55 protein-coding genes and 1 riboswitch are annotated in these 55,637 nt (G+C 53.5%); of the genes, 26 read left to right on the top strand and 29 right to left on the bottom strand.

Annotated features, from left to right (window positions below):
- Positions 1 to 661: 661 nt before the first annotated feature.
- Both FD30_RS03840 and FD30_RS03845 read left to right on the top strand, forming a co-directional pair.
- Entirely contained in the window at positions 662 to 1,111 is a 450-nt protein-coding gene (locus FD30_RS03840) for a MarR family winged helix-turn-helix transcriptional regulator (protein ID WP_162255428.1), read from the top strand.
- 81 nt (positions 1,112 to 1,192) lie between these two features.
- Positions 1,193 to 2,614 (top strand): MDR family MFS transporter, encoded by a 1,422-nt coding sequence (locus FD30_RS03845; protein ID WP_056943950.1) that lies wholly within the window; start codon positions 1,193 to 1,195, stop codon positions 2,612 to 2,614.
- A 642-nt stretch (positions 2,615 to 3,256) separates the two neighbouring features.
- On the opposite strand, the gene FD30_RS03850 is transcribed toward FD30_RS03845, so the two are convergent.
- Positions 3,257 to 4,258, bottom strand: coding sequence for a hypothetical protein (locus FD30_RS03850; RefSeq protein ID WP_056943951.1), 1,002 nt, complete (start codon positions 4,256 to 4,258; stop codon positions 3,257 to 3,259).
- 895 nt (positions 4,259 to 5,153) lie between these two features.
- Here FD30_RS03850 and FD30_RS03855 point away from each other — a divergent pair.
- Positions 5,154 to 6,809: an SWIM zinc finger family protein gene (locus tag FD30_RS03855; RefSeq protein ID WP_056943952.1), complete on the top strand. Its 1,656-nt coding sequence runs from the start codon at positions 5,154 to 5,156 to the stop codon at positions 6,807 to 6,809.
- A gap of 114 nt (positions 6,810 to 6,923) precedes the next feature.
- On the opposite strand, the gene FD30_RS03860 is transcribed toward FD30_RS03855, so the two are convergent.
- From FD30_RS03860 to FD30_RS03875, 4 genes are all read right to left on the bottom strand, one after another.
- Positions 6,924 to 7,838, bottom strand: coding sequence for an NAD-dependent epimerase/dehydratase family protein (locus tag FD30_RS03860; RefSeq protein ID WP_056943953.1), 915 nt, complete (start codon positions 7,836 to 7,838; stop codon positions 6,924 to 6,926).
- Complete coding sequence (locus tag FD30_RS03865; RefSeq protein ID WP_056943954.1) at positions 7,838 to 8,518, bottom strand: type 1 glutamine amidotransferase domain-containing protein; 681 nt, start codon at positions 8,516 to 8,518, stop codon at positions 7,838 to 7,840. The genes FD30_RS03860 and FD30_RS03865 overlap by 1 nt, the downstream gene beginning before the upstream one ends.
- Positions 8,515 to 8,850: an ArsR/SmtB family transcription factor gene (locus FD30_RS03870; RefSeq protein ID WP_056943955.1), complete on the bottom strand. Its 336-nt coding sequence runs from the start codon at positions 8,848 to 8,850 to the stop codon at positions 8,515 to 8,517. The genes FD30_RS03865 and FD30_RS03870 overlap by 4 nt, the downstream gene beginning before the upstream one ends.
- A 204-nt stretch (positions 8,851 to 9,054) precedes the next feature.
- The gene (locus FD30_RS03875) at positions 9,055 to 9,711 is read right to left on the bottom strand and encodes a FusB/FusC family EF-G-binding protein (protein ID WP_056943956.1); all 657 of its coding nucleotides are present in this window, start codon (positions 9,709 to 9,711) and stop codon (positions 9,055 to 9,057) included.
- 134 nt (positions 9,712 to 9,845) lie between these two features.
- Between FD30_RS03875 and FD30_RS11515 the strand changes: the two genes are divergently transcribed.
- Together FD30_RS11515 and FD30_RS03880 are read left to right on the top strand one after the other, a co-directional pair.
- Positions 9,846 to 10,031: a hypothetical protein gene (locus FD30_RS11515; RefSeq protein WP_147000001.1), complete on the top strand. Its 186-nt coding sequence runs from the start codon at positions 9,846 to 9,848 to the stop codon at positions 10,029 to 10,031.
- 20 nt (positions 10,032 to 10,051) lie between these two features.
- Positions 10,052 to 10,237, top strand: a complete 186-nt coding sequence (locus tag FD30_RS03880; protein ID WP_056943957.1) for a hypothetical protein — start codon at positions 10,052 to 10,054, stop codon at positions 10,235 to 10,237.
- A 77-nt stretch (positions 10,238 to 10,314) separates the two neighbouring features.
- On the opposite strand, the gene FD30_RS03885 is transcribed toward FD30_RS03880, so the two are convergent.
- A complete protein-coding gene (locus tag FD30_RS03885; RefSeq protein ID WP_056943958.1) occupies positions 10,315 to 10,752 on the bottom strand; it encodes a hypothetical protein in 438 nt (145 codons plus the stop codon).
- Positions 10,753 to 10,950: 198 nt separating this feature from the next.
- On the opposite strand from FD30_RS03885, the gene FD30_RS03890 reads away from it, so the two are divergent.
- Both FD30_RS03890 and FD30_RS03895 read left to right on the top strand, forming a co-directional pair.
- Positions 10,951 to 12,834: a subtype A tannase gene (locus FD30_RS03890; RefSeq protein WP_056943959.1), complete on the top strand. Its 1,884-nt coding sequence runs from the start codon at positions 10,951 to 10,953 to the stop codon at positions 12,832 to 12,834.
- A gap of 160 nt (positions 12,835 to 12,994) precedes the next feature.
- Complete coding sequence (locus tag FD30_RS03895) at positions 12,995 to 14,371, top strand: NAD(P)/FAD-dependent oxidoreductase (protein ID WP_056943960.1); 1,377 nt, start codon at positions 12,995 to 12,997, stop codon at positions 14,369 to 14,371.
- Between the two features lie 92 nt (positions 14,372 to 14,463).
- Here FD30_RS03895 and FD30_RS03900 read toward each other — a convergent pair whose 3' ends face one another.
- Positions 14,464 to 15,003 carry a DapH/DapD/GlmU-related protein gene (locus FD30_RS03900; RefSeq protein WP_056943961.1) on the bottom strand — a complete coding sequence of 180 codons (540 nt, stop codon included), beginning with the start codon at positions 15,001 to 15,003 and terminating at the stop codon, positions 14,464 to 14,466.
- 10 nt (positions 15,004 to 15,013) lie between these two features.
- The gene (locus FD30_RS03905; RefSeq protein WP_056943962.1) at positions 15,014 to 15,847 is read right to left on the bottom strand and encodes an aldo/keto reductase; all 834 of its coding nucleotides are present in this window, start codon (positions 15,845 to 15,847) and stop codon (positions 15,014 to 15,016) included.
- Positions 15,848 to 15,965: 118 nt separating this feature from the next.
- Here FD30_RS03905 and FD30_RS03910 point away from each other — a divergent pair, with 118 nt between their 5' ends.
- Complete coding sequence (locus tag FD30_RS03910) at positions 15,966 to 16,844, top strand: LysR family transcriptional regulator (protein WP_056943963.1); 879 nt, start codon at positions 15,966 to 15,968, stop codon at positions 16,842 to 16,844.
- Here the strand turns inward: FD30_RS03910 and FD30_RS03915 are convergent.
- Entirely contained in the window at positions 16,810 to 17,208 is a 399-nt protein-coding gene (locus tag FD30_RS03915; protein WP_056943964.1) for a MerR family transcriptional regulator, read from the bottom strand. The two genes, FD30_RS03910 and FD30_RS03915, sit on opposite strands and share 35 nt — an antisense overlap.
- A gap of 92 nt (positions 17,209 to 17,300) precedes the next feature.
- Here FD30_RS03915 and FD30_RS03920 point away from each other — a divergent pair, with 92 nt between their 5' ends.
- The 5 genes from FD30_RS03920 to FD30_RS03940 all read left to right on the top strand — a co-directional run bounded on the left by FD30_RS03920 (position 17,301) and on the right by FD30_RS03940 (position 22,909).
- Positions 17,301 to 18,308 (top strand): aldo/keto reductase, encoded by a 1,008-nt coding sequence (locus FD30_RS03920; RefSeq protein WP_056943995.1) that lies wholly within the window; start codon positions 17,301 to 17,303, stop codon positions 18,306 to 18,308.
- Between the two features lie 19 nt (positions 18,309 to 18,327).
- A complete protein-coding gene (locus FD30_RS03925) occupies positions 18,328 to 18,966 on the top strand; it encodes a nitroreductase (protein ID WP_056943965.1) in 639 nt (212 codons plus the stop codon).
- Positions 18,967 to 19,167: 201 nt separating this feature from the next.
- On the top strand, positions 19,168 to 19,605 hold the full coding sequence (locus FD30_RS03930; protein ID WP_056943966.1) for a hypothetical protein: 438 nt from the start codon (positions 19,168 to 19,170) through the stop codon (positions 19,603 to 19,605).
- A gap of 149 nt (positions 19,606 to 19,754) precedes the next feature.
- On the top strand, positions 19,755 to 20,258 hold the full coding sequence (locus FD30_RS03935; protein WP_056943967.1) for a prolyl-tRNA synthetase associated domain-containing protein: 504 nt from the start codon (positions 19,755 to 19,757) through the stop codon (positions 20,256 to 20,258).
- A gap of 689 nt (positions 20,259 to 20,947) precedes the next feature.
- Entirely contained in the window at positions 20,948 to 22,909 is a 1,962-nt protein-coding gene (locus FD30_RS03940) for a DUF5776 domain-containing protein (RefSeq protein ID WP_056943968.1), read from the top strand.
- Between the two features lie 79 nt (positions 22,910 to 22,988).
- Here FD30_RS03940 and FD30_RS03945 read toward each other — a convergent pair whose 3' ends face one another.
- On the bottom strand, positions 22,989 to 24,158 hold the full coding sequence (locus FD30_RS03945) for a DUF2075 domain-containing protein (protein ID WP_056943969.1): 1,170 nt from the start codon (positions 24,156 to 24,158) through the stop codon (positions 22,989 to 22,991).
- Positions 24,159 to 24,397: 239 nt separating this feature from the next.
- Here FD30_RS03945 and FD30_RS03950 point away from each other — a divergent pair, with 239 nt between their 5' ends.
- The gene (locus FD30_RS03950) at positions 24,398 to 24,898 is read left to right on the top strand and encodes a cyclophilin-like fold protein (protein WP_225426466.1); all 501 of its coding nucleotides are present in this window, start codon (positions 24,398 to 24,400) and stop codon (positions 24,896 to 24,898) included.
- 43 nt (positions 24,899 to 24,941) lie between these two features.
- Here the strand turns inward: FD30_RS03950 and FD30_RS03955 are convergent, their stop codons facing one another.
- The 4 genes from FD30_RS03955 to FD30_RS03970 all read right to left on the bottom strand — a co-directional run bounded on the left by FD30_RS03955 (position 24,942) and on the right by FD30_RS03970 (position 28,536).
- Positions 24,942 to 25,784, bottom strand: coding sequence for an alpha/beta fold hydrolase (locus tag FD30_RS03955; protein WP_056943971.1), 843 nt, complete (start codon positions 25,782 to 25,784; stop codon positions 24,942 to 24,944).
- Between the two features lie 6 nt (positions 25,785 to 25,790).
- On the bottom strand, positions 25,791 to 26,210 hold the full coding sequence (locus FD30_RS03960) for a MarR family transcriptional regulator (RefSeq protein WP_056943972.1): 420 nt from the start codon (positions 26,208 to 26,210) through the stop codon (positions 25,791 to 25,793).
- Between the two features lie 402 nt (positions 26,211 to 26,612).
- The gene (locus tag FD30_RS03965; RefSeq protein ID WP_056943973.1) at positions 26,613 to 27,911 is read right to left on the bottom strand and encodes a bifunctional folylpolyglutamate synthase/dihydrofolate synthase; all 1,299 of its coding nucleotides are present in this window, start codon (positions 27,909 to 27,911) and stop codon (positions 26,613 to 26,615) included.
- A gap of 94 nt (positions 27,912 to 28,005) precedes the next feature.
- Positions 28,006 to 28,536, bottom strand: a complete 531-nt coding sequence (locus FD30_RS03970) for a folate family ECF transporter S component (protein WP_024748236.1) — start codon at positions 28,534 to 28,536, stop codon at positions 28,006 to 28,008.
- A 34-nt stretch (positions 28,537 to 28,570) separates the two neighbouring features.
- Positions 28,571 to 28,668: riboswitch (THF riboswitch) on the bottom strand.
- A gap of 194 nt (positions 28,669 to 28,862) precedes the next feature.
- Here FD30_RS03970 and FD30_RS03975 point away from each other — a divergent pair.
- The gene (locus FD30_RS03975) at positions 28,863 to 29,837 is read left to right on the top strand and encodes a Gfo/Idh/MocA family protein (protein ID WP_056943974.1); all 975 of its coding nucleotides are present in this window, start codon (positions 28,863 to 28,865) and stop codon (positions 29,835 to 29,837) included.
- 102 nt (positions 29,838 to 29,939) lie between these two features.
- Here FD30_RS03975 and FD30_RS03980 read toward each other — a convergent pair whose 3' ends face one another.
- Positions 29,940 to 31,073 carry a hypothetical protein gene (locus FD30_RS03980; protein ID WP_056943975.1) on the bottom strand — a complete coding sequence of 378 codons (1,134 nt, stop codon included), beginning with the start codon at positions 31,071 to 31,073 and terminating at the stop codon, positions 29,940 to 29,942.
- 220 nt (positions 31,074 to 31,293) lie between these two features.
- On the opposite strand from FD30_RS03980, the gene FD30_RS03985 reads away from it, so the two are divergent.
- Both FD30_RS03985 and FD30_RS03990 read left to right on the top strand, forming a co-directional pair.
- Positions 31,294 to 31,608 (top strand): type II toxin-antitoxin system HicB family antitoxin, encoded by a 315-nt coding sequence (locus FD30_RS03985; RefSeq protein ID WP_056943976.1) that lies wholly within the window; start codon positions 31,294 to 31,296, stop codon positions 31,606 to 31,608.
- 193 nt (positions 31,609 to 31,801) lie between these two features.
- A complete protein-coding gene (locus FD30_RS03990) occupies positions 31,802 to 32,470 on the top strand; it encodes a type 1 glutamine amidotransferase (RefSeq protein WP_056943977.1) in 669 nt (222 codons plus the stop codon).
- A gap of 65 nt (positions 32,471 to 32,535) precedes the next feature.
- Here FD30_RS03990 and FD30_RS03995 read toward each other — a convergent pair whose 3' ends face one another.
- From FD30_RS03995 to FD30_RS04010, 4 genes are all read right to left on the bottom strand, one after another.
- Positions 32,536 to 33,453, bottom strand: coding sequence for a DNA/RNA non-specific endonuclease (locus FD30_RS03995; RefSeq protein ID WP_082604794.1), 918 nt, complete (start codon positions 33,451 to 33,453; stop codon positions 32,536 to 32,538).
- Between the two features lie 326 nt (positions 33,454 to 33,779).
- Positions 33,780 to 34,730 carry an NADP-dependent oxidoreductase gene (locus FD30_RS04000; protein WP_056943978.1) on the bottom strand — a complete coding sequence of 317 codons (951 nt, stop codon included), beginning with the start codon at positions 34,728 to 34,730 and terminating at the stop codon, positions 33,780 to 33,782.
- Between the two features lie 165 nt (positions 34,731 to 34,895).
- Positions 34,896 to 35,228 carry a winged helix-turn-helix transcriptional regulator gene (locus FD30_RS04005; protein ID WP_056943979.1) on the bottom strand — a complete coding sequence of 111 codons (333 nt, stop codon included), beginning with the start codon at positions 35,226 to 35,228 and terminating at the stop codon, positions 34,896 to 34,898.
- 116 nt (positions 35,229 to 35,344) lie between these two features.
- A complete protein-coding gene (locus FD30_RS04010) occupies positions 35,345 to 36,226 on the bottom strand; it encodes a LysR family transcriptional regulator (protein WP_056943980.1) in 882 nt (293 codons plus the stop codon).
- Positions 36,227 to 36,349: 123 nt separating this feature from the next.
- On the opposite strand from FD30_RS04010, the gene FD30_RS04015 reads away from it, so the two are divergent.
- Both FD30_RS04015 and FD30_RS04020 read left to right on the top strand, forming a co-directional pair.
- A complete protein-coding gene (locus tag FD30_RS04015; protein WP_056943981.1) occupies positions 36,350 to 36,877 on the top strand; it encodes a DapH/DapD/GlmU-related protein in 528 nt (175 codons plus the stop codon).
- A 16-nt stretch (positions 36,878 to 36,893) separates the two neighbouring features.
- Complete coding sequence (locus FD30_RS04020; protein WP_056943982.1) at positions 36,894 to 37,640, top strand: SDR family oxidoreductase; 747 nt, start codon at positions 36,894 to 36,896, stop codon at positions 37,638 to 37,640.
- Positions 37,641 to 37,830: 190 nt separating this feature from the next.
- Here FD30_RS04020 and FD30_RS04025 read toward each other — a convergent pair whose 3' ends face one another.
- The 3 genes from FD30_RS04025 to FD30_RS04035 all read right to left on the bottom strand — a co-directional run bounded on the left by FD30_RS04025 (position 37,831) and on the right by FD30_RS04035 (position 40,089).
- Positions 37,831 to 38,121, bottom strand: coding sequence for a type II toxin-antitoxin system RelB/DinJ family antitoxin (locus FD30_RS04025; RefSeq protein ID WP_056943983.1), 291 nt, complete (start codon positions 38,119 to 38,121; stop codon positions 37,831 to 37,833).
- Positions 38,122 to 38,233: 112 nt separating this feature from the next.
- Positions 38,234 to 39,565 (bottom strand): dihydrolipoyl dehydrogenase family protein, encoded by a 1,332-nt coding sequence (locus FD30_RS04030; protein WP_056943984.1) that lies wholly within the window; start codon positions 39,563 to 39,565, stop codon positions 38,234 to 38,236.
- 107 nt (positions 39,566 to 39,672) lie between these two features.
- On the bottom strand, positions 39,673 to 40,089 hold the full coding sequence (locus tag FD30_RS04035) for a zinc ribbon domain-containing protein (protein WP_056943985.1): 417 nt from the start codon (positions 40,087 to 40,089) through the stop codon (positions 39,673 to 39,675).
- Positions 40,090 to 40,239: 150 nt separating this feature from the next.
- On the opposite strand from FD30_RS04035, the gene FD30_RS04040 reads away from it, so the two are divergent.
- Positions 40,240 to 40,761 (top strand): GNAT family N-acetyltransferase, encoded by a 522-nt coding sequence (locus tag FD30_RS04040; protein ID WP_056943986.1) that lies wholly within the window; start codon positions 40,240 to 40,242, stop codon positions 40,759 to 40,761.
- A gap of 117 nt (positions 40,762 to 40,878) precedes the next feature.
- On the top strand, positions 40,879 to 41,760 hold the full coding sequence (locus FD30_RS04045) for an aldo/keto reductase (protein ID WP_147000003.1): 882 nt from the start codon (positions 40,879 to 40,881) through the stop codon (positions 41,758 to 41,760).
- An 85-nt stretch (positions 41,761 to 41,845) separates the two neighbouring features.
- On the opposite strand, the gene purH is transcribed toward FD30_RS04045, so the two are convergent.
- The 3 genes from purH to FD30_RS04060 are packed head-to-tail and all read right to left on the bottom strand — an operon-like array spanning position 41,846 to position 45,031.
- Complete coding sequence (purH, locus tag FD30_RS04050) at positions 41,846 to 43,375, bottom strand: bifunctional phosphoribosylaminoimidazolecarboxamide formyltransferase/IMP cyclohydrolase (RefSeq protein WP_056943987.1); 1,530 nt, start codon at positions 43,373 to 43,375, stop codon at positions 41,846 to 41,848.
- 30 nt (positions 43,376 to 43,405) lie between these two features.
- Positions 43,406 to 43,951: a phosphoribosyltransferase family protein gene (locus FD30_RS04055; protein ID WP_056943988.1), complete on the bottom strand. Its 546-nt coding sequence runs from the start codon at positions 43,949 to 43,951 to the stop codon at positions 43,406 to 43,408.
- Positions 43,952 to 43,954: 3 nt separating this feature from the next.
- Complete coding sequence (locus tag FD30_RS04060; RefSeq protein ID WP_056943989.1) at positions 43,955 to 45,031, bottom strand: hypothetical protein; 1,077 nt, start codon at positions 45,029 to 45,031, stop codon at positions 43,955 to 43,957.
- Positions 45,032 to 45,263: 232 nt separating this feature from the next.
- On the opposite strand from FD30_RS04060, the gene FD30_RS04065 reads away from it, so the two are divergent.
- The gene (locus tag FD30_RS04065; RefSeq protein WP_056943990.1) at positions 45,264 to 46,106 is read left to right on the top strand and encodes a metallophosphoesterase family protein; all 843 of its coding nucleotides are present in this window, start codon (positions 45,264 to 45,266) and stop codon (positions 46,104 to 46,106) included.
- A 657-nt stretch (positions 46,107 to 46,763) separates the two neighbouring features.
- Positions 46,764 to 46,901 carry a hypothetical protein gene (locus FD30_RS11520; protein ID WP_156652548.1) on the top strand — a complete coding sequence of 46 codons (138 nt, stop codon included), beginning with the start codon at positions 46,764 to 46,766 and terminating at the stop codon, positions 46,899 to 46,901.
- A 155-nt stretch (positions 46,902 to 47,056) separates the two neighbouring features.
- Here FD30_RS11520 and FD30_RS04070 read toward each other — a convergent pair whose 3' ends face one another.
- On the bottom strand, positions 47,057 to 49,345 hold the full coding sequence (locus tag FD30_RS04070) for a KxYKxGKxW signal peptide domain-containing protein (RefSeq protein ID WP_056943991.1): 2,289 nt from the start codon (positions 49,343 to 49,345) through the stop codon (positions 47,057 to 47,059).
- A 452-nt stretch (positions 49,346 to 49,797) separates the two neighbouring features.
- Between FD30_RS04070 and FD30_RS04075 the strand changes: the two genes are divergently transcribed.
- The 3 genes from FD30_RS04075 to FD30_RS04085 all read left to right on the top strand — a co-directional run bounded on the left by FD30_RS04075 (position 49,798) and on the right by FD30_RS04085 (position 53,701).
- Positions 49,798 to 51,744 (top strand): heavy metal translocating P-type ATPase, encoded by a 1,947-nt coding sequence (locus tag FD30_RS04075; RefSeq protein ID WP_082604796.1) that lies wholly within the window; start codon positions 49,798 to 49,800, stop codon positions 51,742 to 51,744.
- Positions 51,695 to 52,036, top strand: coding sequence for an ArsR/SmtB family transcription factor (locus FD30_RS04080; protein ID WP_225426464.1), 342 nt, complete (start codon positions 51,695 to 51,697; stop codon positions 52,034 to 52,036). The genes FD30_RS04075 and FD30_RS04080 overlap by 50 nt, the downstream gene beginning before the upstream one ends.
- 177 nt (positions 52,037 to 52,213) lie before the next feature.
- Entirely contained in the window at positions 52,214 to 53,701 is a 1,488-nt protein-coding gene (locus FD30_RS04085; RefSeq protein WP_147000005.1) for an MFS transporter, read from the top strand.
- A 271-nt stretch (positions 53,702 to 53,972) separates the two neighbouring features.
- Here the strand turns inward: FD30_RS04085 and FD30_RS04090 are convergent, their stop codons facing one another.
- From FD30_RS04090 to FD30_RS04100, 3 genes are all read right to left on the bottom strand, one after another.
- Positions 53,973 to 54,326, bottom strand: coding sequence for a type II toxin-antitoxin system PemK/MazF family toxin (locus FD30_RS04090; protein ID WP_056943993.1), 354 nt, complete (start codon positions 54,324 to 54,326; stop codon positions 53,973 to 53,975).
- Complete coding sequence (mazE, locus tag FD30_RS04095) at positions 54,320 to 54,571, bottom strand: type II toxin-antitoxin system PemI/MazE family antitoxin (RefSeq protein ID WP_056943994.1); 252 nt, start codon at positions 54,569 to 54,571, stop codon at positions 54,320 to 54,322. The genes FD30_RS04090 and mazE overlap by 7 nt, the downstream gene beginning before the upstream one ends.
- Positions 54,572 to 54,711: 140 nt before the next feature.
- Positions 54,712 to 55,272 (bottom strand): hypothetical protein, encoded by a 561-nt coding sequence (locus tag FD30_RS04100; RefSeq protein WP_024748135.1) that lies wholly within the window; start codon positions 55,270 to 55,272, stop codon positions 54,712 to 54,714.
- Positions 55,273 to 55,637 lie beyond the last annotated feature (365 nt).

Raw genomic sequence — 55,637 nt, forward strand, 5'->3', positions numbered from 1 at the left:
TTTTTGAAAAACATGAAAACTGACGACTTTTTTGAAAGGTATGAATAATTCAGGTTCTTGTTTGTATATCTCATCCGATTTTTTAGCGGGGTTTCGGGGTTTTGTTGATTTGTATAGAAAATTCGGCGGGGCCTTTGAGGGACTCCGCCGGTTTTTCTTGCAGTATTTTGGCTATGTTTGGCCGCTATACGGCCTAGGACCTAGATGCCTGTTTGGCTAGCACGCTGTTCCAGCTGTGCTGCTCCTTGCAATCATGAACAAGGAACGTTCATGCTCTTAGGTCGCTGCTACTGAGGTGGATTATATTGATTATCTTCCTCTTGGAATAGGTATTATTGATATTTGCTATTAGGTGAATGAACATTTGCTTGGAGTATCGGTCGGCCACAAGCCGCCGTGGTTCCGTGATAAGTATTATCATTGAATTGATTAGGGCGGGTGTCCTAAAAGACTGTAGCGTATTTTATTCCTGATGGATGGTTGACGGAATTGCTGCGTTATGTGGCTTTTCGTACTTGGTCTTATCAGTCTCTTTTATGCTTGGGGAGTAGTTGGTGGGTCAGACTTGAGGTATCAGGTGAGTTCTAATGTGAAAATTGAAGTTGACTTTCAGTATATAGTGTAGCATACTACACTATATTGAAAAGAAAGGAGCCGCATGATGGATACTTTATTCGAAGACAACATTGGTCGCAATTTGAAAACGCTCAATAATCTTGTTGAAAAAAAGTTGAACAACGATTTACGGTCACTCGGTGTTAGCTTAACTGGAACGCAAATGTCAGTCATGATGTGGCTGCATAATAATCAAGGCGTACCCTTAACGCAAAAGCAGATTGAAACTGAATTAAAGCTAAGTCATCCAACGACGCGTGGTATCAATAAGCGGTTGGTCGAAGCCGGATTGATTGAAACTCAGGTGGTGGCGGAAGATAAGCGACAAATTCAGTTACAATTAACGCCGAAAGGGCGAGACTTGCTTGATAGCTATAGTCACCAGTTAAAAATGAAAGTGGATGCCGTCGAAGCTAAAATGTTAACTGGGATCGACGCTAATACGCAAACTATTTTGTTATCAAGTATTCGCACGATGATCCGAAATATGGAATAAACCAGTAGGTCGAATAGAGGCCTATTATTTTTAAATAAAAGTGTAGCTAGCTATACTTTTTTCGAGAAAGGAAGTCTTAATTTGATTACAATTAAGTCTACATCAAAGACGAAAGCACTCATGATGGGCGTACTTTTAATTGGCGCTTTCACTATGCTATTATCAGAGACATTTTTTAACAACGCGATTCCTACCATTATCCAACAATTTGGCGTCACACAATCCACTGCCCAATGGGTCAGCACCGGGTATCAGCTAGTTGCCGGTCTGATGATTCCAATTTCTGCCTGGGTGTTTCACCGATTTAATACACGTTATACATTTATGACATTAGCGGGAATATTTTTAATCGGTAGCGTTTTAGGATTTTCTGCTAATTCCTTTGGGTTATTACTTGTAGGTCGCTTGATGCAGGCTATTGCGGCCGGGTCGATGATTCCGCTCATTCAAAACGTTGTGCTGATGATTTACCCAGCCAACATTCGTGGTACCGTTATGGGGGTCATTGGCTTAGTTGTAGCGTTTGGTCCTGCCTTAGGTCCGACAGTGGGGGGCTGGATTATTGATTATTGGGGTCTTAAATGGCTGTCAGGAATATTAATCCCCTTAACACTAGTGCTACTAGTGGCGGCCTTTTTCTTTGTACACACAGCGGTTGAAACCGAAAATGTGAAGGTTGATTGGATTTCTATCCTAGAATCTTCACTAGGGTTTGGTGCCTTACTCTATGGTTTTTCTGAGATTGGTAACGTAGGTGGACTTAGCTGGCCTAGTGTTATTCTGCTAATCTGTGGACTCGTCGTTTTAGCACTATTTACGTTTAGACAGCTTAAGTTGACTAACCCATTGATTAATGTGACGGTTTTCAAAAACCATGTATTTACGCTGACGACCATTTTAAGTGCTCTAAGTAATATCGCATTACTTGGTGTTGAATTAGTTCTACCTTTGTATTTACAGCGGGTACACGGTCTTTCGGCGCTAAATTCAGGCTTGATTTTACTTCCCGGAGCTTTACTAGAAGGGTTAATCAGTCCAATTTCAGGGAAATTATATGATAAATTTGGGATTAAGCGAATTTCGTTAGTCGGATTTGCCATTATCGCAGTTGGAACTGTGCCGATGTTATTCTTCACGGCCTCAACGAACCTGATATGGGTCGCAGTGGCCTACGCATTTCGGATTGTTGGTGTGGCAACTGTGATGATGCCAACGTTTACGGAAGGAATCAATGCGCTGAAGCCAGAATTTTCCATTCACGGAAATGCTGCATCCTCGACTGTTCGGCAAATTTCCGGGTCACTAGGAACCGCTGTTTTAATGACGCTAGTCGCTTTTGGAACCAGTAGTGGTAGCGCAGAACACTTATCGCAGACGTCACAATTGAATCATGGTTACTGGTTCTCGTTCTTGGCAGCATTCTTGATGGCATTACTTGGTTTTGCACTCTCCTTCGCATTAAAGAGCAAACAATCAGATCCTACTGAAGGTGAACAGGACTAGGTAAGCTACTGTTATGTCATGGTATTATTGGCTCAAGTAGAATGATACCTATGGTCTGATTAAGTTTTGGCTAGTGGCTAACTTGTTCTTGTAATTCTTGTCTTACGAAAAGCGTCTGAATTGCATACGATTTGCGTACGCAATTCAGACGCTTTTCGTAAAAGCTGTATGATACGCGGAGCACTAGTTGAATCGAACTCATTGACAAGCAAACAGTGTTCCAGGCTGGTCCGGAAATCAGTTAGAGAACGTTTGTGATTATATTTGGTGTTAAATCCTGTTTCTGCGTTGTGAAAAGGTGGTTTCGATTCTTGTGAGTCTGAGGGAGTCCACTTTGACGACGGATTCTTTATGATAATGGTATAGGTATCTTTAATCGTGCAGAGAAAAAATTTCCTAGTTCAATTGTATGAATGAATCAGTGTTTACACAAATTATTTTACATTCCCTAAATTGGCCCCGTTGAGTTAGCATTGACGCTAGCGCAAGGCCATTTTAGTTGGAACTAATAAGTTAGTCTGGAACATTTCACAAGCGGTTGGGGTACTTTTAAGTGAAATCCTTGCCCGTGCATAATGATTTAGTAGTATTGCGACTATTGAACATGGGGGATGCCCACATGTTCAATTGAAGCGTTGAACCTTAAGCCGTTGGGTTGTTATAAATTACAAAGGATGCGACTCGCTTATTGGAAACTTGCGTACTAGCAACTCCAATATTGTAGGAAGCCATATAGGCGCCCTGGGGCCATTGTGGATTATGACCAAGTGAAGCCGTATCGGTCATCAAATACGGATTGTCTGAGGTCAACGAGAAAATGAAATTATCAGGCGAAATTTTTTCCTCAGTAGTGTAGTAGCAGACCAGATACTTGTTAGGGCCACCGCCAAAGTTATCAAGACCATGAGACTTTAAAAATGCCATAAAGCTGGGCGATTCTGCGTTAAATACATTGTGTGTAGGACTGCCGGGTCCCAGGTTATTGCTGACTTCGAAGAGACTATCGTGATAATTACCGGGATTATCTGGGTTGTTCTCATAGTAGGAGTCCGGTAATTCATTGTTGAAGTGATGAGCAATCGTCTGGGTCAGCATGTAACGTGCGAAGGCCATGTATTGGTTGTTTGGACGGGCACCGTGACCAAAGTTGGCAAGGGCATTAAGATCAGTCCGACTAGTGCTGGGACCAGCTAATTTGAAATCAGCTAAAGTTAGTGGCCTAGTCGAAGAACTGGACTGAGTGGTTTGCCGGGGTTCTTGTGAAACTTGCGGAGCGGCACCGGTTGACAGATACCCGCGCCAGATCCAGCCAGCAATGGACTTGTTGGCGTTGTGCACGTGGTAATAAATGTCATAAGTATGGGTGTCTCGGTTATAAAGTTTTTCATGGGCGTCAGTTATCCATGTAATTCGATTTGTCATATCATTGGGACTGTAACGCACACCTAAATGTTTAGAGTAACGGGCACCCCGGTTACCATTGTGGTATTGATAATGGCCCATTGATCGGCGCCAGATTAGGCGGACGCTATTTGAGCGGGTTGCTGAGTAGCTAGCCCCCATAGCGTGCGCCGACGTTGGTAGGGATGACCATAATCCTAAGCCTGCTACGCCGGCGATGAGGCCATAAACTAATTTATTCATGTAAAAATCCTCCTTACCTAGGGCCGAGTCTAGCACGTTAGTAAACGGGGAGTCGTGGGGCTTTTTTAAAGGTAAGGTTTATCAGATAAGCTACATAATTTGCTTAAGAGTGTTTCTGTAAAATGATTTGGCTAAGATGCCAAATAAGGCTGTTAATCTTATTGAAAAGGAATGGCGAAATCTGAAATTAAGTGAGCCACTTTAACGGCGTCAAACGGGGTGACTTCTCTGTGTAATTGAGCCGCCCATAGTCACGGCCTGTAGATGGGCTTCATCATGGGATTGGGCTTCAGATATTTCTCGCAGGAACAACGCAAAACAGGTCCCAGTCCCGCAATAGGGGATTGAGACCTGTTTTAATAAGTACAAGTTACTTCGCTGGGACGCCGCAATAGCCGTTGCAAGCGCATTTGTCGTCCGAAATCATCGGGCAGTGGCAAATGCCATCGGCGCTAGCGCAGCCGCAGCCCTGGGCACAGGTCATACCGGCGTGGCAGTATGGGTTGGTCGCGTCTTGGGTATGGGATGAATCAGTGTTGGATTGAGCCATGAGACAAACCTCCTTGAATTTAGGTAAATGGTATTTTATTTACTAACAATTAGTAAGAGTTTAGTCGCTTTTGGCCCAAATGGCAATGCCCAAAAGTCGAATAGCGGTCAGTTGTCTTCAGAAGTGGCTTGAGTTGGCGCTCATTTTGAATAACATAGCGATGGGGGCCTGAACCGTGCAACCTAACAGCGATTGTGCGTAGGGGATGCGTAGTGGCTAACTTTCTTCAACCATCACCGCGTCCATCACCAGAACATCTGGTAAACTTGAGGGAGTAGTGGACTTAACGTAAAGGCCCCAAGTGATTTCAAAGTAGTGGGGTCGACGAGAGAGGTGGGAAGCACCATGGAAGACGATTTAGCAGATCTGTTTGAGCCGCAAATCTTAGATCGGGGCTATGGGTATTACTTAGATGGGGCCGTCCAGAACTTACGACAGACCGCCACCCAAATTACCGCGGAGGTTCGCGGTTCCCAACGCTATGATGTCACGATAACTTTGTGGAATGATAGTGTGATGGAGATGGCGTGCGATTGCCCGTATGCCGAACAAGGTAAGTCCTGTAAACACATGGCGGCCGTGCTCATGGCCGCGGAAGCTGCCAATGACGCAACTCCAGCTAGTTCTCCCGACCAGAGCGCTCAAGCTCAACAATTGGTGGCTCAGGCCACACCGGACCAGCTCCGGGCGTTCTTAAGCCGGACCTTGGCGAGTGACCGGACCCTGATGACCCAATTTAAAAAGTTTATGACGTCCTCAACGACCAGCGTTGCCGAGGAAAAAGCCGAAATCGACGACATTTGCGCGTCGTATGCCGACCGCAACGGGTTCATTGATTACCAGGACGCCGAATTCTTTGAAGCCGAGATTCAGAACTATCTGGCCGACGACTTGGAAACGCTGGTGGTCGATCATCAAGACGACGTTGCCTTTGCCGTGCTCAGCCATCTGTATTTAAAGCTGGACACCTTAGACATCGACGACTCCGCTGGCGAAATCATGGAAATTCTAATCAACGGGAGTGAGCTGTGGCGGCGGGTTATTAAGCAGGCGGCTCAGCCAATCAAACGCCAAATTTTTACCTGGTTGACCACTCAGATTCAGCGTCCCTTAAACGCCATTGAGGAAGACGTTCGCACGTTACTTTTTGACCAAGGGTTCTCGGAGCAGGAATTCCTAGAAGCCCGGTTAGCGTTGACGGCTAAGATGATTCAACGCTTCGAATCTAGTTTGGACGCCACGGAATGGGACTTGACCCAGTGGGTGCTCTACCGGGCACACACCTTAACGGCGATGCAGGCGGACGATACCGTTCTCGAAGCCCTCTATCGCCGTTACCAGCAGTATTCGGCGGTGCGGAACGATTACGTGGATTTCTGCTTACGCAAGCAACACGTGGCACAAGCCATTAGCTTGTTACAGGAGGGGAAACGGGTCAACCGCGACCTGCCCGGCGTGGTCGTCGAAGACAGCCGGCGCCTGGCTAAAATCTACCAGCAACAACAGGATACAGTCAACTACCGCCAAGAACTCTGGCGCCTGGTGACCCAGTATCACGTGGCTGATTTAGCCGACTTTAAGGCCTACAAAGCAACCTTTTCCCCGGAAGTTTGGCCTGCCCAGCGAGCGAAGCTCTTCCAAGCATTACAGTCGCAAGCTGACCCGGCCAGATTGGCGCCACTATACGCATACGAAGACCTGAAGCCCGAGTTGCTCCAGGCGATTCTGGCGGAAAAGGGAATCGCGGGGCTTCAGAAATACGGGCCCATGCTCAAGAATCAGTACGCCGCCAAAATTATCCACAAGTACGCCCAATATGCTGATCAGGCCATGACCAGTACTGGCCCTAGAAAACACTACCGCGAGATTGTCGACTTGCTTCGAGAAATGGCCCGGTATCCCTTGGGGGACCTGCAAGCCCAGCAACTCATCCAGGATTGGCAACAGCGGTACCCGCGGCGAAGTGCCATGTTGGATGAACTGGCGCAGTTTGAGTTGTAAGGGATTCAGCACTATCGGAATCAGAAACCTGCAAAAGCATCTGAATGACGCCACAGCGGGCGTTATTCAGATGCTTTTTAGATTTCGGGTGGAATTTGTTCAGGATCAAAACGCCTACTCCAAAATCGTCCGAATCCCCTGTTCAAACGTGGTCACGGTGAAGTCGGGGAAGCGCCGATTGAACTTAGCGGCGCTGAAGCGGTTGTCCACCTGGTAACGTGGCAGAAGTTCCGCGAGCTCCCGCATTTGGGTGCTGACCAGGGCGCCTAATTTAAATTGCCACAGGGGGATAACTGTGCGCTGAACGGGGTGGCCGAGGGTTTGTTCCGCCAGGTGCAACAGCTCTTGGTAGGTCCGGCTGCGGTCCACGGGCAGGTGCCAGGTCTGACCGTAACAGTCTGGTGTGTTGCCAATCAAAGCCATGGCGCGACTGGCATCGGGCGTCCAGATCAGTGACCGGGAGGTGTGTTGACTGACGGGCACTTTGACCCGCTTGCCGGCCTGCAGGTTTTTAAACAGCAACGTATTGGTGATACTTTTGGTACCGGCGGGGCCGTAGAATTCCGGTGCCCGGCAGATCACTGCGGTAATGGTTTTCTGTGCCATGGCGGTTAACAATATCGTGGCCATTTTGGCCCGGACCGTCGCTTTGCGGCCCTCGGGAGCGAAGGGGGTGTCTTCGGTCTGCACCGCCGCCGTTTTAGGATACATGTAGGTGTTGTCGAAAAAGACCAGCTTGCTGTGGTGCACCTGGCAGGCCTGCATCACGTTAGCCAACATGGTGGGAAACTGCGCCTCCCACATGGTCGAATTCATGGGCAATCCCAGGGTAAAGTAGACGATGTCACTGCCCGCGATTGCCGCGTTGGTCTCCTCGGGGTTAAGCATGTCGGCCGCCACTAACTCATCGTTGGGATTGATTTGGGTGGGATGGCGGCTAACCAGGCGAATATCCTGGGTGTAATGGCGGGCTAATTCAACGGCCAGCTCGTGACCAATGGGGCCGTTACTGCCTAGAATCGTTTGCATTAATTTTTCAGCTCCTTAATTAATTTCTGAGCGACTGACCGGACCGAGAAAGGATTTTGGCCGGTAATCAGGCGACCGTCTTGGACGGCGTAGTCTGTGTAAAAGCGTTTCTGTTGGAAATGGGCGCCGTGCTGGCGGGCCACGTCCCGGTTGAGGAACGGCACCACCTTACGTTTCCCTGCGAGGCGTTCTTCGGTAGCGGTAAAGCCGGTAATGGTCTTGCCGGCAATCAGGTAGCGCCCCTGAGCGTCCCGGATATTCAACAGGCCCGCAATCCCGTGACAGACGGAGGCCAGGTATCCTTGGTGGGCGTCAATGGCCCGCGCAATGGCTTGGAGTTCCGGGTTGTCGGGGAAGTCCCACATGACCCCGTGACCACCGGTGTAGTAGATGGCCGCGTAGTCGGCGGGATTAACATCGGCGGGCTTGAGGGTGTTGCGCAAACCGCGTTCGATGAAGTCGGGATCCTGATAAACGGCCATGATGGCGTCGTCGGTGTAGCGCATACTGCGCGGATCCAGCGGCACGAAGCCGCCGCGGGGACTCACGTAGTCACAAGCAATGCCCGCGCGTTGCATCTCGTCCACGAATTCGGCACTTTCTCCCAACCACAGACCGGTGGGGTCGGTAGTTCCGTGATAAACTTGGACGTTGGTTTCGACGATTAAGACTTTAGTCATTTGAGGGTCCCCCGTTCCATAATTTCTTGGGCTTCCGTTAGAAAGGCCTGTAGTTTCGCAATTTCGCTGGTGACGTGGGTGAGGTAGTAAAAGTTCTTGGTGCCTTCGCGCCGGTAATCCACGATTTTGGCGTCCCGGAGGACTTTTAAATGGTGGGACACGGCGGGGCGGGAGAGTTGCGTGGCGGCCATTAATTGGGGCACTTGCAGTCCCGCGCAACCGACGTCTTCTAGGAGGCGGATGATGATTGCCTGGCGTTTTTCGTCACCCAGGGCAATCAGGAATCCGCTGACGTCGCTTAGGTTCTTTTGTAGGGTCGTATAATCTGACATGGGAATTCCTCCGTTCTTTGGTTCGTTTGTTTAAACCATTAAACATCAAAGCGGAGCAGAAGTCAACGAATCAGCTTGGAATGGCGGAACAGTGGTGGGGCTTTGAGTACCGCCATGCTAAAAAGGTCCCGTCACGGTGAACTGGCGTCATCGTCGCGGGACCTTAGTTGCGTTAAGTTTTATGGTTCGAGAACCCGAGTGTTCTTAACGGCCCTTAGATGGTCGCACCACCGTTAAGAAGTCCTGGAGTCGCTGGGGGTCGGTCAACTGGCGGTTACACTGTGCGCTATCGCGACAGATGTAGTTGCCTTGACGCGTATAGCCCGTCACCCCGTTACGTTTGGTAATGGCCGTGAATAACGAGACGTTACCGATGGTGTGGCAGATGGCACAGACCCCCTTGACCGTTTGGGGCGCGAAGTCACCCTGGATGCCGATGAGGCGGTCCTCCCAAGGTGCGACCAGGTACTTTTTCTGGTTGCCCCCGTCGTTCCAGCCCAAGTAGGTGAGCTCGTGTAGATTCAGCGCCGCCCAGTTGGGTTGCGGTAGTTTCTTGACCTTGCGAAACAACTTACTGAGTTGTTTCGGCGTCGGCTGAGCGAACGGAATCACCAGCGGCTGGAGGGTTTGTAACAGGTCTAGCGCTGCCTGGCGTTTGGGCGGCAATGCCTGGAGTCCCTGTAGAAACTCGCGGGCCAAGGGGTCTTGGTCGGGGAGTAGTGGGATAATCCGTTCCAGGGTGGTGGCCAGCGTAATCTGGCGCATCCGTTGATCGTTGAGGGTGAGGTAGGCACTTACCAGGGTCGTGACTTGTTGGGTGATGTAGCTGTACTCATAGGGTTTAATGGTTGGTTCTAACATTGTTTTTCCTTTCAGATTTGACCAGACACTTCTCTGAAAGGTGTTACAGAAAAGTGTCGCTTACCGAACAACCCTTTTCTGAGCGAATAATGGCGCCATCGTCGATCATCTCCTGAATCCGCCGAGGCGGACGAATGGCTATTAGTGTAGCAAAAATGGTGGGGCTTGGCAACGGCGGGGCTTCGCTTGGGGAAGGAAGAATCATGTTTTCGACGGTTGTTTCACGTGAAACAGTCCACGAGGAATCAGAGAATACAGAAGAAATCAGAAGTATTGCAGTTGCCAACAACCACGAACATGCTAAGATAAGACCATTCTAAATAAGTTGTGGGGGATGACGATGTTACAGCTAGGAATTGTAATCTTTGCGGTGGGGTTTGTGCTGACGGGACTCGCGACTGTCACGTTCAAACTGCGCGCCTTGGCCAATAAGCCGGCTTGGGGTGGCTTGACGGTGCCCAGCGGAATCGTCGGCGTTGTCGCGCTGATTATCGGCGTGGGGCTGATTGGCTTAACTCGGATGTAACCTGAATATGACAAAATCCCCCGTAGCGCAGAGCCTCAGTGGCCCTAATCGTTGCGGGGGATTTTATGATGTCGCTGTTAAGCGCGGTGGAAGATACCGTTATTGCCGGTACGGCCATCGTGCATGATTTTAAAGTGGATTTTGTGGTGAGAGTAGACTTTGATCTTAAAGGTAATTTTGACCCCTTTAGCGGGCGCGTTATTGTACTGGCGGCCCTTAATCGTGTAGGTCTTTTTCCCGGTCTTCTTATAGTGTAGCTTGGTCGAGTAGTTTGGGTCGCGTGGAGGCAGGGCCGGATTATTGGTGATGGACTTGGCCTTGATGATGAGGTCAGCGTGGCCTTGGTAGTGAATCTGCTTGACCTTATGGGTGGTTCCACGCCATTTTCCCCGAATAATCTTCGGGGTCCCTTTGTGCCAGGTCGCCGCTTGAGCGGTGGCGGTTGGCGTAGGTGCCGTTAAAGCCAGACCGAACGTTGTCAGTGTAATCAGTAAAGCTGGGGTGAATCGGTGCATCTTAATCGCTTCTTCGATGAATAGATTTAGGACGGATGTCCTAGTAGGCAACTGATTAAGTCGTATTGCCCATTCATAATTAAGCATAAGGCTAAACTTGGTGAAAAACAATCCGTTTCAGAGCGGTGACAGTTAAGTTGCCTTTAACTTTTATTAATTACAATAATGATTAATGAAATTAAAGGGGTATCAATGACAATGATTAGACACAAAGCGATTCCAGTCATTAGTGGCTTGCTGATCCTGTTAGTAACCACTACGGCTTGCGCACGGACCGCGTCGCACACCAAGAAGCAGACCACGCAGCAAAAGGTGACGAAGGCGACTAAATTGTCGGTAACTAAGCGAGATGTCAGCAATGCCAAAAAATTATTACTTAAAACATCGAAATGGCGATATAACGCTAAACATCAAGTGTATTATCAGGTCGGCGTGCGCTATGGGACTAAGACGACCAGTAAGACCTATGAGTCGATGGGAATCTTCATTCCGGCCCAATATGTGACCGCCACCAAGTCTGGGAGCAAAACCTATCATCTTAAGGTCAATTCGAAGCGGAAAGTTAATGGGTACAGCGCTAAAACAGCGCCCATTGTGATGCCTATCAATACGCCGGGGTACGCCGCACAGGCCGCTCCGACTGGCTACGATCAGAGTTCAGCTAAGTACACTAAAGCGGGGTTCATCTACGTCTTAGCGGGCTGTCATGGATTGAATCAAACGGATAAGACCAACGGTTCCGCGCCTTGGGGCGTCACGGACTTAAAGGCCGCTGTCCGAACCTTGCGACTCAATCAATCCCGTTTGGCAGGAAACACCAACCGTATTTTCACTTTTGGTCACAGTGGTGGTGGTGCTCAAAGTTCGTTAATGGGAACGACGGGTGACAGTAAACAATATCTGAAATACTTAAGAGCTATTGGAGCGCCGTTGGCCACAACCAGTGGTCAAGCCACAAGTGATGCCATTATGGGGGCCATGGCGTGGTGCCCAGTGACTAGTCTCGACACGGCCAATGAAGCCTACGAGTGGAACATGGGACAGTATGCGACTACTGGAACTCGGAAGTCCGGAACTTGGACGAAGGCGCTATCCAATGATCTCGCAACGCGGTACGCGAAATATTTAAATCAGTTGAAGCTCAAGAACACCGATGGGACCACGCTCAAGTTGAACAATTCGGGGAGCGGAATCTATACATCGGGGACTTACGCCAAGTATCTGAAACAGGAAGTCCAACAGTCGTTGAATAACTTCTTGAAGGATACAACCTTCCCGTACAAAGCGACAACCATGAGCGGACCTAGTGGTGCTGCTAAACAAAGCGGCTCTCAGAAGATGCCTAGTGGGCAGAAACCGAGTGGGAAAAAGCCGAGTGGTCAGAGCTCAACCGGGAAGCCCGCTTCGGGGTCAATGGGACAACAAAGTAGTGGCAAAACGTATAAAACGGTTCAAGCGTATATTAAGTCGCTTAACAAGAAGCAAACGTGGGTGCACTACAATGCTAAGACCAATACCGCGACAATTACGAGTATGGCGGCGTTTGTTAAGTATTGTAAGACGGCGTCCAAGGATGTTGGGGCCTTTGATGGGTTAACACGACAACAGACGGAAAATCAACTGTTTGCAACTACGGGACATACCAGTAATCACTTTGATCACACGATCCAACAACTTTTGAAGCAGAACGGAAGTCGGTATGCTCAAGCGAGTGGCAGTTATCGGTCTAGTTATCTAAAGGCCTATACGCAGGATCTGAAGCGGCGGGATAATCAGGGATCTACAATTCAACAGCGGCTGAACCTGTATAATCCAATGTACTTCCTCAATAGCTATTACCACGGGGCAAATACCAGTAAGGTCGCCAAGTATTGGCGGATTCGGACCGGGATCAACCAAGGCGATGCGGCCTTGACCGTAGAAACCAATCTAAAATTGGCCTTACAACAGAATGCGCAGGTGGACAGTGTGGACTTCGCAACGGTTTGGGGGCAAGGACACACGGAAGCTGAGCGGACTGGGAACCATGAAACCAACTTTATCAAATGGGTGAACCGGAAGCTGCAAGCGACCGCAGATTAGGATAGATAGATAAGGGGCGTCAATTCGATTTTGAATTGACGCCCCTTTACGTTGTGTTCAAAGTGCTAGTCCCATCAAATGAGTTGCATTTTAAACCCAAAAACGGTATCCTTTAGTCGCTAGTTAAGAATGGTTCTAAATTAGAGGAGGCTTTTGTTCAATGTCAAAAGAACGAATCGTGATTGTTGGGGCGTCACATGGTGGGCACCAAGCTATTTTAGAGTTACTCAGTCGGTATACCGATGTCGACATCACCCTGTTTGAAGCGGGGGACTTTATTTCGTTCATGTCGTGCGGGATGGAGTTGTACTTAGAGAATAGCGTGACGGATGTCAACGACGTCCGGAACTTTAGTGCGGCGGATTTCCCGCAACCCAACGTGCATATTTTAGACCAGCATGAGGTTACCAGCATTAACGCGGACGCCAAGACCGTCACGGTGACCGACCATGCCACGGGCAAGACGGCGGACCAGCCCTATGACAAGTTGATTTTGAGCTCCGGCGTAACGCCTAAGTCCTTGCCAGTACCGGGTACGGACTTGGCCAACGTCTTCTTAATGCGGGGGAAGGACTGGGCCCTGAAGATCAAGGAAAAGTTGGCGGACCCAGCCGTGAAGCACATGACCATTATTGGAGCGGGCTACATCGGCATCGAAGCGGCGGAAGCCAGTCGTAAGGCCGGTAAGGACGTCACGCTTTTAGACGTGATCGATCGCCCACTGGGGACTTACCTGGATGCGGAAATGACCGACATCCTCGCCCGGAAGTTAACCGCTGAAGGGATTCACCTCCAGATGAACGCCAAGATTACGGCGTACGTTGGCGATCAGGCCGTCTCGGCGGTTAAGACCACCACGGGTGAGATTCCTAGCGACGTGGTGATTCAAGCGGCGGGCGTCCAGCCGAACACGGCGTGGCTACAGGGGACGGTCGATTTGGACGACCGCGGTTGGATCAAAGTCGACAACTACCTGCGGACCAACCTGCCTGACGTTTACGCCATCGGAGATGCCACATTAGCTTACTCCATTCCGGCCCAGAAAAAGGTCCCGATTGCGTTGGCCACGGTGGCTCGGCGTGAAGCCCGGTACGTGGTGCAACACCTCTTTGAAAAGCAACCAGCAGTGCCTTTCCGGGGATTGGTCGGCTCGTCCGCGTTAAGCGTCTTTGACGAACACTTCGCGGAAAGCGGCTTGAATTCCTTTACGGCGCAACGGGCTGGGGTGACGGTCGCCAAGGACTTCTTCCAGACCACGTTACGGCCGAAGTACGTGCCTAGCGATAAGGGCAACCCGGAAGTTTCCGTCCAACTGTTCTTTAACCCCACTACCCACGTTTTACTGGGCGGGGCCGTCTTATCGACCTACGATATCACCGCGCAAGGCAACGTCATCGCGTTGGCCGTCCAACAAGGCCTACGGTTAGAGGACTTAGCCGAAGCGGACTTCTTCTTCCAACCAGGGTTTGACCGGCAGTGGAGCCTATTGAACCTGGCCGTGCAACACGCGTTAGGTGAAGAACCCTTTACGGCGTAATAAACATAAACCGAAAAATAGCGGGGCACCTTCGTTTAATTAACGAAGGTGCCCCGCTATTTTAGACGGATTAACCGCGGTAAAAGGTCGCATTAATCGTGGCTGGTTTGTGCCACGGCTTTAATGAACTTAGCCGGATTGCCGCCCACGAGGGTGTGGGGCGCGACATTCTTGGTGACCACGGCGCCAGCCCCGACAATCGCGCCAGTACCAACGGTGACGCCGGGCAGAATTGTCGCATTTGCCCCGATCCACGCCCCCGCTTCAATCCGAATCGGTGCCGTTTTGAGAATGTTCATGTGTGCGATATCGTGATTGGCCGTCAGAAGGGTGACCCCGGGCGCAATCTGGACGTTATCGCCAATGTAAATGCCACCCAGAGCGACCGTGGTGAGGTCGTGGTTGATAAACGCGTGGTGACCAACGTGGAAGTGATGGATGCGGTCAATCTTGACGGGTGCCCAGATGGTACTGTCAGCGGGCAGGGCATCCTGGAAAAGGTCCGCCATCGCCGCACGTTGTTGCGGACTGTCAGGGGCACTGGTGTTGATGGCGAAACACCCTTGACGCGAAGTGGTGAATTCGGCTTGGAGTTGTTGATAAGCGGGTTGGGTCATATCATAAATTTGCATAGATTGCCTCCTAGTTAACTTTCGATAGAAATTCAGCGCCGCTTGCACTGAGGTGATCGACGAATAGGGATTGATGAGTGTCTAACTGTTGAATCTGGTCCATTTCGGCAGCGGTCAGGGTAAAGTCGAACACATTTAAGTTAGCTTTCAAGTGTTCCGGTTGACCCGAACGGGGAATCACCACCGTATTCCGCTGGAGGAGCCAGCGGAGAATAATCTGGGCGACAGATTTTTGATGGGCTGCCGCAATGGTGGTTAGGGTCGGAAGCGTTGCTAAAACCGCTAAGTGCTCCCCAAACGGCGCCCAAGCTTCGGGTTGAATCCCGTGTTGCTGGGCGTAGTTGGCGGCTGCAGTTTCTTGATAGAAGGGGTGCATTTCAATCTGGTTGATGACGGGCTTGACCGTACTGTGCATGATTAAGTCAATCAGTTGAAAGGGCGCAAAGTTGGAGACCCCAATGGCCCGAATTACCCCCTGTTGGTAGAGCTCTTCTAATGCCCGCCATTCGCCAAAGACGTCACCGTAAGGCTGGTGAATCAAGTAAAGGTCGAGATAGTCGAGCTGTAGGCGTTTTAAGGAGGCCTGGACGGCTTGCTTCGTGGCTTGATAGCCATCCGTTTGAATCTTTAGTTTCGATGTGATGAAGAGTTGATCGCGGGCGATGCCACTGGCCCGAATACCACGGCCGACAGCTTCTTCGTTATCGTAATTCGCTGCCGTATCGATTAAGCGATACCCTAACTGAATGGCCTGGGGCAACACGGTTTCGAGCTGGGTAACTTGCATGGTGCCGAGGCCTAATTGGGGCATTTGGACGCCATTATTCAACGTGATGGTGTGCATGAAAAAAACCACCTTTCTAAATGATTGCTTACATTCAGGATAGGTGGCATGCTGGAGTATGTAAAATGCTTATTTTAAATCGCTGAAGTTTCATTTATTGCATACTTAGGAGGCTCTCATGGAAACGCGACTACTTGCTTATTTTCTTAAAATTGCCCAGACCGGGACGATTTCCCAGGCCGCGCGGGAATTACACGTGACGCAACCCACGTTAAGTCGCCAGTTACGCGCTTTGGAAACGGAACTGGGGACACCGCTATTTGTGCGGGCACAACACCAGATGATTTTGACGCCGGCGGGGAGCCGTTACCAGGTAGCTGCCCGGCAGATTTTAATGCTGGTTGACCGAGCGAAGCAGACGGCTCAAGCCACGGATCAGGCGCTAAGCGGAACGGTGGCGATTGGGTGTACGGAAACCAACGGGGCCGAACTCGTGGCGCGGGCCATTCGTCAATTCCATCACCAGTATCCAGCGGTCACGTTTAGTCTGTCGGATTTGGACGCGACGGATATTCAGGAACGCTTGGACCAGGGGACCCTGGATCTCGGCGTGATTCTGCGCCCAAGTGAGACGTTGAAGTACCACCGGCTGTCCTTACGAAAAGCGGATCACTGGGGGGTGGTCCTACCGGCTGACCATCCGCTGGCCCAAGCAGCGGGCGTGACCACGACCGATTTGCAACGACTCCCATTGTTGTTAACGCGCAATAGCCTGGTTCAAACGGAAATTAGTGATATTTTGGGCCTCGATATTCAGCATTTAAACGTCGTGGGGACCCAGAACTTGGTGACCAACTCACTGTATTTGGCGCAACAGCAAGTTGCCTTTCCCCTATGTGCGCAGGGAGCGTTCTTTCCGCAGACTCAGGGACTGGTCTTCGTTCCCTTGTTGGGCGCGCGACCGATTGATCAGCAGGTGATTTGGTCCAAACAACGCGAATTACCAACCGCCGCCACGAAGTTTATTCGGACGTTACAGACGGTTGACGCGTCTTAGCCCCTGCCACAGCGTCCCGCTGAAGGGCCTGCACGTCCGCGATTTTGTCTTGAAGGTGGTCAATCGACCGGGCCAGAGCGACTTGCCGAGCTTGTGAGACCGCCAGTTGATGCTGCAGGACCGTTAACCGCTCCGGAATCGTGGTGTTTCCTTGACGGTAGAGGTCTAAAAAGGTCTTCATCTGAGCTAGCGTCATTCCGCACTGCTTAACGCAGAGGATGAAGTCCAGCCGCTCGAGATCAGCTGGCTGGTAGTCGCGGTGACCGTTGACCCGCGTAATGGGGTCTAAGAGCCCCTGGTCTTCGTAGTAGCGTAAGGTCGAGGGGGTCAGGTGAAATTGTTGGGCGACAGCTTTGATTTGCATACAAATCACTTCCTTGACTTCCAGTATACTTGAAGGTGTAGGGTAACCTCAAAGATGTCGATCAGGGTTTACGAAAGGATTTGAGGATGACCATGGAGTTTGCGAAGATTGGACACACAGATATTCAGGTTTCTAAAGTTTGCGTAGGGGCCATGAGCTTTGGCCAGCCGGGGACCATGCACGACTGGACGTTGGACTACCCCGCCAGTCGTCAGGTGATCCAACACGCGTTGGATTTAGGGATTAACTTTTTCGATACCGCGAACGGCTATTCCAAGGGGACCAGTGAAGAGTACTTAGGGCGGACGTTCAAGGAGAATCACATTCCGCGTGACCAGGTCGTGTTATCGTCCAAGGTCTACTTCAACCCGGGGCGGTTATCCAGTGACGCCATCCATCGCGAAATCGATGGGACCTTACAGCGATTGGGGACGGATTACTTGGACCTGTACATCATCCACCGGTTCGACTATGACACGCCTATTGAAGAGACCATGGAAGCTTTAAACGACCTGGTTCAAGCCGGAAAGGTGCGGGCCATTGGGGCGTCGGCCATGTACGGCTATCAGTTCATGAACATGCAGCAGGTGGCGAAGGACCACGGCTGGGCCCAGTTCCAGGCCATGGAGAACCATTACAACCTGTTGTACCGCGAAGACGAACGGGAATTGATGCCGATTTGTCGCCAACAGGGCGTCTCCTTGATGCCGTATAGTCCGCTAGCGGCGGGTCACCTGAGTCACCAGGCTTGGCAAGTCGCTACTAAACGCAGTCAGACCGACCGGGTCGCCATGGGCAAGTACGACCGGACGGAAGCCGAAGACCAACGAATCGTTGATCGGGTTCATGATTTAGCCGAGAAAAAGGGCGTGTCCATGGCTCAGATTGCCTTAGCTTGGCAGTGGGCTAAGGGCGTGACGAGTCCCATTGTGGGGTCGACCAAAGCGGCCCACTTGGATGACGCGGTAGCTGCCCTGCAGGTCAAGCTGACGGCCGACGAAATCGCTGACTTGGAGGCCCCGTACCTACCGCACCCCATCGTAGGTGCGATTGACCATAACCCAGCGGCCGGCACCGTTTTAATTGATGAGAAAAAGTAATCACGAAGGAGCGATTAATTTGACGATTGAACAAGCCTTACACCAACGACACTCGGTGCGGCAATTTACGGACCAACCCGTCCCCTTAGCGACGGTGCGGGAGATTCTTGCGGCGGCACAATTGGCACCTTCTTGGGTGAACTCGCAACCCTACCAGATCCACCTGGCTATGGGTGCGCCCCTCGAACGCGTACGGCAACAACAGGCGGCCCAAGAAGCCGCGGGGACGCCGGGAACCCCGGACTTACCGGTCATGTCACGTCATGATTGGTCGCCACAAGCACAACGGAATATGGCGGACTGGTCGGCCGGTCTCGGGGATGCAGGTAAAGCCATGGGGGCCACGGCGGCGCAGTTATACCACGCGCCGGTCGTGCTCTACCTGACGCTACCCAAGGGGTATTCGAACTGGTCGCTATACGACTTAGGGGCCCTGGGCAACAGTATCGTGTTGGCCGCCACGGATCGGGGACTAGCATCGATGACCGCCTATCAATTCATTAAATATCCCCAGATGCTCCGCCGGGAATTGGCGATTCCGGCCGATGAAGACATCATCGTGGGTATCGGGTTAGGCTACCGCGATGACCAGGCGTTGGTCAACACCATTCGCGCGACCCGGATGCCTCTGGATAAAATTTTAACGGTTCATGATTAAATTTATGGAGCCTGGGCCAAACGCTCAGGCTCTTTTGTTCTTGATGATAACGATACGGTGCTGACTAACCGCCTTTTGTCCCACCCTTTTGATTATGACAACTTTAATGAGCAACGGGGTTAAGCATCCCCCGGTCTTCGGGTATAGTAGAGGAGGGCGCCTCATGCGTTGCCCATAAACTTGATTCTGGAGGAGCAGGATATGCAAAAATTAAGTCGGTTCATCGTGGTGGCCCTGACCACGCTAGTCGTGGGTGGGACCGTGTCAACGTCCGCCAGTGCCGCTTCCTGGCACCGGGGCGTGCCGAAGGCTTTGCGGGGCAAGTATCAAGATAAGCACCAGACGGCCGCGCAAGGGTTCCCGGCCCGGTTAATTTTCAGCGCCAAAAAGTTTACCTGGAGCGTGTCGAATATGCCGGTACAAAAGCACAGTAAGCTGAAATACAAGAAGTTGCGCGCCCACGTCTACCGCTTGAAGGGCCACGTGGCCAAGCAAGGTATCGTCTTGGCGGGGGCACGCGACTACGTGATCTACCGGAAGGGGAAGACGTTGAAACTGACGGATTACCAGTCTTACCACCAGATGGGCTTCCGTCACGCCACGGTCGCCAAGCACGTCAGTCACTTTGCGAAGTCGTAATCCGGGGATGTTCCATGTGAAACATGCGTCGTGATGATTGGTTGGGGTCGGTTCGCTGGTAAGCGGAGCGACCCCATTTTGGTAGGGTCAGCGTATAATAAGGCTAACGATTGAATGCGGTTACAAGCGAAATGAAAGGAAGTTTTACCATGGACCCAGCAGCACAAGTGACCCAGACTTTGGACCAGATGGGGATTGCCTACCAGTTGGTTCGGCACCCGGTGGCGACCACCACGGCGGAAGCCGACCACTACATCGAAGGCATTGCGGGGGTGCGGACCAAGACCATGTTCTTGACCAACCAGAAAAAGACGGCCGATTATCTGGTGATCATGGACGACCAGCAACGGCTAGACTTTCACCGGTTCCAGGAGCTGACGGGGGCTAAACGGCCGAAGATGGCCTCGGATGACCGGTTGGCCACCAAGTTAGGACTCCAGCCGGGCATCGTGTCCATCTTTGGCCTGTTGAATAATGCCGACCATGACGTCCAGGTCTACTTTGACCAGGCCATCATGGACCAGGATCGGATGAGCTTCCATCCCAATAGCAACACTAGCACCATCTTTGTGGCCACGGAGGACCTGTTGCGGTTCCTGAAGGCGTTGAAGTATGACTACCAGGTGATTGATTTAACGGGTGCTTCATCATAAGGATGTTTAAACCGGGGATTTTAATATGGCCAAAACCAATGCGATTAACGTCAGGCTGTTTAAGAATGGTAAGTTGTGTGCTTTTTGAATCTCAAAAAAGAATCGGGAGGCCTTAGAGGCAACTAGCAAAACTAAATTTAAAAAGAAAGTTTCCGATGATGGGCGTGAAATTATTTTCCGTAAGATTGAACCTAATCAGGCTGATTTAATGACTGTGGCCAATCGCCTTCTGGATAAACATGGCGATTTGCTAAGACGGCTGGAAGACCTATGAACTATCTAACGAAAGAATTTTTGGTTACCCTTAATAAGGAAATCGTTAGGCGGGCTGATAAAGGGAGATGGCGGTGTTCAATATCCACAAGGACTTAGATGTTGTCATCAATTAACCGCAACAAGTCTTATTCGGAAGAGAGCTCTATCCTAATATATGGATCAAGGCCGCTGGTAGGTTGCACCTATCGGCAGACCAGGATACACGCCGCCATGGCCGCTAGCAGGGGAATGTTGTAATCAATGGTCAGTTTGCGCATCATTGCGTACCACTATGGTGTTGGGGCAAACTCAATCACCAAGCTAATTAATTGAAATTCCTCTGGTTGCTTACTATACTCATTAATATTGAACTTGTAGTTTATTATATAAACGGTTTAAATTGTGACGGTTTAGGAGAGAAGAGGAAAATCAAAATGCACGGAAAGATTGTTGGGAAGGGTCCTCGTTGGCTGGCCCTTTTGAGCATTGGTGGGTTGCTGGTTGGCGGGGGATTAGTTATGACACACGCTAGCGTGGATGCCCGGGCGGCCGATACCACCACGACGGTTAGTCAGGAAGTTCTACACGCGGGCGAGTTTGGGACCAGCCACTGGTCGATTACGGCTGATCATACCTTACACATTGGTGCGGGGACGTTGGGCGCCCCCGCGAAGACGCCGGATGGGCCACCTTGGAAACCCTACGGTGCCGAGATTGAAAATATCGTGATTGAAGGGCCGGTGGTCTTGAACGCCAACAGTCGCATGCTGTTTGGGTATTTAGGTGTGGGGTCGACGGGGGGCACCATTAAAGGCCTGAACCAAGTCGATGCTAGTCACGTCACCAACTTTGAATTTGCTTTCTACGGCATTCAGGTGGCAAAGCTTGACTTGTCTAGTTGGGACGTCCACAACGTGACCAATACCAGCTTCATGTTTGGCCAAGCCACGTCTCAGGTTATCGACCTGACGGGGTGGCAATTGCCTAAGTTGACCAACACTTACTGGATGTTCATGCTAGCTGCCCGGGTGCACGAACTAGATCTCTCCGGTTTCAACCTTCGGCACGCCAGTACGACGCAGATGTTGATGAATACGAACCTGACCGTCCTCCACTTGGGGCCGGATTCGTTACTAAGTGGCACGAACTTACGGACCTTTTCCAATGCGGCCTATCAAGATCACTGGCAAGATGTGGGTACCGGGACCCTGGAAGCACCGCAGGGATCGCACGTGTATACCGCGGCCCAATTGATGGCTAACTTTAAAGGAGCCGCACCATATACCTACGTGCGGGCGAGAAATACCGGTGCGCCCGTGACGGTGCATTACGTTGATGCGGCCGACCACCCGTTGGCACCGGATGAGGTTCACACCGGCTTTTACGACGCGCCATTTACCATAACGCCCAAGACCATTGCCGGGTACACCTTGGATCATACCGACGGAGCGGTGACTGGGACATTCGGCGCTGATCCGGGGACCGTGACCTGCTACTATGTTCCGGCGAAGAACCAGCAGAGTCTTACGGGGCAGGACGCTTCCATGACGGTGGGGGATGCCCGGCCGGACAGCGCAACTTTCCACGCGCGGGCGACTGATAAGGCGGGCCAACCGATCCCCGTGACGGTTGACTTGGACCATGCCGACCTCACCCGGCCGGGGACGTATCCGGTTATTTTAAAAACGACCGATGGCCAAGTAAAGACGGTCCAACTAACGGTTAAAGCGGCGGAGGGTGGGTCCTCCAGCGTTTCTAGTTCATCCAACTCATCGAGCACTTCCAGTTCCACGGATTCAACCAGTAGTTCGGCCAGTTCTAGTACGACGAGTTCCGATGATATTCACTACGGCGGTGACCAAGACCTAGGCGTCTTCAAGGGGGAGGCCATCTATGCGACTAAGGCGTTACGGCTCTATCGCCACCCCACGTTTAAGCCCAACCAGGTTAAGGCGCGCTATGCTCAGCAGTCCCGGATCAAGCGTCCCATGTTCGTGGTGACCGGGGCAGCTAAGTCGCGAACCGGGGCCTTACGGTTCAAGGTCCGGGATGTTAACCATACGGCGAAGACGGATGGTCGCGTGGGCTACCTGACCGCTAAACGAACTTACGTGACGGGGGTCTATTACCAGCAACGCCACCCCCGTATCACGGTGATTAATCCCCATGGCGTTAACGCTTACCGGTGGCACAACCTAACCGGGAAGGTGCACCATTACCGGCGGGGGCAAACGGTGCGGGTCCGGTGCATCGTACATTACCACTTAACGACACGATACGTCTTACCCAACGGTCGGTACATCACAGCGAATAAGAAGTTAGTACGCGCTGATTTAGCGACGTCCCACCAGAGCACGCAACCTTCCGTGGCGTTGCGAACGCGGATGGTACGCTAGAGAACCGCAGCTTATTTGGTTAGATAGACGAAAAGGGTCGCCCTTGCATCTGCAGGGGCGGCCCTTATCAGTTCTTGAGTTATTTACCCGTATGGTAGAGGTCCAACAACCGCTTCCGTAGTGCGTCATCGTAGGCCGTCAGGTACAGGCCGTACTTACCGCGCTTCATTAAGACGTTCAAGACGTTAGCGATGAATTGCTTGTATTCGTCGCGGGTGAACTTGATGTCCTTGCGCTTCTTGAAAACTTCCTTGTGGGAGTACTTTTCGGGAATCACGGTCATAGTGTCGGTCTGCGGGTCGTACCCGAAGGACGGACCGATGACCATTCCCACGTAGTTCAAGTCAAAGCCTTGGAGGGTGTAGATGGTCCCCACCTGGGTGATGGAACCTTCCCGCTTAGCCCAAGGAGTCCGTTGCGGGTCCCACTCGTCCCACGGCAGGTTGAAGGTGTCCATTTCCACGTTGTGCCGGCCGTCGATCCGGGGGAAACCAGAAGTGGCAACCATCCGGCTCATGCCGTACTTTTTATTTTGCTTCTTGATCAGCTCGAACATCTCGCCGGCCTTGTCGAAGACTTCAAATGCGAAGTCGCTGTTGGTTGGGAAGGGTTTGAGGGGCTTTTCGGCGGTCAAATCGTCCATCCAAGCGACCTGCTCGTCGCTGGCGACCATCCGGTACTGGAAGTTCATGTCGAAGCGTTTGTAGGGGTGGTTGCCGATGGTCTTCATCAGAAGGTCGCGGTCCCAGTACATCTTGGACTGGAAGACTTGTTCGAAATCGTAGACCACCACGACCACCTTGGCCAGGTTCATCAGGTCGGTCAGTTGGTTCTGCCCGTGGTAGTGGGCGTAGGGTTCGGACTTCGAGTACAGCAGGTGGGCCTCATCTACGAAGATGATGTCGTACTTTTTGTGGTCCCGTTGGGCGTGGTTGATCAGTGCCGTGGGGCGCAAGATCGACTTAGCGTGCATGTGGGGAATCGAGGCCGCGATGTCGCGGTAGGCCTTGTACAATTCGGGGTGGTTGACCACCAGGGCGGTCTGGAAATGCGGGTCGACCATGTACTGGCGGACCAGTTCCATCAAGACCACAGACTTCCCGGTCCCCGCCGCGCCTTCGATGATGGCGACGGATGACGGCTTCTTGGTCAAGCCCTGCTTAATGTAGGCGTTGAGGTTGGTAATGACGGCCTTTTGATCGTCGGATAAATCGTCGACGAAGAATTGGGCCTTTAGAATTTCATTCATTGGTTAATTGCTCCTAGCTAGTGGGATGTGAAAAATTCTGAAAAAACTAGTTTCCATTATAGCAGTTTTGTAGGAGTTGGAAATTGGGGTTGTCGGAAATTTACTAAGGGGATATGGGAGCGGGAGACCTTAAAATGCTTTTTAACTATGGTTAGGTATTTAAAATAGGTCTTTTTAATGGTTTCGGATTTCTTCTATACTGGTTCCAACTTGTAAGGGGGATGATTTTCGTGAAGTGGATGAAATTAATGGTGGTTCTAGGAATCTGTGGGATAGGCTTGTCCGGGTGCCGAACGCAGAAAACTGAGCCGACAACTAAGACCCCAACGACCCAGCAAAGTACCTCGCATAAACAACGCCAAGCAGCGGCCCAGGGTCAACGGATTGTGGTGATGGTGAATGGCCAACGGTTACCCGCGCAATTGAACCGTTCTAGTGCGGCACGGGCACTCACTAAGCGTTTACCCCTGACGGTCAAGTTTCGGGACTACGCGGGTCTACCAGAAAAAGTTGCCGATTTGGACCGGGGGTTGCCAACCAAAGGGATGCCAAGCGGTCATGCGGGAACCAAGGGGGCTATTGGGTATTGGTCTCCAGAGCAGCGACTAGTCTTCTATTGGGGGACTGAATCATACTACGAAGGCATCCATATTATTGGTCAGTTTGATCAGCAACGTGCGCAAAAGGCGGTTCGCCACATGGGGAATCAGGTGACGGTGCGCCTTCAGAAGGTTAAGTAAAGAGTTACCGCGGTTTTAGCGCTTGAATAACTAGACAGTGACCTTAAGCAAACGTCCGTAAAATAGCCTGGGCAATCGACAACGCGTGGCTTTCCAGAGCGAAGTGTCCGCTGTCAACGGCTTGGACGGTCGCGTTGGGGTCGTCACGGGTAAAGGCCTGTGCTCCTGGGAAGATGAATGATGGGTCGTTCTTGCCCCAGATGGCCAACAACTTAGGCTGGAACTCGCGGAGGTAGCGCTGGAAGGCGGGGTAGGCCTTGATATTGTTTTGGTAATCAAAAATGAGGTCCAGCTGGTTGTCGGCATAGTTCGGCCGTTGGGTGTAGGCGATGTCGAGGGTGTAGCCGTCGGGACTGACACTATTAGCTGGCGTGCCCGTCAGGTACTGCCCCTTGATGGTCTCTGGCGCAAAGGCGGTGCGGTACGATGCGCGTTTGGCGGCGGTCGGGTGGTCCCAGAAGTCTTGACGGGTCGCCCATTTTGCGCCTAGCCCTTCCTGATACACGTTCCCGTTTTGACTCACGATACCCTGAATCCAGTCGGGGTGCGCCGTAGCGATGTGGAAGCCAATCGGTGCGCCGTAATCGAAGACGTACAGGTAGAACTTGGTCAGCTGTAAGTGGGTGATGAAGTCCGTCATCACGCTGGCCAGGTGGGTAAATGTATAGGTGAAGTCCGTGTGGTTGGGCATGCTGGATTGACCGAATCCCGGGTAGTCGGGGGCAATGAGGTGGAAGTGGTCCGCCAGTAACGGCATCAAGTCACGGAACATGTGACTGGCGGACGGAAAGCCGTGGAACAGCAGCATGGTGGGCTTAGTGGGGTCGCCGGCTTCCCGGTAAAAAATTTTGAGGTGGTCGATTTGGACGGTATGGTAAGTGGTCATAGAAGGTTAACTCCTTAGTTTGGCATTATTGGCGGTCAGCAGGTGGGTCATGGCGGCTTTATCGGGTCCTAACTTGGTATCGGTGAGGTTTCCCCAGGTCGTCAGACATTGGTTTGCGGTCCGGAGGAAGTCCGCACTGGCGGGTAATAGGTCGATGGTGGCGGCCTTGCCAATAGTGGTCATTTGGACTAAGTCCCGTTGGGCGAGGCGCTGGATCATTCGGTAGATGGACGACCGATCGTAGCCTAACGTGGTGGCTAGGTCCGTAACGGTCTGGGGATGGCGGTCTTCTAGGGCCAGCATGATGTAGGCGTAAGCCGGCTTCATCCCGGTAGGTTGGAAGATTTGGGTGGCCAGGCTCTCGGCAGTTCGCATGTACCGGGCGGCGGTAAAGTAAGCACAGGTTTCGTAAAAATGATGAGTCATGGCACAACACTCCTTATCGTGTATGTACACTATAAAATTTAAATTAGCTCGTGTCCAGTATTAGGCTTGGTTAATGGGGGCTGGCAATCAGCAGTTATCCCGCAAGATCGTTATGTAGACAAAACCGACATGAAGATTTTGTCTACATGTATACCCGGCGGATTGAGCCTAAGATGGCATATGTCTAGTTTGTCACAGTGATTGATTACGGTCATTTCTATATAGCTAACTTCCCTATTTCCCTATATCTAAATATCTAATTTCCCTATTTCTATATATAGAAATTTCCCTTTCCCAATTTTACCGTATCATTTTTAACGGGGGTTCCCCACTAAACGCGTTGATGAACCACAACACCCCCTCAGTTGTGCAATCGCTGAGGGGGTGTTGTGTAAGAAATATCTAGGGCTTTAAGCGGGCGCGTACTTCTGACGCGAAGTAGAGGGACCCGGTAATCAAAAGGAGATCGTGGGGCGCTAATTGGGCCCGCAGCGCCTGGTAGGCGGGATACCAATCCGGTGCCAGCGTGAGGCGGTCTTGCCACTGCGTAAAATCAGCGACCTTTAGCGCACGGGGATCGTCGAAGGTCGTCAGGGTGAGCGTTACTTGAGGTAAGGTCAAGAGTTCCGTTACCATGGCGGCAATGTTCTTGGTCCGAATGGCCGAGAAGAGAATGTGCAGCCGGTAGTCTGGATAATCGGTGAGCAGGGTCTGCTTTAACCGCTTGATGGCGTGTAAGTTGTGGGCCCCGTCGAGCATCACCAACGGGTGGTGTTCGAGGACTTCCATGCGGGCCGGCCACCGGGTCTGAAGCAGGGCGGCAGCCAACCGCTGAGAATCTAAGGTCAAGTGATGCCGTTGGGCGTAAAGGACATAGAGTTCTAAAGCCACGGCCGCGTTTTCGACCTGTTCCGGTCCAATCAACGGGGTCGCGAGGTGGTCGAAGGTCAGGTCAGAATGTTCAAAAGTGAAGTGTTCGGCTTGATGGTGCCACCCCAGCGAACGGGTCCGGTAATCTCGGGACCAGACGGTGAGGGGCGCGGCCGGTTGCTGGGCTTGGTGCTGGATAACGGTTAGGGCCGCTTCCGGAACGTTGCCCACCACGATTGGGGTTTTCGGCTTGATGATTCCGGCTTTCTGGGCGGCGATTTGGCCTAAGGTGTTCCCCAGATAGGCCGTGTGGTCCAGTCCAATCGTGGTAATGGCGGTTAATTCGGGCTGAATCACGTTGGTGCTGTCCCGCAGGCCGCCCATGCCGACCTCGATGATGGCCACGTCGACCCGGTCGCGGAAGTAGGCGAGGGCCAACGCCGTGAGGATTTCGAATTCCGTGGCGCCCCGTAGTGCCGGCTGCGTATCCAATTGGGCAACCAGCGGGCGTAATTGGTTCCCTAGTTGGACCATGGCGGCCGCGGGAATCTTCTGGCCGTTGATTTCGACTTGGTCCGTGAATTCCGTGATGAAGGGTGAATTAAAGGTTCCGACCCGTAAACCGTTGGCCTGTAAGAGGTTCGCCAGGACTTGGGTCGTGGACCCCTTACCGTTAGTTCCCGCCACGTGAATCGTGGGGTAGGTACGTTCGGGATGGCCGAGTTGTTGGAGCAGGGCGGCCGTCCGGTCCAGTCCAGGACAATCTTGGAAGTAGCCCCGGGAGAGCAACCAGTCGACCACGTCGGTTTTAGTTGTAAAAGTTGTTGTCATCATTATCGCCTCATTTAGTTCTGATTGAGTTCAACGTCAAGTGGCTTAAGGGATCGCAAAAAGGGTTGGGGGAAATCCCCCAACCCATGATTGTTTAAGATAAGCGTTCTTGAATCCCTTGGATAACCTGACTCTTCAACAAGGGGTACAATAACAGAATTTGAATTGGCGTGACGATAAGTTGCTTTAAGATTCGAATAGGCAGTAAGGCCCAGATGGCCGTATGGTACATAATGGCGATCCATAGCGTGTTCAACACCAGGTCCACCACCAACATAATCAGCACTTGGGCGATGATGACGCGGCGCCAAGTGACTGGCCGTTGGTACAATAGGGCGGCGTAGATGAATGAGCTCAAAATGGCGGATAGGGTAAACCCGATAAAGAACGGGCCGCCGGACAGTAGGGTCCCCACCAAATCAATCATCGCGGCGGTCATGATCCCCCATAATGGACCAAACCATTTTGCGACTAGTGCCATGACTAAGAAGGCAAATCCAAACCGAATAAACTGGTTGCCCACCGTAAAGCGTCCTAGTATCAACTGGACCGCCATCAAAAAGCCTAAAGTGACCATACTGAGTGTGTTCAGCTTGGGTAGCTGAAGTCTTGCCATCGTCTTCATATTTCGACATCTCCTAAGGGAGTTGCCACATCGCTGCGGCCAATGCGGCAATAAGATCGCGGGCCACTTGCCCTTCGTCCGGTGTTCACATTGCGTTCCACCAGCACTTGACGCCTTATTGCCTACTCCGTAAATTTGTTACAGAGAATATACTAACACAAGTCAGGCGTTTCTGCAGGGTTCGGTCATTCTTGAAAAGGGTCAGGGGACGATTGTGCGTAGTGGGGGGTCAATCGATAGGACAAATTATGAAAGCGCTCTAGTGGCGAAACGCGTTTAGGCTTATCATAGGGATTAACAGCTACCTGATAGGAAGGATGATTCACATGACAACAGTTCATTGGGGTGTGATCGGTCCCGGTCGAATCGCCGAAAACTTCGGCCGGGAGTTCCCGGCAGACCAGACCCTGTACGGAGTCGCTAGCGACCATTCACCGGAGAAGGCGCAGGCCTTTGCCCGCAAGTTCCAGATTCCCCACGTTTACGCCAATCACGCCGAGTTACTCGCTGACCCGGCCATTGACGTGGTCTACATCGCAACCACCAATAACGTGCATGCCGATAATATCCGGGCCGCGTTGCTGGCTGGTAAACACGTCCTGGCCGAAAAGCCCGTGACGCTTAATCTGACGCAACTTAAGGCGTTGGATCAGCTGGCCGCGGACCGGCATCTGATCCTGATGGAGGCCCAGACCATCTACCACATGCCGTTGTATCCTAAGCTCCTGCAGGTCGTTCACGACCAGCAGTTGGGAAAGCTCCAATCCCTGCACGCCGCGTTCGGCCTGGGTAGCGACCCAACGGACCAGACGGGGCGCTTGTTGAACCCGCAACTCGGCGGTGGGGGCCTGTTAGATATGGGCATCTACGCGCTGAGCTTTGCCCGCCGCCTGATGACGGCGCCACCCCAATTAGCCCAGACGGTGATGGTCCCGACCCAAACGGGCGTCGACAACCTAAGCGCCACGGTGGTGACCAACGCCCATCACGAGCTGGCGACGTTCTCGTTTAACTTACTGCCCGCGGCGCCAGAACTGGCTTACGCGGTCTACGAACACGGCTACTTCTTGATCGACCGTTACCTGCGCCCGGACCAAGCCGTCTATGTCGATGGCCGGACCGGCGAGCACCAGACCATTGTGGCCGGCCACCGCGACCAGGCTATGGGCTATGAGGCCCAGGATATGGCCCAGGCCATCGCGACCGGTCAGAACCCAACGCAAGCCTGGACTCGCGACACCATGGCGTTGATGACGGCCATGCGCCAGGCCTGGGGGTTGACGTACCCGCAGGAACGGTAAGCCACGTTGCATAAAATAAACGGCGGCCCACTGACTAATCAGCCAGTGGGCCGCCGTTCATTTAGGTTGAGCGAATGTTCCATGTGAAACACGCTGGTGGTCTTAGTCGGTCTTGGCGATGACTAAGCCGTACCAGTTTCCTTTGTGGACGCTGCCGTCTTCATCCGTGCGGCCGCCCATTAGGTTATTGATGACGTAGATGCCAAGCTGATAGTTACCGAGCCGATTACGCTTAGATTGCGGGTAACCCTGCTGGGCCAAGAGGCGTTTGATGGCCTTCAGCTTCTGTGCGTTGGTCTGGTTGGGGTGCTTCATCAGATACGTTGCGACCGAATCGAAGGACACGATGTGGGTGTAGCCCTTAGTCGAGACCTTCTCGGGCGCATCCTCGTCCCAGGTGTCGTTGGTGGCGTAGTTAAACGCCGCGATGCGCGACAACCCCAGGTCGACCGGGGTGTTCGGGAACAACTTGATGATCGAACGGGCCAGCTTCTGGTACTTACTGTGGTTTAAGTATTGCAGGTAGTCCTTAGTGGTGACGAAGTCGTCAGGGAACAGGAGGTTTCGACCCAGGTGGTTCGGGGTCTTACCGGTGACTAACGCGGAACTAGCCGCGTAGCCAAAGACCGACTTGCCGTTCTTTTGCGCTCTCACGTAGTAGTACCACTGAGTCTTGCCGTTATGCCGAACCTGCACGGAGTTGCTCCGGTAGAGGCTCTGGTTGGTAACGGTCTTCAGGTTGAGTAGCTTCTTGGTGTGGGTCCAGTTCCAGAGATAGGCGTTCTTGGTCGCGCTCTTGACGTGGAAGTAATCACCAGCGTATTCGGGCTGCTTGAAGCGTCGCCGGACAATTTGATAGCCCTTAGGGTTGAACCCATTCACTAACTGCGGCCGGTAGATCCACCCGGTCTTGGTGCCCGGTGTATTGGTGACCTGAATCCACTTGTGGCTGCCTTTGTAGGACCCTGTGGCCGTCAAAAACCAAGTGTAGTTCCGGTAGTGTTTGAGGTTGTAGAGCTTCTTGGTGTGGGTGTCGTTCCAGATGTAGGCGTTTTGCTTGGGGTGCTTGGCGTGGTAAGCCACGTCACGGTACTTGTAGTAAGCGTGGCTATCGTTATAGACGATGTTCTTGAAACTGGTCTTGGTCTGAATCGCGTGACCGGGAACCGTGGTCACGGCGAGGCCGCCCAGCCCTAAGCCTAAGCCGGCTAGGACCAGGGTTATGGTTTTTTGCATGATAAATTTCCTCCCCAGGATATCGATAGTTGATAACCCTTTCAGTATAGGAGTCACCACTCCGATATTCAATCGCTATCTTGGTGGGCTGTGCGAATAGTTTCCACTTATCGTTGAATACCCAGTACCTTAATTAAGCGACTTAACCAGCGGTTGACCGAGGGCGTTAAAACCGGCTATACTGCAGACATTAAAGATTAGAGAGGTGCATGACACGAAAATGACAAACACGAATATCGTTACCTATCCCGCAGTTTTTACCGCTACTGAAGACGACGGGTATTTCGTAACATTCCCCGATATTGACCGCGCAACGACTAGCGGACAGAGCTTAGGTGAGAGCTTAGTCAATGCGACGACCGTTCTAGGCCGGGCGCTTAAAAATCACCGCGACGACTTACCAGTAGCGACCACGTTAACTGAATTGACGCACCAACATCCAACTGAGTTCATTCAGTTCGTGGCAGTGGATTTAGACCACGCGCCGGAACAGAGCTTGCCAGAAGACACGGGCGAGATTCGGGTCGCTGGGTAGTCTGTTTCACGTGGAACAGTAGTTTTGAAGAAGCCTGAGTTCAGGCCTGGTGACGACACCATGCAAGTCGTTGCTAAGCGCAGAGCCCGGGCTTTTTATGTTTCTTAGGTCAGATTGGCAGTATAATGGGACTATCTTAGGGATTTGCAGGCGAACCCTAAACCCAACATTGCCGGTGAGAGGAAGGAATCTTATGCGGATTAATATTTTGCAACACACCCCCAGCGAGGGGCCGGGGATGATTCTGGATTGGGCCGCGACTCAGGATGCGGCGGTGACCATCTACCATCCCTACCAATTTGGTAAGTTGCCCACAGCGGCGGCCACGGATCTCCTGGTCATCTTGGGCGGTCCCATGAGTCCCAACGACGACCTTCCCTGGATTGCCCAGGAACGGACGCTGATTCGCGACCTTTTCGCCCAGCACACACCGGTCTTGGGGGTGTGCTTCGGTGCGCAACAGATCGTGAAGGTCTTAGGCGGCACCGTCCAGCAGGCGCCCGCTAAGGAAGTTGGCTGGGCGCCGGTCTACCGGCAGAGCACCGCGATTCCTCGCATTCCAGCGCAACTGACCGTGCTCCACTGGCACGAAGAGATGTTTACCATCCCGACCGGTGCCCAGTTACTCTTCTCCAGTGACCACCTGACCAATCAGGGCTTCGTGCTCCCGGGGCAAGCAGTGGGCCTGCAGTTCCACCTAGAACCGCAAGCCGTAAACGTCCGTGAGATGGTCGCTAATGATGGTGATTATCTGACGGGTTCCGTGCTCCAGCAGTCGGCCGAACAAGTAATCACCACGCCCGTTCCGATGGCCAACCGGATGGCGTTGTACGCGATTCTTGACGCGTTAACCACAGGATAAAACAACTAAAGATGGTCGTTCTCGACAGCCCCGTTGGGGGATGTGGAGAGCGACCATCTTTTAGGTTACCCAGCGACTCGACTGTAGCCGTTGGCGTAATTCAGTTTCATTCCCGCCTGGGTGTTCGGCAGGTAGACGTTGTAGCGTAACTGGTTAGAACCGATTGATTGAATTTGCATTTTAACCCCGCTAGCTAACAGGTTCTGCCCCTTGAAGACGGGGGTGACCCGGTAGCGCACGTAGTGGTGGGAACTGGCCCGTAAGTACTTGGCCACCCGGTTCTCGTAGGTGGTCATGCCGGGGTCGTTTAGTTGCCGGGTCCCGGTGATTAGGTTCCGCGGGTTGTTGTTCTGACCAGTCAACTGGTAACCAATCAGGTGGCACCGGTTGTATAACCAGCCGGTCTTGATCCGCTTGTTATGCCAGGCCGTGGGGTTGACGTACAGAGCGTCCCGCTGACCCTTGGGCATCAACTTCTTGTTCAAGAGGGCGTTGGCCGCCGTGGCCCGGTTCAAGCCGTCCAGGTGGCCGTAGCGTTGCCAAGCCCCGTGCTTGGTAGATAGGGTGGCTTTACTGAAGCCGGGCTTGTTCTGGTGCAAGACCTTAACGTGGTAGGTTGGGGTGCTGGCCTGGTAACGGCCTTTGACCTTAGCTTTCCGGGTCGTGGTCCGGCGTTTGACGGTCTTGCGAGTCGTCCGTCGCACCCTAACCTTCTTTCGGGCCTTTTTAGGAGCCGTTTCCGTGGCCGAGAGAGTCAAGCCGCGTCGTTTAGCCGTGGCCAGGGAGACCGCGTAGACCTTTTTGGCGCGATTCAACCCGCGGTCGTGCCGCTTATAAAAGTAGTGTTTCCCAGTTCGGGTCACGTAGACCGTGGTCGCGTGGGCGACCGTGGGGTGATTAACCGCTGTGGTGGTGACCGTGGCGCCAATCGTCAGAATGATCAGTGCGAGCCATTTCACCCAGCTAGCAGATTTTGTTGTCATGAATGAACCTCCTCCAGAAGATGCCGGTTGATAGTTAAGTCAATCGGTCTATTAATTATTTTAGCTTAGAAACTTCTGGAGGACTAGAAATATTTGGGCTGGGCGATTGATTAGGCGAAAAATAGTATTGTGCACGCAACCTTTTTTGACTTGTAGACGTAACCGGAAACAAGGTGTTTGACGGCGAACTGTTTAATGAGTTATTGGCTGGTCTTAAAGGCTAGGGTTGGTGGTCGTTGGGAATGGTTTACTTGTTGGAAAGCCATCGACGAAGGGGTGACGGTATTCTTGAGCGTAGTGATAAACGTAAGCAGGGATAAAGCTTCCTAGTCTTGGTCTTGAAAAACGATGATCTTTTTCCCGGTATTTCCACCGGATTGGAAGTCCCGATGAGCTTGCTGAATGGCTGCTAGTTCAAATGGATATTCTTGGTCGACAGGCACCGTTAGCTTGCCTTGACGGTACAGGTCCACTAACTGATTTAATTCTTCAACGGACAGCATCCCCTTGGAATAGGTGCCCGTGATGCCTCTCAGACGTGTCTTGATGGGGTCAATTAGGGCGTTGACGGACGTGATACGGCCACCTTTTTTAACGACCTGGTAGCTATTGGCCAACGTCTTGGGTCCCGTTAAGTTGACCACCAAGTCCAGGTTAGCGACCAGCTTGGTGAAATCTTGAGTTTGATAGTCGATGGTTTTATCAGCGCCCAAGGCCTGCATAAAGTCTGCTTGCTGGGCACTGCCCGTGGCGATGACGGTCGCACCGGTACTCTTGGCGAGTTGGATGGCCTGGGAACCCACCCCACCGGCCCCGCCGTGAACCAAGATGGTCTGACCAGCTTGAGCTTGGCCGTCACGAATTGTTGCGGCGTAGGCAGTAGCGGTTCCTAGCAGGAAGCCACCTAAGGGAATTAGGTCCAAATCTTGCGGAACGGTCGCCACCAAGGCGGAATCGTCCAGTAAAATGTATTCGGCGTAGGTGTGCATGAAGGCCATCCCAACCACGTGGTCACCAACAGCAAACCGTTGGACTGCGGAACCAACTGCGGCAACGATTCCGGAGAAGTCTTGGCCTAAGGAGTGTGGGAGGACGGGTTTTAGTTTCTTGGGCATGGTGGGGAAGGGGCCGTGCGCCCGAATTGCAATGTCGGGATCGTTCACACCAATGGCGGTGGTTTTAACTAAGATTTGGTGGTCAGCTGGGGTGGGGCGGTCAACATCGACTAGGTGCATAACATCGACATCACCGTACTGAGATAACATCATTTTTTTCATGGATTGTGCCTCGCTTTCTAATCGTGGGATTATTATGCGGGGGTATCGCTTTTTTTAAAAGTACCGATTTTTTTGATAGTGACTATCTTTTGGGATTGAAATGACTGATTTTAGGCATTCTAAGTACAAAAAAAATCTTGGCAATCGCCAAGATTTTTTACGAAATTAGTTAGCTTGCGCTTCGTAAACGGTCGCAAACCGTTCCAAAGCTGTTAGGACGGGCATGAATTGTTCGCCCATGGCCGTAGTCGAATACTCGACTTTCGGCGGCACCTGCGGGTAGACTTTACGGTTGATCAAGCCGTAACTCTCCAGCATTCGGAGATCTTTAGTGAGTTGGGCTTGCGTCACCATGGGCATTTTGCGACTTAGCTCGCCGAAGCGGAGGGTTTGCTGGTGAAGAAAATACATAATCACCATGTTCCATTTCCCACGCACGATTTTTTGGACGCCGGCAACGGGACAGTCAGCGAAGACTTCTGGATTGGGTTCTTTCACGGTGAATCACTCCTATACGATTGGATTTAGGGATACAACTTATCTTTAAGTAGCTTAGGTAATCAAACGTACACCATAATATACACGCAATCGCCAAAATCACAAGTCTTCTTCCGTTAGTCAGGCAGGCTTGCCCGCAGCCGTTGCAGGAACAGTCGCGCCACCGGTGACAGGGACTGCTGACGCGACCAGATGACCGTGATGGGCGCCGTCATTTCCGGAGAGAGCGGCCGAAACGTTACGGGCGAGTCCGGGCCCACGTTCACCAGTTGATCCAGGCCCAGGACCAGGGTGGGGCCGTCACCGACCGTTAGCTGGGCGTTGTAGATTAAGTTATAGGTCCCACGCAGTTGAATCTGGGACGCCACGTTGCGCCACCAGTCAGCAAATTGGTGGCTTTGTGCCGCTTGTTGCGAAATCAATAGCGGCTGGTGCCGTAAGTCTAGCGGGGTGATGTGGGTCTGCTGGGCTAGGGGATGGGTCTTGGGCAGAATCACGCCCCAGCGGTCTCGTTCGGGGAGCTTGAGTGCGTGATAGTGGGTCAGGGGCTGTTCTCCGATGATGACCCCGAAATCCAGTTGCCCGTTTGCCAGTTGATCCTTGACATTGGCGTCGTCGCCACTGTGCAGGTGCAGCTGAATCCCGGGGTAGTCGGCCTGCAGGTTGCTAATCAGGTGCATAATCCGCCGCATTCCCTGACTTTCCCCGGCCCCGATGTCGAGGGACCCACTGATGATGGGGGACTGGGTCTGGAGATTCTGGACGGTCTTGTCCGCCAGCTGGGTCAAGATTAGTGCCCGCTCGCGCAGGTACCGTCCGGCCGGGGTCAGCGTGATCTCCCGGGATCCCCGTTCGAATAAGGTGACCTGCAACTCGGTTTCCAGATCGCTGAGTTGGCGTGAGAGGGTGGGTTGGGAGAGGTGCAGGATGTTCGCCGCCCGCGAAATCGTGCGCTCTTGGGTCACGGCCAGAAAGTAACGTAATACTCGGAGTTCCATACAAAGACCCGCTTTCTAAAGTATGCTTTTTACCTATGCATAAGTATACAACATAGGTCTTTTACATAGCACTAAAGCGCCCGTATACTGAACGACATTCAGTACAAAAGGAGCGAGGGTATTATGGTTAGTCAAAAGCTATCACAAGCGGAAATTGCGGCCCAACAAGCCGTGATCGATCAGAATCAGCGGTTGGTCCAACGGCTCAACACGGGGCAACACGATGCGGCGGAGATTCGTCAACTGGTCAGTGAAATCATCGGCCAACCCGTGGATGCCTCGGTGGATATTCGGTTGCCGTTCTTCACGGACTTCGGTCGGCGGTTAACGTTAGGTAAACGGGTCATCATTAATGACCAGGTCCAGATCACCGACTTAGGAGGGATTCACCTGGCCGACGACGTGTTGATTGGCCCGGGGGCGTCATTGATCACGGTGAACCATCAATTGGATCCAGCCCACCGTCATGATTTGATGGTCGCGCCGATTACTATCCAGCAAAACGCCTGGGTCGGGGCCAAGGCCATCATTTTACCGGGCGTCACCATCGGACGGAACGCCGTCGTGGGGGCCGGAGCGGTGGTCACCAGGGACGTCCCGGCCGATACGGTAGTGGCCGGAGTGCCAGCTAAAGTGATGAAGACGATTTAAAAGGAGTGACTAGAAGATGAGTGTTCAAGATAAAGTGGTTGTGATTACGGGGGCGTCCAGTGGAATCGGGGCCGCAACGGCGAAGTTACTGGCGTCTCAGGGAGCGAAAGTCGTCTTAGGTGCACGGCGACAAGACCGACTGGAAGCTTTGGTACAGGAAATCGGCGATAACGCGCGCTACCAGGTAACGGACGTGACCCATCGCCAGGAGGTCCACGACCTGATTCAACTGGCCGTGGACACCTACGGACGGGTCGACGTGTTGTATAACAACGCGGGAACCATGCCCCAGGGGAACCTGAGCGACCGGGACTACGCGAAGTGGGAAATGATGCTCAACGTGAACATCATGGGCGTCTTGAACGGCATCGGCGAGGTCTTGCCCGTGATGCAGGCCCAACGCGATGGCCTGATTATCACCACGGATTCAGTCGCTGGTCACGTGGTCTATCCCGCTTCGGCCGTGTACAACGGGACCAAGTACGCCGTCCGGGCCATCATGGAAGGTCTGCGACAAGAAGAAAAGGGCCACGGCATCCGGTCAACCATTGTGTCCCCCGGTGCCGTCCGGACGGAACTGGTCAATACGATTGGCGACCCCCAAGTCAAGCAAGCGGTGGGCCAGTTGATGAATAGCGATCAGGATAGCGGATTGGCGTTGGATCCCGAAGACGTGGCCCGCGCCGTCCTATTTGCCATTGACCAACCCAAGCACGTCGCCGTTAGTGAGGTCTTGGTCCGGCCAGCGGATCAGGAAGTCTAAGCACAACGTCCGCGTAGACGCAGCATCAGGAGCACCCCAAGAGCTTGGTCTCTTGGGCAAGTTATGGCTTAGCCACAGAAAAAATCCCGCTGCTATTTAGCAACGGGATTTTTTTGACAGTCACGATTCAATTTACGTTATTAAGCTGGATGGTTTCTGGGGGAGGCTAGTTTTATTTTTAATTGGTACATTATTCTTTATCCAGGTAGTGCTTTAGGTCATCCACATTGTCGAAACTAGGGGCATCATCGGGAATGATACCGAGGGACTTCGCTTGGGCCGCCACTAGGGCTTTCTCGGTCGTTTCCGTTGGTTCGTCTGATGCTGCCAGCACTTCAAATGGCACTTTCTTCTGAATAACCAATTGATGAGCAGCTAAGTTGAAGTACTCATTAATGCTTAACCCCATGGATTTTAGTTCCTTATTTAATTCTTTCTTGAGCTCACCATCAAGGCGAATAGTAGTTGGCGTTGTTTCCATATAAATCACCCCTATCTGGATATCGTCATACCATACGATTAATATACATGAGATGTTAAACCGCCTTGTCTGGCCGTCCAGTAAGACGGATGACCATTGCTACGGTTTTGTTTTAGGCCCGGTGCCACGCAGCGTAGCCTAGGGTCGGGAAGATGCCCACTAATTGACTGACCTGGTCGGAATCTAGCTGGTAGGTGATGGCGGGCAATAGGGCGTTGATGGCATCAGGGGCGTGGTCGCTGACTTCGGTCGCGCCAACCAAGCGACCCTGGTCATCGTGGATTTGGAGACTCTGGGCGATGGGTTCGCGGTCCAGCTGGTAGTACCAGTAGTGGGCCAGATCGTTTTCACGAACGGTGTCACCTTGCTCCTGGGCTTGGGCCACGGTCTCGCCGACCTGGGCGATCCGTGGTGAGGTGAAGACCACCGACGGCATCGCTGGAACCTTTAAGGCCGCCGTAGTCTGACCGGAGAAGCGCCGCATCAGGTACTTAGATTCGTAGGTCGCCACGGGGGTCAGCTTGGGTTGTCCGGTGGCGGCGATATCGCCGGCCGCATAAATGTTCGGGACCGCCGTCTGGAGGTACTGGTTGACCGGGATACCCGCGGGTCCGGCGGTCAAGCCGACTTGGTCTAAGCTTAAGTCGGCCACGTTCGGGACCCGGCCCGTGGCGTCTAGGATCCAGTCGGTGGTCAGGTGTTGGTCGTGGCCGTAGGTGACTTGATACTGGTCGCCTTGCCGGGCGAAGGCCTGGACGTTGGCGGTAGGGATGAAGGTCACACCACGCCGTTTAAGATCGGCCACCACCAGTTGTACGTAGGGCTGGTAGAAATGACGCAGAACGGTCTGACCGTGCAACATGATGGTCACGTCTGCCCCGGCGGCGTTGGCAATCGTGGCAAATTCCAGGCTGATGTAGCCTGACCCGATGATGGTCAGGTGCTTAGGTAACTGGGGTAGATTCAAGAAGTCACTGCTGTCGTGCGCCAGTTCGGTTCCTGGAATGGCCAACCGGTGGGGGACCATCCCGGTGGCAATTACGATATTTTGGGCGGTGTGCGGGGTCCCGGCGACCAAGACGGTGTGGGCGTCTTGGAACTGGGCGTGGCCGGTGAGGACCGTCGCGCCAGCCTGAGTGAGCTTACGTCGGAGGTCGGCCGGTTGCGGGTCAATCACGGCCTGCTTATGGGCCATGGTGTGGGGCCAATCAATGGTCAAGTTCCCCTGGAGCATGTTTCCCAGGTGCTCGGCGTTGCGGGTGGCCATCACGGCTTGGTCCAGGGCGATTTTGGCGTTACACCCCCGGTTGGTGCAGGTCCCGCCAATCAGGTCTTCTTCGACCACGGCAACTTTGACCCCCGTGGCCGCTAGGGGTGCGGCCCCATCGTGGGCGGCGTGACCGGCGCCAATGTACAGGACATCGTATTCGAAATTTTCAGACATAAGCAATTCCTCCTGTCACTAGTTTACCCTTTAAATTTAACGAATTTTATCCGGAAACGCAAAGAAGCTGTCCCGCCGGTGAGGGGGACAGCTCGTGGTAACTAGGGTTATGTCCGGGCGTCGAATTGGTGACCGCACTTGGGACAGGTGATGCGGACGTGGCCATGATGGCGGGGAATCCGAATCCGCGCCTGGCACTGGGCGCAGCGGAAGAACTTGTAGTTCCAGTGTTGGGTCACTTGGTACCGGAGACGTTGGAACGGGCGAATCACTGGTAACCACACGCGTTCGAACCCGCGGTTGATGGCGACTTGCCGGTAGATTTTCCGGGAGAAGAGGCGCCAGTAGGTCAGAATCAACAGGACGATGGCGGCGAGGATCAACCAGCCCGTCCGGACGAACAGACTAACAATCAGTAACGCGAGGGCCAAGTAATTCATAAAGCGGTTCAGGTGGTCATTTTGCCCGTACCGACCGATCATGAACCGCTGGAGCCGGTAGAGCCATTTAGAATGCGGACGCATAGTGAAGTTCCTTTCTGCAAAGAATCAATGGCTAATCCTACCATATTTCGCCGGCCCGGACAATTAATCGTCCGGGGTCGTAGGGACGCGTATAATGGAGGGTAATCATCAGTCGCGTCAGTGACGGCGCGGTAAAAGGGGGACGAAGCAATGATAGCAGAAACGGACCGCATTCAGGTGCGACCCTTGATTGAAGCGGATTTAGCCGACTACCAGCGAATCCTGCGTATCCCGGCAATGGCGGTGGCGAACGGGTCACCGGTCGCCACGGCACCGGATCTCATGGCCAATTGGTTTGAACAGGACCGTCATAGTCCGTTTGCCTTCGCGGTGATCGACCGGGCGCACCGTCGTTTCGTGGGGGCGATTTTTTATTACCAGCATGAAGGTCCCGCGCAGACGCGACCAATCGGGACCTACGACTTGGGGTATTTCCTGGAGCCCGCCATGTGGGGGAAGGGCTTAATGCCCGAAGCCGTGCAGGCCAGCTTTGACTTGGTCGTTCGGGGGACGGCTGGATCAGTAACGCTCTGGGCCGACTGTCTGACCACCAATCACCGCTCACAACGGGTCTTAGAGAAGTTAGGCTTTGTTCCCGGCCAGCCTGGCGTGGTCCAGAACCCCGGAGCCGATGCGGTGGCGGTCAACTGGTTCAGTAAGCAGTTGGGCTGACGACGGGACTGTTTCACGTGAAACACGGCGGAAACGGACCGACGAATCGCTAGGTAAGCGGATACAAAAGGCGTAAACTAAAGCTTGTTTAATCCTAAATTGAGGAAGTAATTAGCGATGACAATGCCAACTTTTGAATTAAGTCACGGAATCAAGATTCCCGCCGCGGGTTTCGGCGTCTTTCAGGTCGAAAACGGCGGGACCACTAAACAAGCGGTCCTGGATGCGTTAGCGGCCGGGTACCGACTGATCGACACCGCACAGGCTTACGGCAACGAAGCCGAAGTCGGCGCCGCGCTGAAGGCCTCCGGGGTGCCCCGGGCAGACCTCTTCGTGACCACTAAGGTCTGGGTCAGCTCGACCGGCTACCAGGAGACTAAGCAGGCCTTTGAGGACTCGTTGCGCAAACTCCAACTCGACTATCTGGATCTGTACCTGATTCACCAGCCCTATGGCGACGTGTACGGATCCTGGCGGGCGTTGGAGGACCTCTACCAAGAGGGCAAAGTACGGGCCATTGGGGTCTCCAACTTCTACGCCGACCGGTTATTGGACTTGGCGCAACATAACCTAGTGATTCCCCAGGTCAACCAGATTGAAATCAATCCGTGGTTCCAAAAAGACGCGGAGCTCGACTGGCACCAGAAGTTAGGGGTCCAAGCCGAGGCTTGGGCACCATTTGCGGAGGGACGCCACGACCTGTTCACGAACCCGACCTTGCAAGCCATTGGCGCGTCCCACCACAAGAGCGTCGGCCAAGTGGTCCTCCGGTGGCTGTATCAACGGGGCATCGTCAGTCTAGCGAAGACCGTGCACCCGGAGCGCATGGCGGAGAACATCGCCATCTTCGACTTCACCCTGACGCCGGATGAGATGACGCAGATTGCGGCGTTGGACCGACACGAATCGGCCTTCTTTGACCACCGCGACGCCAGCACCGTCTTGGACTTAGGGGGCGGGATGCCCCAGGTTCCCGGGTCAACGGGGAATCGCGAGTAACCACGAACTTTATCAATCACTAAAAAGTCACCCACGCACCAGTCTTGCGACTTGGTCCGTGGGTGACTTTTTAGGCTCGCGTGCGTTAGTGCCGGAAGTGGCGGTGGTGGGTGAAGACTAAGGCGATGCCGTGGCGGTCGGCCATGGCGATGGAGTCCTTATCGCGAATACTACCACCGGGTTCGGCAATGACTTTGATTCCGTGTTCTGCGGCGTATGCTACGCAGTCGTCCATGGGGAAGAAGGCGTCGGAGACCAGCACGCTTTGGTCGTAGTGGTCCTTGACTTCCGCCTTGTTCACGGCAATCTTGAGGGCGTCGATTCGGTTCATCTGACCGGGGCCCACGCCCAGTGTTTGCGTAGCGGTGTTGACCACGATGGCGTTGGATTTGACGAACTTGATGGTCTTTAAGCCAAATTCAATCGCCTGGAGTTGGGCAGCCGTGGGTTGGGCCTGGCTGACCACCGTGAAGGTCTGGGAATCGTCCACGACCGTGTCGCGTTCTTGGCGTAAGAGCCCACCGCGAATGCTGACCAACTCGGCGTCTTCCGGGTCGGTCGCGTGGGTGAAGTCAACGGTCAGGAGGCGCAGGTTCTTCTTCTTAGCCAGGATGGCGTAAGCGTCGTCGTCAAAGGCCGGTGCGATGATGATCTCCAAGAAGAGCTGGTGCATCTTGGTGGCCGTGGCCAGGTCGACCGGCCGGTTCAAGACGATGATGCCCCCGAAGATGGACATGGAATCAGCCGCGTAGCACTCGTCCCAGGCAGCTTCGAGGGTCGTCGCCGACCCAACGCCACAAGGGTTCATGTGCTTTAAGGCGATGACCGTGGGGGCGCTAAATTCGCGAATCAACCCCAGTGCGGCGTCGGCGTCCTTGATGTTGTTGAAGGATAGGGGCTTGCCGTGAAGTTGGGTGGCCGCCGGAATCGAGAACGGAGCGGGGTGGACGTCGCGGTACAGCGTCGCTGACTGTTGCGGATTTTCCCCGTAGCGCAAGGCCTGTTCACGTTGGTAAGTCAACGTCAGGGTGTCCGTGTCAGCCGTATCCGTTAGGTAGTTGGCAATCAGTGCATCGTATTGGGCCGTGTGGTGGAAGACCTTGGCCGCTAGGGCCTTGCGGAAAGCCAGGTCGTCCGTGTGGTTCCGTAAGGCCGTGGTGACCGCCGGGTAGTCGGCGGGGTCACTGACCACTAGGACGTCCGGGTAATTCTTAGCAGCGGCGCGAATCAACGAGGGGCCACCGATGTCGATTTGTTCGACGGCCGCGGCTAGCGTCACATCGGGTTGGGCGATGGTTTGCGCGAACGGGTAGAGGTTGACGCAGACCAGGTCGATGGGCGTGATCGCGTGGTCGACTAGGGTCTGTTGGTGGTCGGGATTGGCGCGCTTGGCTAGGATGCCCCCGAAGACCAGTGGGTTGAGGGTCTTGACCCGCCCGTCGAGAATCTCGGGAAAGTGGGTGACGTCTTCGATGGGCGTCACCGGAACGTTGGCGGCGGCCAGGGCTGCCTGGGTCCCGCCAGTTGAGACGATTTCAAAATCTTGGTCAATTAGGTGTTGGGCGAACGCTACGATGCCCGTTTTATCAGAAACGCTTAACAGTGCACGACGCATAAAGGGAAAACCTCCTTGGATAAGTACGGATCAACGAGGAAACAGGGGCAGTTCGGCGAGAAATTGGATGTCGTCCCGGTCGGCGGCGGCTCCCTCGGCTAAGATGGCCAGTTGGCCGACCACCTGGGCCCCGGTCCGTTCGACCAGCGCCTTGGCCGCCTTAAGGGACCCCCCACTACTGATGACGTCGTCCACGATGACCACGCGCTTGTTAGCCAGCCGTTGCGCGTCGGCCCCGTCTAAAATCAACTTCTGGGGAGCACTGGTGGTGATGGCGGTCACGGGAATCTCTAAGGGATGTTGCATGTAGTCCTTTTTGGATTTACGTAGGGCCACGAAGTGTGGGTGGTTGGTCAGCCGGCTGAGTTCTTGGGCCAGCGGAATCCCTTTGCTTTCCATGGTGACCAGGTAATCAAAGTCGGCTGGGATCCGTTGAGCCAGGGCTTGGGCGGCGTAATCGGTGAGCTCCGCGTCACCTAAGAGCACGAACGAGGCAATGGCTAAGTCGGGACTGATTGGAATGATCGGCAGTTGGCGGGTAATTGGCCCGACCTGTAAGGCGTAGGTTGCGTCCATGGTTTAGACCCCCAATCCTAAGAGTGGCAAGACGAACTTCAATACGGCGCCGGAGAGTAAACCAGCAAACGGGTCAACGATGGCGGTGACCACTAGGGTGATCGCGGCGACCGTGCTCCCCGAGCCTTGGAGGGCCGTGGCGGCGTTGGCCGGGAAGATCACGGCCACGCCTAAGATGAATAAGAACCCGGCAATCGATGCGCTGGGCACGAATTTACCCAGCTTGGCTAGCCAGCCTAGGGCCAGAATCGCGGCCATGATCAGCATCATCATGATGCCGGCCACGACAGGTTCGGGTGCACTGGCCGTGGCGGAAATGATGGTTTCCACCGGAGCACCCCCCAGTAAGCTGGTCCCCATGTCGGCCAGGGCTTGGGTCCCGGTCAGCAGGTTCAGATCGACGGGGTTAGGCTTCTGCCCCGTCATCTGGCCGGTGATCAGGCCGTAGGAGATGTTCGCGCCGATGTTCAAGCACGCCAGACTCAAGGCGCCCCGTAAGACCGGCAGGCTAAAGGTCGGCTTGGTGAAGATGAAGCGCCGGGCGGTGACGTGTTCGGGCAGGACCATCTGGTAGTGTTGGATGAATACGGCGGCCAGACTGGCGCCAATGACGGAGACCACGATGGTCCACACCAGGTCTTTGGTGATCAGGTAGACCGAGGCGGCCAGGGCGATCGAGACCCAGCCGGTCAAGGCCTGTTCCTTAGCCATGGTCAGGGCAATCTTGGCCAGCATGATCCCCACGCCGGCCATCATTCCGGCCATGATGTTGTTGCCCAGGACGTCGACGATCTTGGTCAGGGTCCCCGTGACCCCGATAATCAGCATGATGATCGAGCCGCCTAAGATGATGGACGTCCGCTCCCGTAAGTTACGCCCTAGCTTCCCCGTCAGAGCCAGCGATTCGGCCTGAAAGGACAACGGGGCGACGGACCCGAAGACGCCGTTGACGGCTGAGGCGAAGATGAACGAAAACATGGTTGGAAAAATGGCGAAACCTAAGGACATGGCCATGATTCCTTGTGGAATGCCGTTTAAAACGACGCCGATGGCCGCTAATAAGTCGGTTAACCAGTGCATATTGCTCCCCCTTGTGACAATATTGTTCGCATTTCAATTTGATGGTACCAGCTATTACCGAATAAAGCCACCTATATTTTTAAAATCACGAACACTTTTCATTAACGTTTTAATAAATAGTCGGTCGGGAGTTAAGCGACATCAAACGGTTAACCAGTTGGCCAGACGCGAATCAGTGTGGGGGAAGATGGTATAATAGCCACAGAATTGAGATGGAAAGGGTGGCGCAGTAATGCACAAAATTGCGGTTATTTCTGACGTTCACGGTAACGTCACCGCACTTCAAGCGGTGATTGACGACGCCCATCGCGCGGGGTGTACCGACTTCTGGTTTTTAGGCGACCTCTTTGTCCCCGGACCGGGAGCCCACGACCTATTGGCGCTATTGGACGCTCTCCCGATTACGACTTACGTGCGGGGGAACTGGGAACACGGTCTGATCGAAACTCTAGACGGGGAAATCGACACCGGGGATCCTAGCGATATCTACGAGGTCATCATCGACGATTACGTCGCCAGTCAGCTGACAGCCGCGGAGATTATGCGGATTCGCCAGCTGCCGTTGGTGGAAACGCCCGTGGTTGATGGGCTGCACTTCCAGGTTAGTCATAACCTCCCTACCAAGGACTCCGGCCACACCTTACAGCCCACGGGGGACCAAGCCGCCTTTGATCAATTGGCTGGGGACCAAGCGGACGTGGTGGTTTACGGCCACGTGCACCATCAGTTGTTCCGCCAGAGTCAGGCGGGGCAGTTCATCATTAACCCGGGAACCGTGGGGATGCCCTTCCCGCATTGGTCCCGCTTTGCGACTGACTTGCGGGCCCAGTACGCGATTCTGACCACGCACGGCACAGCCATGCCCGACGTAGACTTTCGGAAGGTCACCTACGATGCGGAGGCCGAGATTGCCTTAGCCCGGTCCCGGCACTTGCCCTATGCGGACCTTTACGCCCAACAGATGCGGACCGGAGCGGTGCATACACACGACTTACCGGTACTTGAGCGGGCCACTCGGGAGTTGGGGTACGGGCCACGGTTGCGGGCGATTATTCGGAAGTATCCCCGGCAGTAAGGATGGGATGCTGGATGGTAACTGGTCTCTGACCGAGATTAGCGGGAATACTAGTAAAAAGCCCTAATTAGTTATTAATAACTAATTAGGGCTTTTATTAATAATAGATTAAGTGGCTTGACCTAGCTCTGTTTCACGTGGAACAAAAAACGACGCTGCGCAGAACGCAACGTCGTTAGTGGTGAAGTGCGGCGACCTTCGGAACGCTTGCGCGCCGATCGCGTACCCCCACCGTGGTTTGGCACCATCGAGTAGTATCGCATGGGACCGGTGGGAAGTCAACCCTAATCGAAAACCGGGCAGTTATAGGACCCGTTAAACCATCCGTGGGCGTTATCAATCAGTCCAGTTGTCAGTTGCGTTTCTCAGTGGCAGTGCCTATGCTTGAGGGACAACAAAGGGGGGCTGGAATCATGGAACCTTGGTTTAAAATTTCAGTCGTATTACTCGTCGCCTTGTGTGTGATTGGGTTAATGACCGTCTTGTACCTAATGATTACGGGAATCCTTTATCTATTCTAAGTTACTGTCAATCAGGTTGGTAGATGCTGGGGCCGCGAGTGGGGCCATAAGGTCAAGGGGCACCACAAATCAGTCGGGTCGTCAGTTGCGTTTTTCCCAGGAGGTGCGTATCTTGGCGCTGAAGGGAGGAATGCTTATGATGACCTGGCGCAACCGTGCTGTGACCGGCATCGTCACCGTGAGCTTAGTCGGGCTCTTGGGGCTAGCAGTCAGCTTATTGCTGTTCTTGCTAGGCCTGGAGACCCCTGCGGTTGATCTTGACCAGTTGCTTTAAGGGCCACCAGCGGGGGACGCAACGTGGGTTGCGGCCCCCTTTTTAGAAGGCGCGGCTTGAAACCCGCGTAACCGGAAAAAGCCAGCTCCTAGATTGAGGAAGCTGGCTTTTGGTGCGGTGATGCAGTGGTGACAAAGGGTTGGTCTGTTAGCTAATTAATCGTGTTTCCGCGTGCCCCCCGCTAAGCCGATAGCGGCTAACAGACCAAGGATACCGACTAAGATGGGACTCATGGACGACTTCTCGTTGGTTTGCGGCAAAGCTTGATCGGTCTGTGCCGCACTTGGCGTCAACGTAGCGGTTTGACTGGTCGTCGTGGTCTTAGTCGCCAGTGGCGTTGCAGCGGGTGCCGGGTGAGTTACCGTACCTGTGACTTTTGCGGCTTGGCCGTTAGAGTTGAGGACGGCCGGGCTTTCCGACGGCGTCACTTGGTCGGCTTGGGCCGATGATTCTGGTGCGACCGTGGCACCGTCACCGCCAGTTACTGGTGTTTCCGGAGTTACTGGCGTTTCGGGGTCGACTGGTGTTTCGGGGTCGACTGGTGTTTCGGGGTCGACTGGCGTTTCGGGGTCGACTGGCGTTTCGGGGTCGACCGGTGTTTCAGGGTCGACTGGTTTGTCGGGGTCAACCGGTTTGTCGGGGTCGACTGGTTTATCCGGGTCGACTGGTTTATCCGGGTCAACCGGCTTGTCGGGATCGACCGGGTTCATCTGGTTGATGACCTTGAAGTAGACGAAAGCCGAGTACTTGGTGCCGTCTTGCGGGGCCACCGCAATCAGGTAAGTGCCACTCTTGAGGTCTGGATTGGCGGCCTTAAAGTGGAAGGTTCCGTCCGCGTCTTGGGTGATGGTGAAGTCCGCTGCGGCATCTTCAGCCGCAATGGTGTTTCCGTCCGCATCCTTGACCCGCATCAGTTGTGAGGAGACGTTGCCGTACTTGAAGTTCAGCAGGTTAAGGGTCGGCTGAGTAGTCTCGCCGGTTGCCAGGTCTTGCAGGCCACTGATGACGCCCGTCGTCGGGTCTAGCGTGTCGTCGTCGGCCGTCAGGGTAAACGTTGGACCGGTCAGGCCTTGGTTGTTTCCGTTATACATCTGGTCATTACCTTGGATCCCACTGGTGAAGTGGTTACCCCAGTAATAGACCTGCTTAGGATTCTGCAGGGTCGGCAGGTCGCCAGTGAAGTTATTATTGTAGACCCAGAGCCACTTGATAGTGTTCAGGTCGGGTAACGTCCCGGAGAATTGATTATTATCCAGGTAAGCGGAAGTTAGGTTCTTCCCCAGAGCGTCAATGGTGCCGCTAAGGTGGTTGTTGCTAACCGTGATGTACTTTAGGTTATCTAGGTTGAGGTTCTCAATGCCCCCGGTCAGCTGATTACTGCTTAGGTCTAGCGAAACTAGATCGGGGAGGTAGCTGACATCCGGAATGGTCCCGGTCATTTGGTTATTGTTGAGGTAAACGTATTGGAGTTTCGGGTAGTTGTGCAGGTCCGGTACGGTTCCCGGTAGATTCTGGTAATTGATCCGGAAAAGCGTGATCTCGTGGTTTTGGCTCAGGTACTTGTCCATGAACTGGTTAATCGTCATGTTCCAATCCGCTGCGGTTCTACCGGACCAGACGGAGAGCGATAACTGCGTCAGGTGGGGCGCAAAGGACAAGTCAATCATGGCGTCGGGATTAATGAAGTTGGTAGACAGGCTAAACGAGGACATCTGGGTGAATTTTTCCAATCCGTCCATGCTTTGAATGATCCCGGCATCCGGGGAGTCCACGTAGTCCGTGGTGAATTGTAAGTTTTGGTCTAAGAACTGGTACAGGGTGGCGTCACTAACGTTTAAGCCCGCCGGTGTTTGAATCGTGTGCCGGATACTATCCTTCACGTATTCCCGTAAAGCGGCATCGGGCATCCAGACCGTGGCGTCGGTGTCGGCAACTGGCGCGTCCTTAAGGGCGTCGGTGCTGGTTTTCGGTGCGGTGGTGGTGTCATCTGGTGTGGGTGCCGGCGGCGTGGTGTCATCTTCTGGCGTCACGGTATCGGTGACGGGAAGAGCGTCGGCTTTTTCGTCAGTGGTGGTCGGTGCTGGATCCGTCACGGGTGCGGCCGGCGTATCTGATTGGGGCTTGGTTGACGTCGGTGCTGGGTTTTCGGCGTTTTGGTTGGTCTCAACAGGGGCGGGCGCCGGGGAGTCCGCGTCAGTCTTGACGTCAGCAGCGTCGGTCGCATCTGCTAGCTCCGTGGACTTGTCGGTGGTCGGCGTCTGCTGATTTGTTTGGACCAACTCGGAAGCGTCGGCCTCTGGCGTCGTATCCGCCTGCGCGGTGGTCTCGACACTCACGGCGCCCAATCCTAAGGTCAGAACTGTGACACAGGCATAGAGCCAATGTTTGCCTGCTTTATAACTCTTATAGTGTTCCTTTTTTTGACCAATGTATGCGGGTTTCATGGTAAGTTCCTCCTCGTGGTCCCAATCCCTATAAACGATTTGTGGGCTTGCTGGCTGTGCGGTCTGTCGGGCCGGTTAATTAGTGGTCTTGGCCCATTAATTGACGGTTGGTTAAATGGTTACTATCCACAATGGGTAAAGTGGACAAATAGATTACACCCATACTGTACCATATGTGTAAAAAAACACAAGCTTAATGTATACGATTTCAATAATTATTTTATAATGAAGGATTTATGCAGGATCAGGGCAGTTAAAAGACCACAACTTGCCTATTTTAGGTTAGGTGAGTGACCTCATTAAGTCCCGTCTGATAGGATTGATTGGCTAAAGCTGAGATGATTGAAGACGTCTGATTTGGACCAATGGCGCCACCTTGACAAGGGGAGCGTCCCGTGATATGTTTAATTTAACATATGAGCATACATAAATATGAAAGTGAGGCGTTGATGATGAAGAAGCGATTAACTGCTCCCCAGACTTGGTACTGGTTGGGCCTGGTACTGTTTTTAGTCAGTTTTATCCTGCCTCAGCCGGCTCAGGCAGGCGGGTTCCTGGTGGCGGCGGTCTTGGCCGGCTACCACATTGTCGGGGAAGGCTTTGCCCACACCTATGCGGCCTCCAAGGAACAGCGGCGTTTCGTCCCTAACGTACACCTGTTGATGTCGTTGGCGGCCGTGGGAGCGGTCCTGATCGGCCACTTCGAGGAAGCCACGTTACTGATCCTGATCTTTGCGGGGGCGCACTTCCTGGAAGGGTACGCCGAGGGGAAGAGCAAGCGTGAAATCACGGCGTTGTTGGCCATGAATCCCGTGGAAGCCCGGCGACTGACGGCTGCGGGGACCGTCGACGTGGTTCCGGTCGACCAACTCAAAGTGGGTGACCGGGTCCAGGTCCTAAACGGCGACCAGGTGCCAACGGACGGCCAGGTGGTCGCGGGACGAGCGACCCTCAACGAATCGTCGATCAACGGGGAAAGCATTCCGCGCGAGAAGGGCCCGGGCGACGTCGTCTTCGGGAGTACAATCAACGGCGCGACTTCCTTTGAAATGGTGGTCACCAAGGATAGTCGAGACACGGTCTTTGCCAAGATCTTGGCGCTGGTAGAACAGTCCCAGACCACCTTGGGCAAGACGGCGACCCGGATTGAGAAGTTCGAGCCAATCTACGTGCGGACGGTCCTGGCGCTGTTGCCCGTGGTCCTCTTGGCTGGGCCACTAGTCTTCCAGTGGTCGTGGTCGTTGACCCTGTACCGGACGGTGGTCTTCTTGATTGCGGCGTCGCCCTGTGCTTTGGCGGCTGCGGCGGTCCCGGCGACCCTTTCCGGCCTGTCGAACTTAGCTAAGCGCGGCGTCCTGTTCAAGGGGGGCGCCTACCTGACCCAGTTGGCCGAACTCCAAGCCGTGGCCTTCGACAAGACCGGGACCCTGACGGTCGGCCGTCCCGAGGTCACGGACATCTACTTCACGGACGCGGTTGACCAGTCGCACCTGGTGCCCATCCTGAAGTCCATGGAAGCCCAGAGTAATCACCCGTTGGCTACGGCCATCGTGACGGCCTTCGCCGACGTTCCCAGCGTCCCGGTCACGGTGACTAATGAACTGGGGAAAGGCATCTACAGTCAGGTGGCTGGCCAGAAAATCGCCATTGCCAAACCCACTAGTTTTGCCCACCTGACACCGGATTTTCAAACCCGAATCGACCGGCTGGCGCAGGCAGGGAAGACCGTGGTGGTCGTGGCCGTCGATGACCAGCCCCAAGGCCTGTTGGCGTTGATGGACTTGCCGAACCAGGCTGCGGCCCACGCTATCGACTACTTCCAGGACCACCAGATCCACACCACCATGATCACGGGCGATGCCCAGTTGACGGGGGAAGCGGTGGCTCGCCAATTGGGGATCGATGAAGTGGCGGCCAACGTCTTACCGGAAGATAAAGCGGCCATCGTTCAGCGCCTGCAACGGACCTACCCCGTCACGGCAATGGTCGGCGATGGGGTGAACGACGCACCAGCCCTAGTCACGGCCGATATCGGCGTGGCCATGGGGGATGGGACGGACGTGGCCATCGACGTGGCGGACGTGGTCTTGATGCAAAACGACCTGGCCAAGTTAGCGGCGGCCCACCAGATTTCGGTCAAGTTGAACCGGGTGGTCTGGGAAAACATTATCTTTGCGATGGCAGTCGTGGTACTCTTAGTAGGATTAAACTTTATGGGCCTCGCCAATATTACCTGGGGCGTGGTGCTGCACGAAGGCAGTACCTTACTGGTCATCTTGAACGGGTTACGGCTGTTGCTGGTGAACCCCACGCAACCCCAGGCGCCCGTTCGAACTAGGAGTGAAAATATTGTCCAAAGAACATCTGTTGGCCGCCGCGGCGGTCCAGCTACCCGATAATCAAGAACTGACCCCGATCATTGCCATCTTCAAGGCGGTCAGTGATCCTACCCGGTTGAAGATTCTCCTGCTGATTGCGGATCAGGCGTTTAGCGTCAATGAAATCGCTGAGCGCCTGGCCATCAGCCAATCGGCCATTTCCCACCAGCTCCAGACCCTCCGCCAACTCAACTTGGTGGAAGGGGTGCGTCAGGGCAAGGAGATCCACTACCGGTTAACGGACCGGCACATCATCGACATGTACCAGTTAACGGCCAAACACGTTCGCGACCAGCAATGGGGCGCGCAGTAGCCACCCCTAAAAGGCACCGACTCCGCAGAGAGTCGGTGCCTTTTGAGGCTGGTGGCGTGATTGACAAACGGTCCCCGTAGCTCTAACATTTTAAGAATGTGACGATTAGGTTTCATAACTGACTGGGTCAACCAGTCAGGGTCATCACGGGAATCTACATAAGAGAGGAAGCTTTAGATTGTGAGTCATCAACGTAAGTTACTGATTACCTGTGCGCTGTTACTCTCCAACGCCATGGCCGGGTTAGACGGGACCATTGTCAACACGGCGCTGCCCGCCATCGTGAGCGACCTGCACGGGATTCAGTATATGGGTTGGATCGTGGCCATCTTCCTGTTAGGGATGGCGGTCGCCACGCCGTTATGGGGTAAGTTTGGTGAGAAAAAGGGGAACAAAGTGGCCTACATCACCGCGACCACTACGTTTGCGGTGGGTGCCTTGTTCCAAGGACTCGCCAGTAACATCACCTGGTTCATCATCGCCCGGGGCGTCATGGGCCTGGGGGCTGGTGGGATGAGCACTATTCCGTTTATCATCTACGCGCAGCTCTTCCAGAACCTGAAACGCCGGGCGCAGGTCATCGGGGTCACCTCCGCCAGCTTTAGTACCGCGTCCATCATTGGGCCACTGTTCGGGGGCTGGATCGTGGACACCTTCAGTTGGCACTGGGTGTTTTACATCAACCTGCCGCTGGCGCTGGTGTCGATTCTGATCGTGGCCCTGTTCTTCAAGAGCCACCTGCCGCGAAATCAAGCGGCCGTCGATTATCAGGGCGCCGCATTGATGGTTCTGGGCTTAGTGGCCATCCTGGTCGGCATCCAATTATTAGGGTCCGCACCGCTCTGGGCCACCGGCGTATTGGTGGTCGTTGGCGGCCTCCTGTTGTGGCGGATGCACCACGTGGAGGCGCAAGTCAGCGACCCCATCGTGCCGAACCGGTTGTTCCGGAATGGCAAATTAGTGGCGGACCTCTTGATCTTCGCGTTCCTCTGGGGCGCGTTCGTGGCCTTTAACATCTACGTCCCCATGTGGGCACAAGGCATCATGGGCCTCAGCGCGTTGATTGGGGGGATGACCCAGATTCCGGGGTCCGTCGCCAACTTCTTCGGGTCCGAACTGGCGCCGGCCGTCCAGCCTAAGATTGGCCGGTACGGGGTCCTGGTGATGGGGACGGCGACTTTTCTGATCACGTTCGTGGGGATGAGTTTAGTTGGTCACACCGCCAGTTACGCGTTTCTCTTGGTGATGGGCGCCTTCAACGGGTTCGGGATTGGGGTCTGCTTCACGACCCTGCAAGTCGCCGTTCAGAGTGACGTGGCCATGACCGATGTCCCGATTGCGACCTCGTTCGCCTACCTGGTCCGCATCCTGAGCCAGACGTTCATGTCGTCGATCTACGGGGTCATCTTGAGTCAGGCCCTGGCGGCCGGAGTCCGGGCCAACCACGGGCACATCACCATGGGGATGCTCAACCAGTTGAGCAATTCCCAGACGGCGGGCAATCTGCCCACGGCCTGGCTACCCAAGATGCGCCTGATCCTGTTTACGGGAATGCACCACATCATGTTAACGGCGCTGGGCTTGGTCCTGGTGGTGGTCATCTTACTGGTGGTGCTCCTCAAGCGGCAGCACGCGGTCAAGGGGATGGCGGTTAAGCAATCCTAATTAAAAAACACTAAGTTTAGCGGCATAGAAGTAACGCAACTTGGTTATATTTGCCAGGGGTTGTAAGGTTTGGGCTTCCTGACGACGGGCATATTATCGATGAATGTCATATTGGGGCGACCGTTTGTATTGGTTGAAGAGCCGGAAGTGGCTATAGCGCTCGAAGACAGCTAATTCGCAACAGTGACGAAAGCAAAACGGACGAGAAACCGAATTGGGGTTTCTCGTCCGTTTTGCTTATTTACAGGCTAGTTCACGTCACAGTCTCTTGCTAATGGTTATCGAGCTGGATCACTAATCGTATTTTATTTTGGATTTCTTCTTTTAAATCCTTTGGTAGGCGTTCTACAAACTGCCAATCTCTCTGTACGTAATCAAAAGATTTTAACTGTTCCGTATATACCGTTCCGTCTATTTTGGTTCTTTTATCTAAACTCACATGTAAAGGGTAGTCTTGACCGTTGAATTTGCCGTGTGATATAGGGACAACCCACACAAACGGTGAAGTCATTATTAACTGATTGTTACTAACAACCACGGCTGATCTTCTTTTTTGGATTTCTACTCCGGCGGATGGATCAAAATCAATGTAGATAATATCGCCATTCTTTGGTATATCTACCATAGCTCTTCTCCTACTGGTTTTGTATTTTCCCAGTCATTTAAATCATCTGCACGTTGATAAGTACCGTGCCAATCTCTAAACAAGTCGTCTAAAGAAGTAGCAATCTGTTTTGAAGGCTTGAGAATCAAATCACCATTCTCCCTTTTCTCAACTCGGTACTTAGTTCCTGGCGTAACTGCCAAGTTACTAGGGATTGTGACGACGATGGAATTCCCCTGTTTGCGAGCTTTTACATATTTTTCCATGGTCTTAGCCTCCATTCCAATAACTACTTAGATTATACCGTCTGTGAATACACTTGTGAATACATACATCGTTGTTCTGCACCGATTAAAAAAGCGTTGAGCCAATTTGCTCAGCGCTTTTTAGTTACAGTCGATTCAGGTTAGTTGGCTTTTTCAATCTTCCCTGTGGCGATCGGTAGGGTGACGTGGGCGTCGTAGGTTCCGACTTCTCCCGCGACCGTGTCTGGTAATGTAAGACTTTGGGGAACCCCGTGAATGTAGATGACCCGCTTGTCAAGTTCCAAGTCATCCGTACCGAAGGCTTCCTTGAACTTGGCTTGAAGGGCTGCTAGCGGAACGGTGATGTCGTAAGCGAAGTGGCCCTGAGCATCGGAGACTGGGTAGGTGTCGTTGGGGATGTTCATGGCTTGTGGTGCGCTATCGAAAGGCACCATGGTGGTTCCGGAGACCGCTTCGGTTTCTGGTAAGTCCACGAAACCATCGTGGTTGGCATCCTGTGCCATGGTGGCGATTTGCGCAGCTTGCCCCTCTGGGAAACCGTGGAAGTGTTCCCAGTGTTGGGTGTTGGCCGGGGTATCGAACATCTCAATGTGAATGGCGAGTTGGTCCGCATCCTGGGTGAACGTGGCTTCACCGTGAGCGCTAGTGCCAATCCCGTCAGCGTTTAACGGTACAATCTTCGCAACGTATTTTTGAGTCATTTAAAATTCCTCCTTAGCTCCGTCTTAAACGGTTCCAGTATAGCGACTTTAATCGGTTGTGTAAAAGATAATGGCTTATGATATAACCTGTTTCACGTGAAACAAATTGAAAATGAGCCAACCCCTGAGTTAGCGGTGTCAGGACTGGAATCGCTAGTGGGGATTGGGAGTATAAATATTTTTATAAAGGGGGCTGATTTTCCAGGGGGTCTATTGTATAATCGCGGTGACGCCGGATTAACGGGCGGCGGCCAGCCACAGGTGGGGGCGAACGCAACAAAAGTGCTAATTGCGTTCATAATTGATTTAGGGAGATTGTAAAATATAACCGAACACTTGTAGACAAAAAAGCCCATAGAGGCCTT

This window comes from Levilactobacillus namurensis DSM 19117, assembly GCF_001434785.1.
Lineage (GTDB): Bacteria > Bacillota > Bacilli > Lactobacillales > Lactobacillaceae > Levilactobacillus > Levilactobacillus namurensis.

Bases quoted from the DNA above. Each gene is read 5' to 3' on its own strand.
- FD30_RS03840 (WP_162255428.1), top strand. From the start codon at position 662: ATGGATACTTTATTCGAAGACAACATTGGTCGCAATTTGAAAACGCTC.
- FD30_RS03850 (WP_056943951.1), bottom strand. From the start codon at position 4,258: ATGAATAAATTAGTTTATGGCCTCATCGCCGGCGTAGCAGGCTTAGGA.
- FD30_RS03855 (WP_056943952.1), top strand. From the start codon at position 5,154: ATGGAAGACGATTTAGCAGATCTGTTTGAGCCGCAAATCTTAGATCGG.
- FD30_RS03860 (WP_056943953.1), bottom strand. From the start codon at position 7,838: ATGCAAACGATTCTAGGCAGTAACGGCCCCATTGGTCACGAGCTGGCC.
- FD30_RS03865 (WP_056943954.1), bottom strand. From the start codon at position 8,518: ATGACTAAAGTCTTAATCGTCGAAACCAACGTCCAAGTTTATCACGGA.
- FD30_RS03870 (WP_056943955.1), bottom strand. From the start codon at position 8,850: ATGTCAGATTATACGACCCTACAAAAGAACCTAAGCGACGTCAGCGGA.
- FD30_RS03875 (WP_056943956.1), bottom strand. From the start codon at position 9,711: ATGTTAGAACCAACCATTAAACCCTATGAGTACAGCTACATCACCCAA.
- FD30_RS11515 (WP_147000001.1), top strand. From the start codon at position 9,846: ATGGCTATTAGTGTAGCAAAAATGGTGGGGCTTGGCAACGGCGGGGCT.
- FD30_RS03880 (WP_056943957.1), top strand. From the start codon at position 10,052: ATGTTACAGCTAGGAATTGTAATCTTTGCGGTGGGGTTTGTGCTGACG.
- FD30_RS03885 (WP_056943958.1), bottom strand. From the start codon at position 10,752: ATGCACCGATTCACCCCAGCTTTACTGATTACACTGACAACGTTCGGT.
- FD30_RS03890 (WP_056943959.1), top strand. From the start codon at position 10,951: ATGATTAGACACAAAGCGATTCCAGTCATTAGTGGCTTGCTGATCCTG.
- FD30_RS03895 (WP_056943960.1), top strand. From the start codon at position 12,995: ATGTCAAAAGAACGAATCGTGATTGTTGGGGCGTCACATGGTGGGCAC.
- FD30_RS03900 (WP_056943961.1), bottom strand. From the start codon at position 15,003: ATGCAAATTTATGATATGACCCAACCCGCTTATCAACAACTCCAAGCC.
- FD30_RS03905 (WP_056943962.1), bottom strand. From the start codon at position 15,847: ATGCACACCATCACGTTGAATAATGGCGTCCAAATGCCCCAATTAGGC.
- FD30_RS03910 (WP_056943963.1), top strand. From the start codon at position 15,966: ATGGAAACGCGACTACTTGCTTATTTTCTTAAAATTGCCCAGACCGGG.
- FD30_RS03915 (WP_056943964.1), bottom strand. From the start codon at position 17,208: ATGCAAATCAAAGCTGTCGCCCAACAATTTCACCTGACCCCCTCGACC.
- FD30_RS03920 (WP_056943995.1), top strand. From the start codon at position 17,301: ATGGAGTTTGCGAAGATTGGACACACAGATATTCAGGTTTCTAAAGTT.
- FD30_RS03930 (WP_056943966.1), top strand. From the start codon at position 19,168: ATGCAAAAATTAAGTCGGTTCATCGTGGTGGCCCTGACCACGCTAGTC.
- FD30_RS03935 (WP_056943967.1), top strand. From the start codon at position 19,755: ATGGACCCAGCAGCACAAGTGACCCAGACTTTGGACCAGATGGGGATT.
- FD30_RS03940 (WP_056943968.1), top strand. From the start codon at position 20,948: ATGCACGGAAAGATTGTTGGGAAGGGTCCTCGTTGGCTGGCCCTTTTG.
- FD30_RS03945 (WP_056943969.1), bottom strand. From the start codon at position 24,158: ATGAATGAAATTCTAAAGGCCCAATTCTTCGTCGACGATTTATCCGAC.
- FD30_RS03950 (WP_225426466.1), top strand. From the start codon at position 24,398: ATGAAATTAATGGTGGTTCTAGGAATCTGTGGGATAGGCTTGTCCGGG.
- FD30_RS03955 (WP_056943971.1), bottom strand. From the start codon at position 25,784: ATGACCACTTACCATACCGTCCAAATCGACCACCTCAAAATTTTTTAC.
- FD30_RS03960 (WP_056943972.1), bottom strand. From the start codon at position 26,210: ATGACTCATCATTTTTACGAAACCTGTGCTTACTTTACCGCCGCCCGG.
- FD30_RS03965 (WP_056943973.1), bottom strand. From the start codon at position 27,911: ATGACAACAACTTTTACAACTAAAACCGACGTGGTCGACTGGTTGCTC.
- FD30_RS03970 (WP_024748236.1), bottom strand. From the start codon at position 28,536: ATGAAGACGATGGCAAGACTTCAGCTACCCAAGCTGAACACACTCAGT.
- FD30_RS03975 (WP_056943974.1), top strand. From the start codon at position 28,863: ATGACAACAGTTCATTGGGGTGTGATCGGTCCCGGTCGAATCGCCGAA.
- FD30_RS03980 (WP_056943975.1), bottom strand. From the start codon at position 31,073: ATGCAAAAAACCATAACCCTGGTCCTAGCCGGCTTAGGCTTAGGGCTG.
- FD30_RS03985 (WP_056943976.1), top strand. From the start codon at position 31,294: ATGACAAACACGAATATCGTTACCTATCCCGCAGTTTTTACCGCTACT.
- FD30_RS03990 (WP_056943977.1), top strand. From the start codon at position 31,802: ATGCGGATTAATATTTTGCAACACACCCCCAGCGAGGGGCCGGGGATG.
- FD30_RS03995 (WP_082604794.1), bottom strand. From the start codon at position 33,453: ATGACAACAAAATCTGCTAGCTGGGTGAAATGGCTCGCACTGATCATT.
- FD30_RS04000 (WP_056943978.1), bottom strand. From the start codon at position 34,730: ATGAAAAAAATGATGTTATCTCAGTACGGTGATGTCGATGTTATGCAC.
- FD30_RS04010 (WP_056943980.1), bottom strand. From the start codon at position 36,226: ATGGAACTCCGAGTATTACGTTACTTTCTGGCCGTGACCCAAGAGCGC.
- FD30_RS04015 (WP_056943981.1), top strand. From the start codon at position 36,350: ATGGTTAGTCAAAAGCTATCACAAGCGGAAATTGCGGCCCAACAAGCC.
- FD30_RS04020 (WP_056943982.1), top strand. From the start codon at position 36,894: ATGAGTGTTCAAGATAAAGTGGTTGTGATTACGGGGGCGTCCAGTGGA.
- FD30_RS04025 (WP_056943983.1), bottom strand. From the start codon at position 38,121: ATGGAAACAACGCCAACTACTATTCGCCTTGATGGTGAGCTCAAGAAA.
- FD30_RS04030 (WP_056943984.1), bottom strand. From the start codon at position 39,565: ATGTCTGAAAATTTCGAATACGATGTCCTGTACATTGGCGCCGGTCAC.
- FD30_RS04035 (WP_056943985.1), bottom strand. From the start codon at position 40,089: ATGCGTCCGCATTCTAAATGGCTCTACCGGCTCCAGCGGTTCATGATC.
- FD30_RS04040 (WP_056943986.1), top strand. From the start codon at position 40,240: ATGATAGCAGAAACGGACCGCATTCAGGTGCGACCCTTGATTGAAGCG.
- FD30_RS04045 (WP_147000003.1), top strand. From the start codon at position 40,879: ATGACAATGCCAACTTTTGAATTAAGTCACGGAATCAAGATTCCCGCC.
- purH (WP_056943987.1), bottom strand. From the start codon at position 43,375: ATGCGTCGTGCACTGTTAAGCGTTTCTGATAAAACGGGCATCGTAGCG.
- FD30_RS04055 (WP_056943988.1), bottom strand. From the start codon at position 43,951: ATGGACGCAACCTACGCCTTACAGGTCGGGCCAATTACCCGCCAACTG.
- FD30_RS04060 (WP_056943989.1), bottom strand. From the start codon at position 45,031: ATGCACTGGTTAACCGACTTATTAGCGGCCATCGGCGTCGTTTTAAAC.
- FD30_RS04065 (WP_056943990.1), top strand. From the start codon at position 45,264: ATGCACAAAATTGCGGTTATTTCTGACGTTCACGGTAACGTCACCGCA.
- FD30_RS11520 (WP_156652548.1), top strand. From the start codon at position 46,764: ATGATGACCTGGCGCAACCGTGCTGTGACCGGCATCGTCACCGTGAGC.
- FD30_RS04070 (WP_056943991.1), bottom strand. From the start codon at position 49,345: ATGAAACCCGCATACATTGGTCAAAAAAAGGAACACTATAAGAGTTAT.
- FD30_RS04075 (WP_082604796.1), top strand. From the start codon at position 49,798: ATGAAGAAGCGATTAACTGCTCCCCAGACTTGGTACTGGTTGGGCCTG.
- FD30_RS04090 (WP_056943993.1), bottom strand. From the start codon at position 54,326: ATGGTAGATATACCAAAGAATGGCGATATTATCTACATTGATTTTGAT.
- mazE (WP_056943994.1), bottom strand. From the start codon at position 54,571: ATGGAAAAATATGTAAAAGCTCGCAAACAGGGGAATTCCATCGTCGTC.
- FD30_RS04100 (WP_024748135.1), bottom strand. From the start codon at position 55,272: ATGACTCAAAAATACGTTGCGAAGATTGTACCGTTAAACGCTGACGGG.